Raw genomic sequence first — 57,671 nt, 5'->3', positions numbered from 1 at the left:
TCTATGTGTTAAACGGTAAAGGAAATGTTGTTGCTGTTGTGCCGGAACAGCGCTTAATATCAACCTACTTCGGAATATAGTGTATTTATGCAGAGAATGTGAAGGAATGAACGAACGAAACCAGAGGTGAAGCCATGAAACAGATGATCGTTCACTGCACGCAGCACATTACCCGAATGGCTCTTCTGGAAAACGGAAGGCTGGTGGAGTACGCGGCTGAACGCGATCAGCAGCAAGGGTTGGTCGGCAGTTATTACAAGGGCCGTGTGATTAACGTACTTCCAGGTATGCAGGCTGCTTTTGTTGATATCGGACAGAAGAAGAATGCTTTTTTATATGTTGATGATGTATTGCATCCTAATTTGGATAAACAGCCTGATGTGAAGCCCTCTATCGAGACGCTTTTGCAGCCGGGACAGGATATTGTTGTTCAAGTGCGGAAAGAGCCGAGCGGCGGAAAAGGCGCGCGTGTAACGACTCATTATACGTTGCCCGGGCGCTGGATGGTGTACATGCCCTTTGCAGAATACGTCGGTGTCTCCAAAAAAATAAGCCGGGATGCAGAGCGCAGTCGTCTCAAAGGAATCGGAGAACGTCTGCGAATGAAAGAAGAAGGGCTTATTATGCGGACGGTTTCTCAGGACGAGCCACATGAAGCTGTGGAGGGTGATCTTTCTTTTTTGCGTGCCCAATGGGAGAATATTACACGTAAGGCACAAACGGTAGAGGCTCCCGCTTTACTACATCGTGATCTTAGTATTGTCCAACGCTTTATAAGAGATGCCTTTAATCCGCAACGGGATCAGTTGATTATTGATTCATCTGCCGCAGCTAGAGAAGCAACAGCCTTTCTGGACGACATGGCTCCTGAAGGGTACAAGCCAGTCTGTCTTTATAATGGAGCGGAGTCTATTTTCGCTGCTTATGGTATTCAGGATCAATTACTCAAGAGCTTCAGCCGCAAAATCACGCTGGAGGGCGGAGCAACAATGATCTGGGATGAGACAGAGGCGTTAACCGTAATTGATGTCAACACCGCTCAATACATTGGCGGAGCATCGCTTGAAGAAACGGTTACTAATACGAATTTGCTCGCAGCTGAGGAGATCGGTCGTTTGATCCGGTTACGCGATACTGGTGGAATCATTATTGTCGATTTTATTGATATGGAACAAGAGCTTCACCGCAAGATGGTCACAGAGCGATTAGAGAAAGTGATCTGCAAGGATCGCACCAAAACACATATTTTGGGGTGGACAAGACTCGGGCTGCTCGAGATGACCAGAAAGAAGGCAAGGCATGATTCAGCCAGCTTTGCGCCTGTGATTTGCCAGTGCTGCGGGGGAACCGGAAAAGTTGGAGAATGGCTGGAATGAGTTGACGATAAGTCATAAGTATGATACTATCTTCAAGTATGTGTTTGATGCAGTTGATCCTGCACATGCTGTAACCGCTCCGATCGGGTACATAAGCGCAGTTCCTACGGGAATTCTGCCACCTAGACTAGGCGAGTCTGAGACATGAGGAGGTGCAAGTAAAATGTATGCAATTATCGAAACTGGTGGTAAACAATACAAAGTCCAAGAGGGCGACGTTTTGTTCATTGAAAAGTTGGAAGCTGAAGACGGCGCAAGTGTAACTTTTGACCGTGTATTGGCTGTTTCTAATGATGGTGGTCTGACTGCAGGAACTCCGCTAGTAAGCGGCGCGTCTGTAACAGCTAAAGTCGAGAAACATGGTAAAGGCGCTAAGGTTGTAGTTTACAAATACAAACCTAAGAAGAACTACCACAAGAAACAAGGTCATCGTCAACCGTACACGAAAGTAACTATCGAGAAGATTCAAGCGTAAGAAGGTGCGTTAATGATTAGCGTGCGGATTACACGATTATCGGATCTAGGAACTATCGTTGGCTTTGAGGTTAAGGGGCATGCGGGTTATGCGAAGCGTGGCGAAGATATCGTATGTGCCGGGGTATCCGCTGTAACAGTTGGAACCGTCAATTCGATTGAGACCTTGACCGGAATCTCCATGGATACATCCATGAAGAACGGATTCTTAAGTGGAACATTAAGTTCTGTTGAAGATTTCGATACTTCCGCGAAGGTACAATTACTGCTTGAATCCATGGTCGTAATGCTGAATGATATCGCAGAATCATACGGGAAGTATATTCAAATACAGCAAGTAAATATTTAAAGAAGGAGGTTGACAACATGTTGAAATTGAATCTTCAATTGTTCGCATCGAAAAAAGGTGTAGGTTCCACAAAAAACGGACGGGATTCCCATTCCAAACGTCTTGGCGTGAAACGTGCTGACGGTCAAGCAGTAACCGGCGGTAACATCTTGGTTCGTCAACGCGGAACAAAAATTCACCCAGGAACTAACGTAGGCATCGGTAAAGATGATACTTTGTTCGCAATGGTGGATGGCGTAGTGAAGTTCGAACGTTGGGGCCGCGATCGCAAAAAAGTGAGCGTGTACCCAGTTGATGTCGCTCCGGTAGCAGCGGCACTGGAAGCGTAAGCTTACGGACCATATGAGCAAGTAGAAGCCTCCGGCATGAGTGCCGGAGGCTTTTTTGTAGAATATTCATAATTATTTGTGTTGCAAAGTTGGAATGGTTAGATAGATGTGAAAATCTCGTTATTATCTCTGGTGAACTACAGTGAACGCGTGTGTTATACTAGGAAATGGTAAATGATACTAACAAAACAAATTATCTAAACGAAGTCATGAATTTTGCGAACTGAGGGACGGGGAGAAAGAATGAAATCCTGGAAAAGTGCAATCTGGGCAGTCATGTTATCCGTAATGCTTCCTTTAGGTCTTTTGTATTGGCATACTTCTCTTCTGACGTGTCTATTACTCGGAGTCTGGGTAGTGGCAATCGTTGCTTTCAGTTTTATCTGGAGCCAGCGTCATTATGAACGGGAGCTGCGTATACAAGAGAACACTCTGCAACAGGCGGCGATTCGGACACTGAATCATCATCGACATGATTGGATGAACGATTTGCAGATTCTATACGGATATATTCAGCTTGGAAAGCCTAATAAATCCGTGGAGTGTGTGGAAAGAATAAAGGAACGCATAGCACTTGATAGTCGTATCGCTAAGTTGGGCATTCCTTCATTGGTTTTCTATATCCAATCCTTCCGAACTAACAGGTCTAGTCTGGAATTGGAAGTTCAGGTGGAGGAAGGGTTGCAGCTAGAGGACAAGCTAAATCCAGAAGCAGGAGATGAGCTGACTTCAGTGATTATGCAGACCATACGGGCTTATCAGTACAACGGGCTGGCTCCTCAGGGGGAGACGCGCAAGCTGCGCCTTGGCTTTTTTCAGGATGGAGGAGACATTCTTATCTCCTTCGAAGGCGAGGGGGAGCATGGCAATCCCGAGCTGCTCAAAGGGCAAATTTATAATATAGTACAAGGGAAAATCATGAAAGCAGAGCAGTTTAAGCCTAGCAGGGCTTATGTAGAGCTGCGATTACCGCTTGAAATGTGAGGAAGGTGAACATTTATGTTCGTAGATAAAGCTAAGATTTATGTTAAAGGCGGTGACGGCGGGGATGGTCTCGTTGCGTTTCGCCGGGAGAAATATGTACCGGAGGGTGGTCCTGCCGGTGGTGACGGAGGCCGTGGAGGCGACGTTATTTTCCGTGTAGATGAGGGACTGCGCACGTTGATGGACTTCCGTTATCAGCGCCACTTCAAAGCTGACAAAGGGATTAAAGGACGGAACAAAAGCCAACATGGAGCGAATGCGGATCATATGATCGTTCGTATTCCGCCAGGAACCATTCTGATTGACGATGATACGCAAGAGATCATTGCCGATATGACGCGTCATGGACAACAGGTTGTAGTTGCACGTGGAGGCCGTGGAGGCCGGGGTAACACCCGTTTTGCCACAGCTAATAATACTGCACCAGAGCTTGCGGAGAACGGTGAAGAAGGCCAAGAGCGTTATGTTGTTATGGAACTTAAGGTAATGGCTGATGTAGGGCTTGTAGGCTTCCCGAGTGTGGGTAAATCTACGTTGCTGTCGGTTGTGTCCGCTGCTCAGCCCAAAATCGGAGCTTACCATTTCACAACAATTACACCGAATTTAGGGGTAGTGGATGTTGGGGATGGCCGAAGCTTTGTGATGGCGGATCTGCCTGGATTAATCGAGGGAGCTAGTGAAGGCATAGGTCTGGGTCACGAATTCCTGCGTCACGTTGAACGTACGCGTATCATCATTCATGTAGTTGATATGTCTGGCTCTGAGGGCCGTGATCCCTTCGAGGATTGGGTTCTAATTAATGATGAGCTGAAGCAGTACAATGCTAGTCTAATCGATCGTCCGCAGATTGTGGCGGCGAATAAGATGGATATGCCTGAATCAGAAGAGAATCTTATTTCTTTCCGCGAACGCGTAGCTGAGGTGCGGCCGGATTTAGAAATCATGCCAATTTCATCCCTTACCCGTCAGGGTGTTCAGGAGCTCCTATATCGTGCAACGGATATTCTCGACAGCATTCCGGTTGCGCCGGTGGTTGAGGAAGTTGCTGAAACTACTGAACGTAAGGTGTATAAGCTGGAAGCAGAAGAGGATAATTCGTTTACTATTACACGTGATAACGAGGCGTTTGTGGTCACAAGCCCACGTATCGAACGTATGCTGAAGCGCATGCAGCTTAGCACACATGATGCGATTCTCAAGCTGGCACGGACTTTGCGTCATATGGGTGTAGATGCCGAGCTTCGTAAACGTGGTGCTGTAGAAGGAACGATTGTCCGTATCGCTGATTTCGAATTCGAATTCGTTGAGAACAGCAGCTACTATTAATATTTAGCTGACTATGAAGCGCCAACTATGGTTTTCCTGTAAAGGGATAGCATAGTTGGCGCTTTTTTTGTGAGGAGATCAGTAATTTTTTTCAATAAAAGAACCCAAAACACGATATATATCGTATACAATAAATATCGAAATACACTAATTCCCATTTGGGAGCGTACACGTTATTTATATATAAGATAATGAAAGAAGGAATAGCAGATGGCAATTATAGAAGTGGTGAAGTATGACGGTCCTCCAGGTATATTTGCATGGAAATATCCTAACCAGGAGCTGGGGACATGGACACAACTAATCGTTAATGAATCCCAGGAAGCGATTCTATTCAAGGGCGGACAAGCGCTTGATTCTTTTACAGCTGGGCGGCACACGCTAAGCACCGCTAATATACCTATTTTATCCAATATCGTTAATCTTCCTTTTGGTGGAAAATCACCATTTACGGCTGAAGTATGGTATGTGAATAAGACGAATTCGATGAATGTCAAATGGGGAACAAGCTCACCTTTACAGCTTCAGGATCCCAAATACAAAATTATGATTTCTGTTCGTTCTTTTGGGCAGTTTGGTGTAAAAATCGATGATCCGCGAAAATTCTTGCTGAAGCTCGTAGGGACGCTCCCGCAGTTTGATCATGAAACGCTTATCAGTTATTTCCGCGGACTGCTGATGTCGAATATAAATGAACTTATTTCTTCTTACCTTGTGCACAAGCAAATCAGCATACTGGAGATTAATGCTTATGTTGCAGAGATCTCCAAACATATTCAGGGCCGACTAGCCTCGGCTTTCTTGGATAATGGCATTGAGCTGAATAATTTCTATATTGATTCGATCAATATTCCAGAGGATGATCCGGCAACGATTCGTTTGAAGGAAGCTTTGGCTAAAAAAGCGGAAATGGATATCATGGGCTTCACCTATCAGCAGGAGCGTGGTTTTGACACGATGGAAGAAGCGGCAGGTAATCCCGGCAATCTTGGAGTGGGCATGATGAACACCGGGATGGGGCTTGGACTTGGAATGGGATTTGCTGGACCCGCTATGGATATGGTGAACCGTATGACTAGAGGGATGAACTTGGATTCAGGGACTACAGTTATACGTCAAGAGCAGCGTTCCTGCTCTAAGTGTGGAGTTATGAATCCAGTAGAGGGACGGTTCTGCAGCGGTTGTGGGCAGGCGCTTGGAGGCAACCCGCAAGGTTCTCCCTCTGCGAACAAGATCAAATGTTTTGAATGCGGGCATGAACTAAATGCGGGAGCTAAGTTCTGTCCAGGTTGCGGGAATCCTTATCGTGCTTGCCCATCCTGTAAAGCAGATAATCCTGAGGGAGCGGCTTCTTGTGTCTCCTGTGGAAAAGAAATGCCTAAAGCTTGCGGTAAATGTGGGACTATGGTAGCGCCAGGGGTGAAATTCTGTCCTCATTGTGGAGACAGCATGGTGATTAAGTGCAGCGGCTGTGGACATGAGCTGAAAGCTGGACAAAAATTCTGTGCAGAGTGCGGAACAAAAGCAGGCTAAGGAGGACCTAATGAACAAAAGCAGGAGATATATATACATTATTACCATCATTTATGCGGTAGCTATAGTACTGACAGTGTTCTCGTTTATTGGATTAGGTTTCTCTGACTCACTGTTTCGGTTCATAATTTCTTTATCCGCGGTTCTGCTAGCAGAAAGTGTAATCTATGGCTATTGTATTTTTTGGCTCCGAACGGCAAGTAGCATTCAGCAGACTCCGCCTGTTCTTATCAGCGGCGCAATCATTACGGGAATCTATGCAACCATCGTATTTGTATCGGCCTTACTCTTCGATTGGCTGCTGGAGTTACCCGCCTTGTGGTACGCAGCCGAACAATTGCTGATTCTTGTGTTAGGAGCGATCACTTTGGCCGCGATAGGGCTTTACGGGTGGAATGCTGGGGCAGGGGAACAGCAAGCCAAAAGGTCTTTACAAAAGTTTCGGCGGTATCAGAACGAATTAACTGAAATGAGTGAGCTGGCTAGTAGCTGGAAGAATTCCGAATCCGAGCAGCTAGTGAACGTGTTAGATATGTTGGAGGAAAAATTTAAGTACAGTGATCCGATATCAGAACCGTCTTTATATGCTACAGAGGATATTCTGCAGCAGCAGATTTCTCTGTTACATGATCACGTGAAGCTACTGCTGGCGACCCAAGAGCCACATGAGGGCTGGCAGGTAGAAGTAAATGAGATGTCAGAGAGTATAAAGTCTACACTTCAGCGGCGTAACCGTGAATTAGCGGCACTTAAATAGGAGGAGTTTACTACATGAACAGTTTGAACCTACAAGAGCCGTCACCGCTCCCGGGAGGAAATGCAGCCGTTCCCCGGCTTAAATACGAACGTACCGGGTTTGATTATGTTATTCTCGCGGCTGCTTATCTGCTGATGCCAGTTGGACTTGTGCTTGCCTTGTTACGTTTGATGACAACGCATTACAAAAATTACCGCAGACCGACTAACCTCAATCTGCTGATGCATGTATTTATTGGTGGGTTTGTTGAACTTTCTATTGCCATGTTTTCTAGTGCGCTCAATGGGGAATTTGGAACTTCTGAATTAGTATCAACGCTTATTTTAATTGCAATCATGTTTTTGACTCCAGCTTTTATACTGGCCAGTGTGACAGCGAAAGCTAAATATACCCTTTCTAAGCTTAACACTTCTTATATAGAGCTGATTCAAAATAAGAATATCCGGCATATTGGCAGTATATCTGAACGAATAGGCCAAAGTGAAAGTGATGTACGGAGAGATGTCCAGTATCTGAAGGATAAAGGACTGCTTGATATTGATGTCGCATTATCCGAAGGGCGCCAGACGCCAGAACCATCAGCAGCTAATCAAGGTTACCCTGAAAGTACTTCGGGCTTTGGAGGAACGGGGAGAACCCAAGCATCGGGGCAGCAAATACCTGCGCAGCCTCAGTCTCCGCCGCAACTGCCTAAGTCTATCCGTTGTCCGGGGTGCGGAGCCCAGAATACTGTGCTCCCAAGCCAATCTAAAAGCTGTGATTACTGTGGAACGAAGATCCCGTACAATTAATGCCGTCAACCAACAGATTAGCTGCATCGCATATAGGATTACATAAATAAGGGGATTAAAGACAAAATGAGTGGATTGGATATACGCAGACAGCCGCCGACATCGGGAAAACCTGTGTACAAGCATGAATATGAGCGGACGGCGTTTGATTATACGACTATTGTGTTTGCGTATGTATTTGCTCCGGTTGGCTTTATACTGGCTGCCATTCGGTTATTATCTACACATTCCAAGAGACAGCGCAAAGCAAGCAATATTAACCTGTTTTATCATGCGTGTATGGGTGCCTTTGTAGAATTGGCGATCTATTTCATTATTAGCAAGCTACTCGGTCAAATTGATTATGTCGCACTCTTGATCAGGCTGTTGATTATCTACGCATTGTTTAGGATTCCCGCCATCAAATTATCCGTTAGGGCCGTAGGATGGAGAGAGGGATTCACCTATCTTTGCAATGACTATATCGCATTGGTTCTTGTGGACGGCATAAGGCATATCGGCAGCCTATCCGATATTCGTGGATTCAGTGAAGAGAATGTCCGCGAGGTTTTGGAATATTTAAAAGATCAGGGAGTACTTTCTCCAGATATTGTTTATTATGAAGGACGTGTAGACAATCCATTTGTGAAATTGCCGCCGAAGCTTATTTATTCCAAACGGGCACAAGCACTGGTGCGTGCGCCTGAGAATAACCTTCGCTACCGTAACAAGCGAGACCGGACAGTGTTTGATCGAATCATCATGGCGATTGCCTATTTGTTTGCTCCGCTTGGGTTTGTACTTGCGATGCTTCGTTTTGTAAGCACTCATTATAAGAATGAGCGGAAATCATTTAACTACAAATTGCTCTATCATGTATGTATGGGAGCTTTTATGGAACTTGCTGTCCTCTTCGCCGTGGGGACCTACAAAGGGGATTTTAAGTGGTACACTTTATTGATCATTCTGGTGGTCCTCTACGTGATCTTTATAATTCCGGCGGAAAGCTTTGCAGGGAGGGCTACCTTCGCAACAGAAAACTTTGATTTTCTGTGCAAGAAGTATCTCATGCTGATCGTAGTGGATGATGTTAGGCATATTGGTAATTTAGCTGATATCACGAAACAAAGTGAAGATGATGTACGTAGAGACCTACGGTATTTGGTGAGATGGGGGTTACTTGCTTCTGATCTTGTCTATTATGAAGGACGTGTTAAGCTCTTAGATAAACAACCGCCCAATCTTGTACATCCTGACCGGGCACAGCCCTCCGCGGCATCAGAGAACCAGCCATCATCTGGGCGGCAGTCATTGCCGGAGAATAGGCCTAAGCCACCTGTCCAACTGCCGAAATCCATCGTTTGTCCGAGTTGCGGTGCTAAGAGTAGAGTACTTCCAGGGCAGGATAAAATCTGTGACTATTGCGGGACGACGATTCCATACAGTTAGTGTACATACGATTGCCTTCTGCCCCCGGGAATCCGGGGGTTTTACTACACCTAACTACCCGGCCTTGGAGCATCCAGATAAAGTTATTGCATTTTACAAGCCTTTTCCGATATAATGTCCACTAAGAAAACACAAAAGTCTTTGAGGTGAGGACGTTCGTGAGAGAACGCTATTATTTGGTCCGGGAGGACATATTGCCTGATGCTGTACTTAAGACTATGCAGGTTAAACAATTGCTTGAGGCCGGGGATGCGAAGACCGTAAATGAAGGTGTAGAGCAGGTGGGATTAAGCCGAAGCGCTTTTTATAAATACAAGGATGGAATTCACTTGATCCATCAGCTCGAACGAGAGCGGATCGTTACGATTTCCATGGATTTGGAGCACGAATCTGGAATGCTTTCCAAGGTACTAGGCTCTGTAGCGGGACATGGGGCTAATGTGTTGACGATTCACCAGAGTATTCCGCTGCAAGGGCGGGCAAATGTGGTGATCTCCGTAGAAATTTCACACTTAAATGAGGAACTCGGAGAGATGCTGGATAGTCTGAAAGAGATTCCAGGAGTGAAGCGTGCTTTAATCGTTGGACAGGGATAGGAACTATATTCGTAAACTTTTAGGAGGAGACAGATGAAGCCGGTTAAAGTGGGGTTGCTGGGCCTGGGAACAGTAGGCACAGGTGTAGTTCGTATCGTGGAAGGGAATCAAGAGGATTTAAGCAGCCAGGTAGGCTCTTCAATTGTCATTGAACGTATAGCTGTGAATAATTCTAATAAACCACGCGAAATCGAGGTTGATCCTGCTAAAATAACGACAGATCCATGGGATGTGATTCGTGATCCTGAAATTGATGTCATCGTTGAAGTTATGGGGGGAATCGCGGGAACCAAAGAATATATTCTTGAAGCTTTGGAACGCGGTAAACATGTCGTAACTGCGAACAAGGATTTGATGGCGCTGCACGGCTCGGAGATTCTTGCTAAGGCGCAGGAGAAGCAATGTGATGTCTTTTATGAGGCTAGCGTAGCAGGAGGCATTCCGATTATCCGCACACTTATCGAGGGCTTTTCCTCAGATAAGATTATGAAGATTATAGGTATCGTGAATGGAACGACTAATTACATACTAACCAAAATGAGCCAAGAAGGCGCATCCTATAATGATGTGTTAAAAGAAGCGCAGGATCTGGGATACGCAGAGTCTGATCCAACCTCGGATGTGGAAGGCCTGGACGCGGCCCGCAAAATGGCGATTCTCGGAACCTTAGGTTTCCGTACTAACGTGGAGCTGCATGATGTAAGTGTGAGTGGGATTTCTCAGGTGAGTAAGGCGGATATCGCCTTTGCGAAACGTCTCGGATATGAAATTAAGCTATTAGGCATCGCTGAACGTCAGGATGAAGAATTCAGCATCAGTGTTCAGCCAACCTTGATTCGGGCTAGTCATCCCTTGGCTTCCGTCAATGGCGTGTTCAACGCAGTTTACGTATACGGGGAGGCAGTGGGAGAGACCATGTTCTACGGTGCGGGTGCGGGCGCAATGCCAACTGCAACCTCAGTGGTAGCTGATTTGGTAGCTGTCATTAAGAACCTTAAACTAGGTGTGAATGGATTGAAGCAAAAAGTACCTTACAAGCAGAAAAAGCTTAAGAGTGATGAAGCTATTTTTTATAAAAACTTTTTGCTTCTGCATGTTGATGATAAAGCAGGGGTATTGGCTAAGATTACTCAAGTGTTTGCCGAATATGATGTAAGTTTGGATTCAGTAGTTCAGCAAGCCAATCCCAATAATCCTGATGCGGAGATCATTATTGTCACTCATAACGCTAGTAAAGCAAGCATGAACAAAGTGCTGCGCCATTTCGAGGAGCTGAAAGTCATCCGCCGGATCAAGAGCCATTATCGTGTGGAAGGTTAACCAAGCCACTGAACTAATACTTTCATATTTCAAAACATAGTAAGGAGATTGTACCTGTTATGAGTATTTACGGAAGAGCTAGGGTTAAAGTGCCTGCTAGTACTGCCAATCTTGGTCCGGGCTTCGATACTCTGGGTATGGCTTTGCCGCTATATGCCTGGATTGAGATGGAGGAAGCAGAGGAGACTGTTTTTCATCTATATGGTGATGAGATGAATGGAGTGGCTCAGGATAAGAGCAATTTACTCTATAAGGTCGCTCAAATGGTATTTGCAGAGGCAGGCGTTACGGTGCCTGAATTATCGATATCCATGTACTCGGAAATTCCGCTTACGCGTGGACTCGGCAGCAGTGCCTCAGCTATTATTGGCGGAATGGCCGCAGCGAACACAATGATTGGCTCTCCGCTGGATAATGCTAAGCTGTTTGATATGGCTACCCAGCTTGAGAAACATCCCGATAATGTGGGTGCCTCCTTGTTTGGCGGCATTATTACTGCGGTGTGGGATGGTGAACATGCGGATTATGTTCGGCTAGAACCACCACAAAATCTTGAGGTGCTGGTGGTTATTCCTGAATTCGAACTGGAAACCACAAAAGCGCGGGGATTGCTTCCAACAGAAATCTCAGTTAGTGATGCTGTGTACAACATCAGCAGAACCTCTCTATTGACGGCTTCGCTGGCATCAGGCCGGCTTGACCTGCTTAGCAGAGCGATGCAGGATCGCCTGCATCAGCCGTATCGTGCACCGCTTATACCGGGCATGGAGAAGCTGCTCGCAGAAGCTCCTGAACACGGTGCTTTAGGGATCGCACTTAGCGGTGCTGGACCGACTCTGCTATGTTTAGTGGATCGCCAAGAGACCCGTAAGAGTGAGCTTGAGGCCTTCTTGAAGAATACGATGCAGGAACATGGCATTTCCGCTCGGACCTGCTGGTTAACACCTTGTGCTTCTGGAGTTACTACAGAGCTGCTTGAAATAAACGAGATGCAAAACGTATCATTTTTGGATATGATAAAAGGAGTACGGTCATGAAATCAATAGCGGTATTGCCGCAGGGCTCGGTATCCCACGAAGCGCTGCTGCATTTGTTTAACGGTGAACCTGTAAAGCTTGTGCATCACAAGTTAATTTCCGATGTATTTCTCTCTACGGCGAATGGTACCACCGATTACAGCGTGATTCCGATTGAAAATACCATTGAAGGCTCAGTTAGTCTTCACATCGATTGGCTCATCAATGAAGTGGATCTGCCAATGCAGACGGAATGGATTTTTCCATCGATACAGAATCTTATCGGTAACCCAAGGGAATTCACAGATACAGACGGCAACAAGGATTTCACCAAGATGGTAAAAATCCTTTCGCATCCCGTAGCAATGGCACAATGTATGCAATTTGTTCGTAAGCATGCCCCTTGGGCTGAACTGGAGTCGGTTGGAAGTACCTCTGAAGCTGTAGAAATCGTCAAAAACAATCCCGGCAAGGGCTGGGCTGCTATCGGTACCGCTCTTGGCGCCGCTACTCATGGGCTGGAGATTGTAGATCGGCAAATTACAGATCACAACAACAATTACACACGGTTTGTCCTGGTGGGTCCACAGAAGATAGATCTTCCGCGGAGCAGCACAGGAGTAAAGACGAGTGTTCTAGTAACGCTGCCAGAGGATTTTCCAGGTGCCTTGCATCAGGTGCTTGCTGCTTTTTCCTGGCGGAAACTGAATTTATCGCGTATTGAATCACGACCAACGAAGAAGAAGCTGGGTACTTATTATTTTTATATTGATGTGCTGGAACCGATAGAATCTGTTCTGCTGCCAGGGGCTATTGAAGAAATTAGTGCTTTAGGCTGTCAGGTAAGGATTCTGGGCTCGTATCCCACATACACCTATGAGGAAGAGAAAGCGGAGGTGCAGTAAATTCATGGCTGAGCAATGGATCTATTTGGATGGACAACACGTAACGAAGGAAAATGCAAAGGTATCCGTTTTTGATCACGGTTTTTTGTATGGAGACGGTATTTTTGAAGGTATCCGTATCTATAACGGCAATATTTTTAAATGTAAAGAGCATTTGGACAGACTGTATGATTCGGCAAAATCGATCATGCTGGACATTCCGCTAACGTATGATGAGATGCTGGAAGCTATGGCTGAAACGATACGTCTTAACGACATGCGTAACGGCTATATTCGACTGATCGTGTCCCGGGGACCAGGGAACTTAGGGCTTGATCCACGCCGTTGTCCAAAAGCTAGTGTAATTATTATCGTTGAGCAACTGGCTATTTACCCAGAACAAGCGTATTTGAACGGACTTCGTGCAGTTTCTGTGTCCCAACGCCGTAATATTCCGGATGCGCTCAATCCAAAGATCAAATCGCTTAATTACCTAAACAATATCCTAGTAAAAATCCAATCCAACTTGGCAGAAGCCGACGAAGCCATCATGATGAACGCTCAAGGTTATGTTACTGAGGGATCGGGCGATAACATTTTCATCATCAAAAATGGTGTAGTTTTCACTCCTCCATGTTACTTGGGAGCCCTTGAAGGAATTACCCGTCTGGCGATCATTGAGCTCTGTGAGAAATTAGGTATTAAACTGAAAGAAGAACCGTTCACAATGCATGATGTTTATATAGCGGACGAGGTGTTCTTCACTGGCACAGCTGCTGAGGTTATTGCAGCACGTGAAATTGACGGCCGGATCATTGGTGAAGGACAAGCGGGTCCAATCACTTTGAAGCTGCTCGAAGAGTTCCGTAATGTGGTTGATAAAGATGGCTATAAGGTTTGGGAATAAAGACTAATCATACAATGTAAATAGCATTGAATACGCATCAGAAGTCCTTTTATGCATACATGCAGAAGAAAACGGGAGTCTCCGGTTAATCTTTTCATGGATCATGAAAGGATTTTTTTTATTTCGGGGATGTCATTCGCCCATGGGCTGCATAAGATGTAGTAACGAAGGAGGCGGCTGTACCGCATATAACTTTGTAAGAGAGCAATGTTCCATGAAAAGGGTGTTTGCTTTCGAAGTCAGTTTTGCTGTGTAGCTGTAAAGAAAGCAATACTCCACAAAACTTTTAGGAGGTTAATGCTACGTGAAAATACACATTGTCAAACAAGGCGATAGTTTGTATGCATTATCGCAAAAGTACGGAGTGCCGTTACAAAAAATTATTGAAGCAAACCCGCAGATCAGTAATCCGAATGTGTTAGCGGTTGGAGACAAAGTAAAAATACCTACGGCCCCTGTATCCGTACCGGAGAACAGTGAAGTTTACTACAAGCACACCGTTAAACAAGGAGATACCTTGTGGAAATTATCTAAAGCCTGGGGAATTCCTTTGAAGGATATGGTTGAGGCCAATCCCCAACTAAAGAATCCAAATGTACTTATGTTAGGGGAAGTAGTTAATATTCCTAAAAAAGTATCCAATACCTCACCGACACAGCCTGGGTATACACCGTCTAACGCGTCAGAGAAAACGCAGGTGGGTGGCAAGGAATATACAGGTCCTAAAGAACAGCCTGCTGCTGAAGTAGTGCCTGCACCTAAATCAGAAACTAAACCAGAAGTAAAACCAGAGACCAAGCCAGAAGCTAAACCTGCACCTAAACCAGTGACAAATATCTCACCTGAATCCAATTCTGCACCACACCCATCGCTAAACATCGCCCCTATTAATACACAAAACATTGCACCCAATCCTGCGCCTAATATGCAAATGGAAGTTGCTCCTGTGCAAGAAATTGAAATGCAGAGTTTATTTGTTCAGATTACGGTTCCAAATCAAGAGCCGGTTGCTCAACAAGAAGCACCTAAAGCTGAGAAAAAAGCAGACAATGATTGCTCATGGGACAATTCCAACGGATACCCGGGACTGGGAGGAAATCCTTATCTCTATGATTCATATCAAAATAGCCCTAATATGAACATGAACTGGGCACCAAGTTATGTTCAGCCAATGGCTTATGCACCAGAATGTATTTCACCATGTTATTTTTCGGGCAATATGTATTCTAATATGAGTCCAGAACAATGGAATCCAAATGCCGCGCCAAACATAAGCCCAGAACAATGGAATCCAAATGCCGCGCCAAACATAAGCCCAGAACAATGGAATCCAAATGCCGCACCAAACATAAGCCCAGAGCAATGGAATCCCAATGCAGCGCCTAACGTGAGCCCAGAACAATGGAATCCCAATGCCGCGCTAAACATAAGCCCAGAGCAATGGAATCCCAATGCTGCCCCTAATATGAGTCCAGGACAGTGGAATCCGATGGAGGCTAATGTTGCTGGCATGAATGTTGGCGGGGATTTCTCCCCGTATGCTGTTCCTCAATATGGAGGACAGACGCCGAACCTTCCTTGGCCAACTTGTGGGTGCGGAGGCGTGCATATTCAACCAGTGCAAACTTATTCATATGACATGCCTGTATATAACACCTATCCTGAATATGGGAATCCAAACGCTTTTTCCGCATATGGAGCAGGAATGCCTAATCAGGGAATGGTACCTACTTCTACGCTTGGAGCATTTGGTGGACCGGATAACTCTAATATTCCATCCAATCCGCAGTATCCAGGGATAGGTAATTATTCGCAGCATAATCGGGTGCCGGAAATTCAAGAACCTGAAGCGTTCGTGCAGGAATCTCCCGAAACGGCTAGAACAGAGACTGATGCGTCAACTTCTAACGCTTCTCTCAAGAATAAGGGGAGTGTAGCAAAGGAAACAGCAACAGGCAAAAAAGCAAAGACTTCAGGTCAACCTAGCAGCAAGAAAAGCAAAGCTGCTACGAAATCTCAAGGTTCAGCAGCGAGTACTAAAAAACGTAGAAATCCTTGGATTTCAAACTAATAAATTTATATATTAAGCCGTTGTTTGACTTACGTGTAGATTCTGTATCCTAAGAATCTACACGTTTTTTTATAGGTAAATAGGGATAAAAGATGTTAAATAAAGTGGGGCAAAAGCACTTATTTATAAAATATAAATTTTTAAGTGTTGTTTTTATGTAGGGATATATGGTACATTATAAATCCAGTCGCAAAGAGGAACTATAAAGCTTTCGGTTGGTGAATGATAATCTGAATTAGATTGCAAAGAACTTTAAAAAAAAGAGTTGCAATAAATCAGAAAGCATGATATATTATAAGAGTTGCTGCTGAGACATTAAACGGCGCCAACGAGAACTTGATCTTTGAAAACTGAACAACGAGTGAGTAGGAAATCACGTAAGTGAAATCCAAAATTAGAGAATTAATTTTCTCGTCAGATGTTTCAAAATGAGCATATCGCTCTTTTCAATACTAATTGGAGAGTTTGATCCTGGCTCAGGACGAACGCTGGCGGCGTGCCTAATACATGCAAGTCGAGCGGAGTTGTTTTGAAAGCTTGCTTTCAAAGTGACTTAGCGGCGGACGGGTGAGTAACACGTAGGCAACCTGCCCTTCAGACTGGGATAACTACCGGAAACGGTAGCTAATACCGGATAATTTCTTTTTTCTCCTGAGAGAAGAATGAAAGACGGAGCAATCTGTCACTGAGGGATGGGCCTGCGGCGCATTAGCTAGTTGGTGGGGTAACGGCCCACCAAGGCGACGATGCGTAGCCGACCTGAGAGGGTGAACGGCCACACTGGGACTGAGACACGGCCCAGACTCCTACGGGAGGCAGCAGTAGGGAATCTTCCGCAATGGGCGAAAGCCTGACGGAGCAACGCCGCGTGAGTGATGAAGGTTTTCGGATCGTAAAGCTCTGTTGCCAGGGAAGAACGTCCGGTAGAGTAACTGCTACCGGAGTGACGGTACCTGAGAAGAAAGCCCCGGCTAACTACGTGCCAGCAGCCGCGGTAATACGTAGGGGGCAAGCGTTGTCCGGAATTATTGGGCGTAAAGCGCGCGCAGGCGGCTATTTAAGTCTGGTGTTTAAACCTTGGGCTCAACCTGAGGTCGCACTGGAAACTGGGTGGCTTGAGTACAGAAGAGGAAAGTGGAATTCCACGTGTAGCGGTGAAATGCGTAGATATGTGGAGGAACACCAGTGGCGAAGGCGACTTTCTGGGCTGTAACTGACGCTGAGGCGCGAAAGCGTGGGGAGCAAACAGGATTAGATACCCTGGTAGTCCACGCCGTAAACGATGAGTGCTAGGTGTTAGGGGTTTCGATACCCTTGGTGCCGAAGTTAACACAGTAAGCACTCCGCCTGGGGAGTACGGTCGCAAGACTGAAACTCAAAGGAATTGACGGGGACCCGCACAAGCAGTGGAGTATGTGGTTTAATTCGAAGCAACGCGAAGAACCTTACCAGGTCTTGACATCCCTCTGAATCTGCTAGAGATAGCAGCGGCCTTCGGGACAGAGGAGACAGGTGGTGCATGGTTGTCGTCAGCTCGTGTCGTGAGATGTTGGGTTAAGTCCCGCAACGAGCGCAACCCTTAACTTTAGTTGCCAGCAGGTAATGCTGGGCACTCTAGAGTGACTGCCGGTGACAAACCGGAGGAAGGTGGGGATGACGTCAAATCATCATGCCCCTTATGACCTGGGCTACACACGTACTACAATGGCCGGTACAACGGGAAGCGAAGCCGCGAGGTGGAGCCAATCCCATCAAAGCCGGTCTCAGTTCGGATTGCAGGCTGCAACTCGCCTGCATGAAGTCGGAATTGCTAGTAATCGCGGATCAGCATGCCGCGGTGAATACGTTCCCGGGTCTTGTACACACCGCCCGTCACACCACGAGAGTTTACAACACCCGAAGTCGGTGGGGTAACCCGCAAGGGAGCCAGCCGCCGAAGGTGGGGTAGATGATTGGGGTGAAGTCGTAACAAGGTAGCCGTATCGGAAGGTGCGGCTGGATCACCTCCTTTCTATGGAGAATCGTTCTCTGCAATGAGAACATTCAAATCGGAAGCTCAGCTTCCAAAACTCAGGTTTAGGCCTGTTACTCACTCGTTGCTCAGTTTTGAGAGTTTAAGCTCTCAAGTAAGACTTGATCCTTGAAAACTGGATACCGAAACGAATTTGCGTTTTAGAACATCTTTTAGCAACTTGTGTAAACAAGTAAATGTTATTAGTGAGATGATTCCAAAGAGAATGTCATCGTATGATATTTTCCTGCGGAAAAATCAAGGTTAAGCTAATAAGAGCACACGGAGGATGCCTAGGCGCCAGGAGCCGACGAAGGACGTGGCGAACAACGAAACTGCCTCGGGGAGCTGTAAGCAAGCTTTGATCCGGGGGTGTCCGAATGGGGAAACCCAGCTGTGGTAATTCGCAGTTACTCATTTCTGAATACATAGGAAATGTAGAGGCAGACCAGGGGAACTGAAACATCTAAGTACCCTGAGGAAGAGAAAACAATAGTGATTCCGTCAGTAGCGGCGAGCGAACGCGGAACAGCCTAAACCTAAGAGCTTGCTCTTAGGGGTTGTGGGACGTCTCACATGGAGTTACAAAGGAATATGGTAGGTGAAGAGGTCTGGAAAGGCCCGCGATAGAGGTAAAAGCCCTGTAACCTAAACTGTGTTCTCTCCGAGACGGATCCCGAGTAGTGCGGGGCACGTGAAACCCCGTATGAATCCAGCAGGACCATCTGCTAAGGCTAAATACTACCTGGCGACCGATAGTGAAACAGTACCGTGAGGGAAAGGTGAAAAGCACCCCGGAAGGGGAGTGAAATAGAACCTGAAACCGTGTGCTTACAAAAAGTCAGAGCCCTATTAATGGGTGATGGCGTGCCTTTTGTAGAATGAACCGGCGAGTTACGTTTAACATGCAAGGTTAAGCCGAGAAGGTGGAGCCGCAGCGAAAGCGAGTCTGAATAGGGCGACTTAGTATGTGGACGTAGACCCGAAACCGTGTGATCTACCCCTGTCCAGGGTGAAGGTGCGGTAACACGCACTGGAGGCCCGAACCCACGTACGTTGAAAAGTGCGGGGATGAGGTGGGGGTAGCGGAGAAATTCCAATCGAACTCGGAGATAGCTGGTTCTCCCCGAAATAGCTTTAGGGCTAGCCTCGGTATAAGAGTAGTGGAGGTAGAGCACTGATTGGGTGCGGGGTCCGCAAGGATTACCAAGCTCAGTCAAACTCCGAATGCCATATACTTATTGCCGGGAGTCAGACAGTGAGTGCTAAGATCCATTGTCAAAAGGGAAACAGCCCAGACCATCAGCTAAGGTCCCCAAGTGTGTGTTAAGTGGGAAAGGATGTGGAGTTGCACAGACAACCAGGATGTTGGCTTAGAAGCAGCCACCATTGAAAGAGTGCGTAATAGCTCACTGGTCGAGTGACTCTGCGCCGAAAATGTAACGGGGCTAAACACACCACCGAAGCTATGGCTAGATACTATGTATCTGGGGTAGGGGAGCGTTGTGTAGGGGTTGAAGGTGTACTGAAAAGAGCGCTGGACACTACACAAGTGAGAATGCCGGTATGAGTAACGAAAAGATCAGTGAGAATCTGATCCGCCGAAAGCCCAAGGTTTCCTGAGGAAGGCTCGTCCGCTCAGGGTAAGTCGGGACCTAAGGCGAGGCCGAAAGGCGTAGTCGAAGGACAACAGTTTGAAATTACTGTACCACCGTAATCCGCTATGAGCGATGGGGTGACGCAGGAGGGTAGTGACGCGGACTGATGGATGTCCGTCTAAGCAGTGAGGCTGATGTGTAGGCAAATCCGCACATCGATAAGGCTGGGCTGTGATGGGGAGCGAAAATTGTAGTAGCGAAGGTCATGATCTCACACTGCCAAGAAAAGCCTCTAGCCAGGAGAAGGTGCCCGTACCGCAAACCGACACAGGTAGGCGAGAAGAGAATTCTAAGGCGCGCGGAAGAACTCTCGTTAAGGAACTCGGCAAAATGACCCCGTAACTTCGGGAGAAGGGGTGCCCCGGTAGTGTGAATAGCACGAGGGGGCCGCAGTGAAAAGGCCCAAGCGACTGTTTAGCAAAAACACAGGTCTGTGCGAAGCCGCAAGGCGAAGTATACGGGCTGACGCCTGCCCGGTGCTGGAAGGTTAAGGGGAGTGGTTAGGGGTAACCCGAAGCTATGAACCGAAGCCCCAGTAAACGGCGGCCGTAACTATAACGGTCCTAAGGTAGCGAAATTCCTTGTCAGGTAAATTCTGACCCGCACGAATGGCGTAACGACTTGGGCGCTGTCTCAACGAGAGATCCGGTGAAATTTTAATACCTGTGAAGATGCAGGTTACCCGCGACAAGACGGAAAGACCCCATGGAGCTTTACTGCAGCTTGATATTGAATTTGGGTACGATCTGTACAGGATAGGTGGGAGCCGTAGAAATCGGAGCGCAAGCTTCGGTGGAGGCGCCGTTGGGATACCACCCTGATCGTATCTAGGTTCTAACCTAGTGCCCTAATCGGGTACGGGGACCGTGTCAGGCGGGCAGTTTGACTGGGGCGGTCGCCTCCTAAAGAGTAACGGAGGCGTTCCAAGGTTCCCTCAGAATGGTTGGAAATCATTCGCAGAGTGCAAAGGCATAAGGGAGCTTGACTGCGAGACCTACAAGTCGAGCAGGGACGAAAGTCGGACTTAGTGATCCGGTGGTACCGCATGGAAGGGCCATCGCTCAACGGATAAAAGCTACCCTGGGGATAACAGGCTTATCTCCCCCAAGAGTCCACATCGACGGGGAGGTTTGGCACCTCGATGTCGGCTCATCGCATCCTGGGGCTGAAGTAGGTCCCAAGGGTTGGGCTGTTCGCCCATTAAAGCGGTACGCGAGCTGGGTTCAGAACGTCGTGAGACAGTTCGGTCCCTATCTGTCGTGGGCGCAGGAAATTTGAGAGGAGCTGTCCTTAGTACGAGAGGACCGGGATGGACGTACCGCTGGTGCACCAGTTGTTCCGCCAGGAGCATGGCTGGGTAGCTACGTACGGACGGGATAAGCGCTGAAAGCATCTAAGCGTGAAGCCCCCCTCAAGATGAGATTTCCCAATTAGTAAGACCCCTTGAAGACGACGAGGTAGATAGGTTGGAGGTGGAAGTGCAGCAATGCATGGAGCTGACCAATACTAATCGGTCGAGGGCTTATCCTAAAAATACCCCAAAAAGTGAAGAAGAAGCTGCGAAGCTAATTCCGAATACTTTCCGGGGGCCCCGTAAGAAGGGCAAACGCAAATTCGTTTCGGATTCAGTTTTCAGGCATCAAGCTCAGATTTATATAGTCCAAGTGACTGTGTGATGATGAATTTGTTTTCAGCATTTGGCGATGCTGAGACCTGAATAATGCATTTGTACCGCAAATGCCCGTTTGGTGGCGATAGCGGAGGGGTTCCACGCGTACCCATCCCGAACACGACCGTTAAGCCCTCCAGCGCCGATGGTACTTGGACCGAAGGGTCCTGGGAGAGTAGGACGTTGCCAAGCACGCAAGACCACTGTTGAGTAATCGACAGTGGTCTTTTTGTTGTACGATGTTTAGCAGTTTATTATAAGGATAGGCAATCACTGTGAAGTGGTTTTTGAATGAAAATTAGTTCATGGAGGCAAATGATCATGATTATATGGATCAATGGTGCTTTTGGTCCAGGGAAGACAGAAACCGCAAATGAAATTTATCGAAGAAAAACATAGCTAGCGAATATGATGGAATAATTATCGTACCTATGACCCTAGTGAATCCGGATTATTGCAGGGAAATCATCAGCAAGTTAATTGATGGAGGTATAGAGCTTTATCATTTTAGTTTGTGTGCCTCCCGAGAGACCTTGCTTAAGAGATTAAGCGTTAGAGTGAAGGAAAAGACTCTTGGGCTGCTCAGCAGATCGACAGGTGCATCAGAGGGCTTGATCACGAGGTATTTAAGCAGCATTTAGACACGAATGATAGAACTATAGGTGAAATCGTTGAGATAATAGCTCAAAAGCTTCATATCAATCTATTACCTAGGGAAGAGTAAAAAGAAAAATAATTAGTTTAGGTATTGCTATACTTAATAATACATGATATAATCTTTTTTGTTGTCAAAACAATTTGTTTTTAAAACGGCCCGTTGGTCAAGGGGTTAAGACACCTCCCTTTCACGGAGGTAACATGGGTTCGAATCCCATACGGGTCACCATTTCTTCTTGAAACAGCATTAGACTTCTAGAAAAAATGGTTGCATTACAGATTTGATTGTGGTATGATAATTAAGTTGCTTCTTTACATGGAGGCTTAGCTCAGCTGGGAGAGCATCTGCCTTACAAGCAGAGGGTCGGGGGTTCGATCCCCTCAGCCTCCACCATAACACATCCCCAAAAGTGAAGTTAATGCTTCACTGAGGATTCCGGATACTTTCCGGGGGATCCAAGGGAATTAATACTTTTTTACTGACGCGGGGTGGAGCAGCCCGGTAGCTCGTCGGGCTCATAACCCGAAGGTCGCAGGTTCAAATCCTGCCCCCGCAACCAATTTTCATTAAGCAATTATTCTTCTGGAACCGTGGTGTAGTTGGCCTAACATGCCTGCCTGTCACGCAGGAGACCGCGGGTTCGAATCCCGTCGGTTCCGCCATTTTCTTGCTTTATGAGCCATTAGCTCAGTTGGTAGAGCACCTGACTTTTAATCAGGGTGTCGAAGGTTCGAGTCCTTCATGGCTCACTTCTTTAGTGAGTCGGACATCAATACATACCGTGTGCGGACGTGGCTCAGCGGTAGAGCATCGCCTTGCCAAGGCGAGGGTCGCGGGTTCGATTCCCGTCGTCCGCTCCATATAAATTTTGCGCCCTTAGCTCAGCTGGATAGAGCGTTTGACTACGAATCAAAAGGCCGGGAGTTCGAATCTCTCAGGGCGCGCCATATTTTAACTTAATACTTTGCCGGTGTGGCGGAATGGCAGACGCGCTCGACTCAAAATCGAGAGGGAAACCGTGGAGGTTCGAGTCCTCTCACCGGTATATCGAAAAAACTTGTAAGATTGCTTCCAGCAATTTTACAAGTTTTTTTATTTTCTGAGTATTGGTCATACCCCTGTCAAGTAGACAAATGAAAAAAGCTATGCTGCCAGCGCGCACCGATAGTTTTGCTTGAAAGCGGTGATATTTTTGCTCTTGAATTACACTGTTTGAGGTACAACTTCTCTGTTTTGAGATACGAAAAGAAGGATTCGAAACATGCATTATCTAGGGAGGTAGCTTTGCGAGAGTGCTGCCTTTAATGCCGAATACCTATTGTATGCCTGAGACGTGCATTGGAAGCCCTGAACCGAATGGAGCACGGCTTCCAATGTACGTCTCTTTTTCTTGTCCACTTCGTAACCGTATCCAACACGAGTTGAACATCGTTACGTTCTGACAATTGCAAAGTGACAATCTCGTTGTTGAATAGATCTTGTATGACGGATAAGTAATGAAAGTTAGTTCCGTCCGAAATATAGGTAATATCCGTTACCATTTTTTGCTGTGGTGCTGTGGTGCTGTGGCATGAAATTTACGTTTTAAGCGATTCGGGAAAACGATAGAAAGGGTATAACTAGACTGTCTTCGATTCTTTCGAATGATAGATTTGATCGATAGTTCTTTCATGATTCGCCATACTTTCTTGTGATTCACGTTGAAGCCTGCCTCCTACAAGGCAGTCGAAATGCGAGGATAGCCTAAATCTGGATGCGAAAAATGAATGGCCATCATGTGTTCCTTGATCTCTTGATTTTTGTCATTCCTGGCTCTGACGCTTAGGCTATGTAGCTAGCCATTTGTAGTAACTGGTCCGTGATATCCCTGCAATCGCTATGAGGTCTGTAATATGATGCGGGTAGCGTAGTTCTCTCGCTGCCTGGGAGCTTCTCCTTTATTAGATTTGGATACCGCTTTTTTAAATATCCACCTGCGCTTTCAGGTAGTCACTTTCTTCTTCGACACTACCAAAGGACGTGCGAGAGCGACCTTTCCTAGGATTCATCTCTTTTTCCTCATTTTTACGTTCATCGAAAGAATCTCCGTTTTTCCATTTTCTCACCCAAACCTTCAATTGCGTGCAACTACGGATACCTTGTTGTTCAGCTATGATCGTATAGCTAGATGATCCATCTAAGTAGGTTCTAACCGCCTTTAATTTAAATGCTTCTGTATACATCTGAAATGTTTGTCCTTTTTTCGCCATAAAAATATCCCCTCCAAGTGTTACTCGAATCTCCATGATAACATGTAGTTTTTTTCGAGTGTCTACTTGAAGGGGATAATACCACTGTTCAATAAAACGGAAGTTTTATTTGTTCTTGTTCTCTTTATCTTTTCAATTACCGATTTTTTCGGATGAAGCTGTTCAATTTTTTATAGTGATGCGAAATGGTCATACAAAAAATTCGGCTACAGACTGATCTCAAGATCTATCATTCAGGAGATTTTACTCATAATACCATTGACAACCATTTGTTAATAAAAATTTAAGATCTACACACCTAGATTTTTAAGGTGTTCAATCTATAATTTGTACCAAGAAGAATAGGTATAAAATGGAAGTTGAGAAAATTGGTGATAAATTAAAGTTATACGAAAGATTAAGTCAGTTGAAATAAACGATAAAATGTAGAATTACATATTAAAAATGGAGGTGTCTTAGTGAAAAAAATCTTAATGTTTGTATTAACTATAACCATTTTGATTGGAGGAAGCCTCTACTTCCAAAATCAAAGCAGCTACTCAGAATATGCAAGCATACAGGATGATAAAACCATCTCAGAGGATTTAATTACCTTAGATAATAATCCGAAGGATGTAAAGTCAGAGAATAAGAATCCGGGCAATGAGGAATCTCCAAAGGATGCAACGCTAGATGATAAAAGGACTTTTGAGGATATTGCTTTGGACAAACGTCTTGATGAAGGGAGGAAAAAAAATGAAAGAACTTATCGGGAGCAAGGAAGAAAAGAGTCTTCAATTAGGCCAACAATAGAAGTTCCATCTCTTTCTATCGAGGATATAACAGGCATCTACAAAACAGTTGATGCATACATGAGAGAAAATTCAGATCGGTTTCCCGAACCAGCGGACAATGGCACTAGGGGAAACACTGATGATCCGAGAATCCAAAATATTCTATACAAGGAAGAAAAAACAGGTATCATAGCAGGATTCGAAAATGAAAATCTGTTCGCATGGGAAGTGAAAAAGCTGGACGGAGAATATACCAACCTCCTGTTAGGTAGAAAGTCTACGGGAGAAGAATGGCAAGTTCTCTCGGAAGGAGACGTATATCAATTGAGAGAGGAAATTAGCGATGGAAATTAAAGCGGAGAATTTAACAAGAACATTTGGAATGAAACGGGCAATCAGTGAACTAAATTTTACATTGCCTGAAGGTGTGTATGGGCTTTTGGGAGATAATGGGGCAGGGAAAAGCACCTTGATGAGAATTCTTGTGGCAATTGACCATCAAACTAGTGGTAAGGTTACCTTTAACGGCAAGGATATCTTCCATATGAACGACGACTACCGGAATCTTGTGGGATATATTCCCCAGGACTTCGAGGTTTATTCCGCGTTTACAGCAACAGAATATCTGGAATATATGGGAGCACTGAAGGGGTTGTCAAAAAAAGAACTGAAGCACAAAGTTCCAGAGGTATTACAGTTTGTCAACCTGGAGAATGTTGCTAATAAAAAGGTCAAAACCTTTTCCGGAGGGATGAAAAGGCGGGTGGGCATTGCCCAAGCCATTATTAACGATCCGAAGATATTAATTTTTGACGAGCCCACCGCTGGGCTTGACCCCCATGAGCGAATCCGTTTTTCAAACATCATAAGCGAAATGGGACAGGACAAGATCATCTTGTTTTCTACCCACATTATTTCGGATATCGAAGCAATTACCACCAATGTGATCATCCTAAATCAGGGGAAAATTAAAGAGCAAGGTAATGTGCAAAAGATGTTATCCGGGATTAAAGGAAAAGTATTTACTGAGGAGATGGACAGAGAGCGACTGGCCTCCTTTAAAAAGGAGCACCTGATCGTACGGATCCGGCAGGAAGAAAACGTTGTTAATGTCCGTTACTTGGGAGAAAAGGAATCAGGCGCAATCGTATGCGAGCCCACGCTGGAAGATTACTACATCTACTTAGGGAGTGGGAGCCATGCGTAATTTCATTCCATTAGAACTGAAAAAAATATTAAATAAAAATACAGTAATTATCAGCCTACTCTTTCTCACTATTATTCTGATCCCCTGGATTCAAACCGCCAAGAGTATAGATGTCTTGGATGATGAGGGAACCATACATAGCGGTCTTGGAGGCTGGAAAATTTTAAGGGAGCGCACGGTTGAGGGCACGATGACGACGGATTATTTATTACAAATGAAACAAAACTACGAAAACAGCGTGGACAAACCTTATATTGAAGGCGAAGTAGATACAGATCGCAAGTTGGGAAAAAGATTAACTTTTCCTCACGATGCGCTGAACTGGGAACTGAACTTTCCATATATAAAGTACCGTGTTCTCGATAACAGCTTAAATTTAACGGATGAGCAACTCTCCAATTTTTATGTAGATTGGAAGGGCAGTTTTACCGAATATTTATCCACTGAACAAAATCTATTTCCTTATACAGAGAAACAAATCGAAATCATATCCCAGAAAATGCAAAAAGTACCCACCCCATTTTTATTCAAATACGATAGTGGCTGGGAGTACCTGAAAATAGGTTTATTAAATACGATCTACCTTTTCTTTATGTTCTTGGCCTTTATCCTATGCGAGGGATTCTCCAAAAACAGCAGCAAAGGAATTGACAAGGTGACCTTATCCACCAAGGAGAGCAGGAGGAGGCTGCTCAGCTACAAGCTTGGTGCCGCTTGTGTGTTTTCTACGATAGCCTATTTTGTGTATATTGCGATCATACTGCTGTTTATTACCGCAGTGTATACGCTGCACGGCTGGGACTCTTCGGTTCAAATCGGAACAGTTACATTTTATTCTATGAATCAGCTTCAAGAGGGGTTACTCTATATTTCCATGGGATACTTTTCCACACTTGTCGTGACGCATCTTATCCTGTTTTTGTCCGTGGTTTTTAAAAGAGGGAAACTGGTATTAGCACTTTCACTGATTTATTTTTATCTCGTAAATACTTATCAGATGGGGAGGGGGGCGCTGACTGAAAAAGTGATGGTCTTCATGCCTCAGAACTTTATCAATAATCTTATAGGCATAGAGAAATTATATTTTGTGGGTAATACTGTATTTCCTTATGTTTTTGTCGCCCTGTTTCTGGGTACTGTGTACATTCTCTTATCTCGAATCGGTATCTCTATATGGATGAGAAGATATTATTTACAGTAGAGGAAGGTAGGTGAAATCATGAGCTATTTATCAAAAGTAAACAGAAGTAAAATCCTAAACATAAACATATTCGGTTTTTTGTTGGCATTGTTTCTGATACTTACCTTTTACAACTTAGACACCATCAAAACAGGTTATTTAAATCAGGCAAGATATGAGGTAACAGATGGGACGGAATACCGGTATTTCTATCAACCGGAGGTATTGGATGAAGTTGAGATTAATAAAATTTTGGAAAAATACAGAGAACTTAGCCTACCAGAAGACAGGAATAAAGCGGATGTTGCAGATTTGCCAGCCTTGGATATGCTTATCCAAGTGTATGGCTGGAACTGGACTGGAATACGGGATGTCTCAGCAGAACAATTTTATCAGGACAGGGCAGACATCATCAAAAGTGCACAGAAGGAAGCGGGGAGTTCTAGGGAAGGAATCAGCAACGGGAATTTTGCAGCGGCTTCTCTCTCCGAACCTATCCGGATGGGTTATGCCGAGGGATGGAAGAACGTTAACTCAGGGATGAGCCAGTGTGTTTTTATTGTCCTGGTTCTCATTTCCATTCTACTGGTCCCAATTTTTAATGAAGACGAGACCTTGGGCGTGGACGGACTGGTCAAATCCACGAGGTTTGGAAAACGTAAGCTGAGTAGGATACGGATTATCAACGCCTTCCAGCTCTCTTTATTGCTTTATCTGACGGCGGTAGCGATTTACATTACGCCTATATTCTTTATGTACGGTTTACAAGGAGCGGATTTGCCTATACAAAGTAGTCCACAATTTTTTTTATCAATGGTTGCGGTGAATTATTTCGAGCAGTTTTTAATCAACCTGGTTATTGGATATGTGGCAATCTCACTGATGACAGGGATTACTTTATTGATCAGCGTATTAGTCACACAGATTTATACTGGCTACGCCCTGTTACTATTCACCATAGCCATATCTTACGCCATTCAGATGAGCGAGGTATTCTTTCTGAAACATTATGTGGGCAATTTTCTGCCCATGCAGATAGCCAAGTTCAATAGCTATTACACAAGTTTTGAACCCTATGGAGGTATTTCTAGAATTATTGCCGTTCCTTCCATTACTGTTGCAGTTTTATTTATACTCCTACTATTTTTGCCAAGATGGATTAATAAAATGAGGTTTACTTCTTAGATTGAGCATTACGCATAAAGTTAAAACACATCAAGGATAAAAAAATGAAGTGAAGTTCGGAAAGAAGGTAGATGATGTATTCATTTTTTATTTTATGCGAAGCTGGATCAGAAAAAGATGGTATTAGCAACAACGGTTTAGCTCACGTTCTAGAGCACTTTGTTATACTGGCGATGCTCAAAGATTTTTTCACAGAGAAAGAAAGTAATTTGAGAGGACAAACAAGTTACTGCTATTGCTTATATAGTTGGAGCAATGCGAAGTACCAAGTAGGTTTAAACCTTATCTTTGAATTTGAAAACTATGTGGGGAGGATATTAGATAATAAAAATGAATATTATGACTTAATGTTAATGGCCATTAGAGAGGTCGAGGAAGAAATACTATCGAAACACAATGAGGTGGCAAAGATCAATGTAATGATTCATTTTTTAAATAAAGATATTGTTTCTCGACCAATAGGCCTACTTGAGGACGTAAAAAGTTTGAACGTTGACCAATTATTTGAGACTTTAAGTAGTATTTATGTAGCAGGAAATTTAAGATATTTCATTTTTAATCATGAAAAAAATGAGTTTGTTATTTCTGACTTGCCTCAAAAAACAAAGCGAAGAGGTTGTGTGGAAAAGCAAGAATTCCATGACAAAGAACTGGAACGGATAGCATCTAATTTATATATAGATGTACAAATATTTAAATTATTTTGTAATAGTGATAAAAAAGTTGCACTTTCTAGTACTTATTTTTCTAAGATTTTTAACAAAGAACAAACGATTCTCAATGAATTGTACTTGATAAGTATTTGCAAATTATTAGATAAAGCTTATGGTGTCAAAAATAACTGTAAATTTGAAATTATATTTTTTAGTAATGAGGACTCTACTAGAATTTACTATATATTTGAATTAACGAGCAGCAATGATATTTACGAGACTCCAAATAAGATAACCATAGATGTGGAACAGATAATAAATTTCATGCTTGAAAGTGTAAATTTCCACGAGTTAAAAGAGGAGTTAAGGATAAATGTATACAGTAATAGATTTAGTCCAATAAGTCGAAGTGAATGCGAAGCAGAGATATTGAATAAAGTTTACTTTAATAATTTTCAAGTAATAAAAGATTATGAAGATTTTGCTGATATTTTACGGAATGTTACGATTGATAAATTCAAAGGATTCTTGTATTTTGCGTTAGGGGAGATAGATGACTTAATTATTTTTGAATAACGTAAAAGACAGGCCGACAGTTTTCCTCGCTTTGGAGTCTAGAGTCCATTTTCATTGATCAAAATAAACTTGCCGGACGACTGACTTCTATGATACACCACACTTTCACTAGACGAATGGTTTCATTATATAAATTGGTACGGGTGTCGCACCTGGTCATCAAGTCGCCCTCAATGCGAATATGTGGATTGATTCGCTTCTTTACCTTCACAATGATCTGAGCAGTTGAGTGCTACCAAAGCATTGATATTGAGTAAGCCAAGTGTTGCTAGGAATCAGGTCAATGTTACCTTGAGAATGAATGCACTCATCGGGCGATGGAAGCGGTTCGTCCGTCATCATCGCGTTCTTGATGTTGAACATAGAGTAAGGGAGTTTATCAGGTTGTTCGATACCAAAGTACATCGTTAGATTCCCTTGAGGATCAAAATCAATCAGTAATATCTTTTTTCCTTCATTATAAGCGGTGGTGGTTTTACCTGTACTGCCTTTTTGATTAGCGATAGTGTTTAATGTTGTTTTTCTCATATCAATTCCCCTCCCTGAAGCCAAAGCTTCGATATTATCTGTCAATGATAGGGAGCGGGCTGATCTGTTATAGTTCTCTCCGAGTTCTCTCATTTGTGCAAAAGCGACTACTATTTGAGAAGATTCTCGGAAGCCTTGCGGCGTTTAAATCTAACGAAAGAACCCGCAAAAAACTTGATCTTACAAGGATTTTCGCGGGCTTTAGATTCCTTTTCTTTGACTTAGTTTCTGCTATCTTCCCGATAGCATGAGCGACTCAAAATCGAGAGGGAAACCGTGGAGGTTCGAGTCCTCTCACCGGTACCAACTAAATCAACTCAAAGTTCATTAGATACTATATCTGATGAACTTTTTTGTTTGTTTTTTTACAATTCCGTTCATGCCTGTGCCGGAAAACTTTTGATACATCCTTCAAGTGTGAATAAGAAATTGTACTTAGTTGTACTGAGGAAGATTAATGTAAGCGGATATGTGAATGAGATAGAGGCATTCCTGAGGAAGCTCCATTTCGAAAGCTATAAGCAATCATGATACTAAACAGCGATTGACAAAATAGAGGAACTACCTAATACTAATTGATAATCATTATCATTTATTGTGAAATATAATTAATTCAAATAGATTGTGGAGCAGATCGGAGTGTATTGCAAAGATGAGGCTGGAAGATCATATTTTCGCATGGAATTATGCCGCTGTTAAAGTACTTGATATTCGACATGCTGTGATGGAGCCTGGGGACAAGCTGCAAGGCTATGTATTACCAGCATGCGGATTTATCTACTGTGTGCGGGGTACGGCCAGCTTGAATCTCAACGGCATAGATTACGACGCAGACCGTCACTTTATTGTGCATGGTGGCAAGGGCATGAGACTAAGTATAGAGACAGGGAAGTTGTTTGAATACTATTTATTATTCTATAGAGCCTCCTTGCCAGGAAGAAAGGATTTAGCAAGACTTTTGGAACGCAGCAATCCATTTCGGATGCAGTATAGCTTCGAGTCTTTGGAGCCATTACCACTGCACTATCAACTAATGGCAATGGAACAACTTTGGGCACAAGGAAGCCAATTGGAAAGAATTCAAGTTAAAGGCTTGTTCTATCAGTTTATACATGAATTATTAAAGCAGTTTACAAAGGATGGAATTAACCTCAGGCAACCGGATGTCATTGGGCAGGTTGTCCGTTATATTGAGGAGCATTATCGTCATAATTTATCACTAGAATCTATAGCGGAGCAATTTAATTATAGCCCTCGTCATTTATCAACCCGCTTTAAAGGGGAGACAGGGTTTAGCTTGATTGAATATTTGATACGATTCCGGCTTAAACATGCAGAAGAGCTATTACGATGTACCGATGCTCCACTTCGCGATATTGCAGAAGAAGTTGGATATAACGATGTATATTACTTCAGTCGCATGTTCAGTAAATACAATGGTCAATCTCCCATCCGGTTCCGCAAGGAAAGCAGGCAGGTGAGCTCATCGGACAATCGTCCATTTACCACCGCCAAATTCTCCATTGGCGAGCACATATCCTCCCGATATAATGTTATTGAGTATGATAATCATTATCATTACTATTACCATAATGAAATAACCGGAGGGTCTTCACCTATGAGATTAACAAAGACGTCAAGTTTTATTGTAGCGATGCTGCTTAGCTTTACCTTGCTATTAAGTGCATGTGGATCTGCAAGTGTTGGTTCTAATGTCACAAATTCTAATGGATCCAAAGCTTCTGAAGTTACATCATCACCAGCAAATAATTCAACTGCAGCTGACAATGCCAATAAGGAGACTCAGACAAGAACTATCTCTACAATAAAGGGAGATATTGTTGTTCCAGCTAATCCAAAGAGGGTTGTCGTGTTATACCTTCAAGGGGATCTTGTGGCCCTCGGCATTAAGCCAGTAGGGACTTCGAGTGTCTTTGAAGGAGCGGCCTTTGCAGAAGAGCTTGGGGGGATTGAAGATCTAGGTTCATGGTATGAGCCTAATCCAGAGGCTATTATGGCAGTAAAGCCGGACTTGATCATAGCTGCTTCTGAAGAAACTTACGAAATCCTTAAGGATATTGCACCGACCGTTCCAATTCCTTATGAAAAAATGGCGACGGATGAACGTGTAATGAAGATTGGCGAGGTATTTGGCAAGGAGCAGGAGGCACAAGCTCTATTAGATAATTTCCACGAGAAGTTGGAGAAGAGCAAGCAGCAGCTTGATGAACTTGGAATTTTGGATAAGACAGTAACCATTATCGAAGGCGGCAAAAAAGAGATGGCGGTGATCGATAGCAAGCTTTATGGAAGGGGCTCTCAGATCATTTATGAATATTTAGGGCTAAAAGCACCAGAGATTCTTCAGAAAAAGATTGATGGCAGAGAGAAGGCTACTGGAGGGTTTGTTTCCTTAGAGGTGTTACCTGAGTATATAGGAGACTTCGTGTTCCGCTCTGTATGGGATGGGGCTGATGATTTGTCAGACAATCCAATTTGGAACAGCATTCCAGCAATCAAAGAAGGTAGATTGATCGAAATCGGGTTTGATTTTTCATATTATTCCGATATCTACTCTCTTGATAAGCAGCTAGATTTTGTAGTTGAGAAGCTAGTGTCAGCGTATGAAAAAAAATAGAAAGCTAGATGATAGAACAACCGTTATCCCTGATTTAAGAGGGAAATCGTATTTCGGTCTGTTTCTACTCCTAGGGATACTGCTGCTGCTACTTTCAGTAGCAGCTTCTATCTCATTTGGCTCTGCTTCCATGAGCCTGAAAATGGCATGGACAGCGATTTTTAATTTTGATCCTGAACTGACCGAGCATCAGATTATTCATGCCCTTCGAATTCCGCGTACAGCAGCTGATATTATTGCAGGTATGTGTCTCGCGGTAGCAGGAGCGGTTATGCAGGGCTATACGCGAAATCCCTTAGCAGATTCCGGATTAATGGGAGTAAATGCAGGAGCAGCTCTTGCAATGGCCGTTACACTGGTTTTTCTTCCAGGGCAACTGCAGACAACAACCTTGCTGGTTAGCTTTATTGGCGCAGGACTTGGAGCAGGATTAACGTATCTTGCCGCTTCATTGAATCGTTCAGGAATGACACCTCAACGACTGGTGCTAGCTGGAATATCAATTACAATGCTATTTGGAGCTGTGGGGTCATTTATCTCATTAAACTATGGAATTGGTCGTGCCCTTGCTTATTGGACTTCGGGTAGTGTGGCTGGAGCAACATGGGTGGAAATTAGGCTAGTTATACCTTGGTTCTTAGGTGGACTGGCTTTGTCACTATTCATTGCACGCTCTATCACTGTTTTAAACTTGGGGGAAGAGATTGCGAAAGGCTTCGGGCAACGGATCGTTCTCGTTAAGATGATAGCTACGCTTGCGGTCCTTTTACTAGCGGGTGTAGCTGTTGCACTTGTAGGGCCAATCGGCTTTGTAGGGTTGATTATTCCGCATATTATGCGTTTTTTTGTAGGTGTAGATTATCGTTATATTATTCCGGCATCAGCCATTTACGGCGGCGCACTTATGGTTGTAGCGGATATCGCAGGAAGGCTGATTAATCGTCCGGCAGAGACAGCACTGGGCATTATTTTTGCAATGATTGGTGTTCCTTTCTTCTTGCTAATTGCGAGCAAAGAGAGGAGAGCCTTCAAATGAATGTTGTTAAATCGCATAAGGCTACAATATGGATTCTATCTCTTTTAATACTGCTTATTGCAGGAGCTATTCTTAGTCTTAATATGGGAAAGGTGTCCCTCAATCCACTTGAAGTATTTCAAGTATTGCTTGGACAAGGTCCAGAGGAGCATAATCTCGTTGTTTATAAGTTTCGTCTTCCTCGGATCGTATTAGCGATACTTGTTGGATTTGGGATGGCACTGGCAGGTGCAGTTATGCAGGCTTTGCTGCGCAATGATCTGGCTGATCCCGGCATGCTTGGTATTAGCTCAGGTTCAGGTCTTATGGTGTTGCTGATTATCTCAACGGTAAGCATTCAAGGCGCCGCTATAACATTATTACTGCCGTCTATGGCATTCTTAGGTGGTCTGCTGGCAGCAGCTCTGATCTATGTTCTAGCCTATAGAAAACGTCGTATGATTTCTTCTACACGACTTGTCTTGACTGGTGTTGCGATCAATATGGGGTTTAGTGCGCTGTCGCTATTCCTGACCTTAAAGCTTGATGACCAGAAGTATGAGTTTGCGCAGCGTTGGCAAGCAGGATATTTATGGGGGGACAAGTGGTCTTATATCAGCTTGTTGGCACCTTGGGTATTGCTGCTATTCGTATATATTCTTTTTAATTTCAGGACATTGAACGTCTTGGTGCTAGGCAACCAAATTTCGATAGGATTAGGAGTCGCTGTAAAGAAGAAATTTTTGCGCTTGGCGATTGCGGCTGTAGGCATAGCTTCTGGCTGTGTAGCGCTCGGGGGCTCGATCTTCTTTATTGGATTGATTAGTCCGCATGTGGCTCGCAAGCTGGTAGGTCACGACTACAAAGTGCTTCTACCTACTTCAGCGCTTATTGGTGCGCTATTGCTGCTTGTAGCGGATACGATTGCTCGAACGGTCAGCTTTAAGTCAGATATTCCCGCAGGAATTATTGTAACAATGCTGAGTGTGCCTTACTTCCTATATCTATTGATGCGTTCAAAATAAATATCGATAGGTTCGAGCCTCTCACCGTATACTAAAAAGGTCTATAAGATTGCTTAATAAGCGATTTTATAGACCTTTTTCATTTTCAGAGCTTATTGAATTTCTAATAGGAGCATTAGATTTTCCTCTACTACTACTTCTGAATTACCCTATTTCCAAAGTTCTAGTATATACCGTTAGCTTCGCATTCGATGATTTAGCATTGATACTATAAGGTGCAAACCTTTTCCTACTTTTCAACGTCTCTAATTTATAGAAACAAAAGAAAAGATCACTTGCATTTTATTTATACAGTTGTATAATAAAAGCAGTTATACAACTGTATAATATGGAGGTTGATTCATGATTAATGAAATTAAGAAGCTACCTGATGCAGAGTTAGAAATTATGCTTGTCATTTGGAAAACTGGGAATCCAGTGAGTTCTTCCTACATATCGGATCAATTACGTAATAAACGAAATTGGGCTTTGGCTACTTTAATGACGGTGCTTTCGCGACTCGTTGATAAGGGATTTCTGTATTGTGAAAAGGAGGGACGGAGCAATAGTTATCGTGCAGCCATCTCAGAAACGGATTATAAGGAATGTGAAGGAAAATCTACTCTTGAAAAACTATTCGGTAATTCTATTCAAGATATGGTGATGTCGCTGTACAATGGCAAGGCTATCGATAGAAATGATCTTGCAGAACTGCGTGAAATGCTTGACCGGGTAGAAAGAGAGGAATCCTGATAATGACCAGCCTTTTTTCGGATTTTTTAATAATTTCAGTAACGACAAGTCTAATGATTTTCGTTTTAATGTTCTTGTCTCCATGGTTAAGCAAAAACTATTCGGCAAAATGGAAATATTGGATATGGATGATTTTGACTATACGCTTGCTACTTCCGTTTAACATTTCGTTTGCCAATAATGTCGTACGGATTCCGCTTCCTGATAGCTCAAAGATAAGTACAGTGTTTCAAGACATTCCTTCCAACAGCATACAAATTGATATGTCAGGGATTTCTCATCCTGTTCAGCAGGCCGCATCGTTAAATCATATACCATCTCTTATGGACATCTTAACTTGGCTCTGGTTTTCCGGGTTCGTACTTTTTTTGCTTTATCATTTTACCAGTTACTACTTTTTCAGAAAACAGTCTCTTCGTTGGAGTAATTCTCTTTTAAGTGACCAGATGGTATTGAAAATAAACCAAGTTTATAAAGAAATGAAAATGAAATTATCCATCACCGTTTTAATTAGTGAAAAGGTTCCAAATCCAATGTTAGTTGGTTTTTACAAGCCGATTCTCTTCTTGCCGCATGATCAATATAACGATGAAGAGCTTGAATTTATCTTCAAGCATGAGTTAGTTCATTATAAGAGACATGACATTATATACAAGATACTCCTCTTAATTGTACATGCAATTCATTGGTTTAATCCTTTCGTGTGGTTCATGGTACGCCAAGCAGGACGTGAAATTGAAATTTACTGTGATGAGACGGTAGTGGGTACACGAAGCTTATCTTACCGTAAAAAATATTGTGAGGCTATCTTATCTGTCATGCAGAATTCGGATCCCCGCTTTTTGGCTTTATCAACTAACTTTTCAGGAGGGGGAATTTCTATGAAAGAGCGATTTATATCTATTCTTAATACGAAGAAAAAACGAAACGGCATCACTCTATTTTATACCGTCCTGCTTTTGATCGGGGTAATCAGCGTGTTGGCGGCATGCACTAATATAAAAGGCAGCGAATTCATCAAACCCGGCACGATCTATTCCATTGGCTTTGATGGGGAGCAAGTTGTTGTTAATGATGCTGGCAATTCGTACTCCATAGATGCAGAGGGGAACGTTTCTGTTTCATATCGGAATGGAGATGTTAAAGCAAATGTGCCATTAAAATTGGATACGACCGGAGGGGTTCTGGGAATGGGGCAAGAGAACACCGGTTATTTTATATCCGAGGATAAAACAGCTATTGTTTATGGTTTTGCAGATGGAAAATCATTGCCGCTGCATGTTTTAATCAGTAATGATAAGGGACAGACATGGAATGACTATCCTATTCCTGGAGCAATGGGATATGAAACAAAATTTATCGGTTTCACGAATAAAAATGATGGTTGGCTGGTCAGTGGTGCTTCACAAGGAGTTGGGAGTGCGCTGAATTACGTATATCAAACCTCTGACGGAGGTAAGACGTGGAAAGAGATAGGCAATCCAAATGATATTTATTCGGAACATTTGACCGGCGTGGGGTTTTCTAGTTCGGATATCGGGTTTTTAGGGTACAGATATTATATGGATGAGGGTCCTGTAATTTATTGGACCAAAGATCAGGGGCAAACTTGGGAAAGGCTTGCTGTATCGCTTCCAGAAAAGTTTGATAAATATAAAAAAAATCCCCTTTCTCCTATCTTTAATAGAAAGGAAGGACTGTTCCCTATCTCGTTAATTGATCAAGATACCGGTGTGGCAGGAACTATATATCTTACCAGTAAAGATGAAGGAATCACTTGGGTTTATGATGAAGCTTATGATAAGCTTCTAAATCCTTAAAAAAAGCGGCCATTGGAATGGCCGCTTTTTGATTGTCCAATGGGATCTCAGATAATGGAAAAATAGATACGATGAATACTAATTCCCGAACTAAAGTCAAAAAGGCTTCTATCCTAAAGTATGCCTAAGGATAGAAGCCTATGAGAGAAATATTCGAAAAGAGTATTAGCGAATTGTAAGGGATCCAATTTTGCAACGTTCATTGATTAAAAAATAACATGAATCCAATGAATTAATATGTTGTGTTACAGATGCAACTTCTTATAGGATATTATAAGGTATCTAGCGGTACATGCAGCAGTGAGAAAATTCGGAGGCTAAAGGATCCCTTCTATTTGTTTCTCAATTTGAATAAAATAGGTTACTATTTCCAACCCCCTCCTCCATGAGAAGATGACTCTACGTAATCAATCTTAATCTGACCGTTGCCTGAGCCAAGCGTGGTGTTAAAATTATATTGACGTAAGTTCCAATCATTGAAAGTCCCTGCCCAGCTATTATCGACGATAAAAGTATAACGTGTCGTAGCTGAGAAGGAGCCGCGGATGTAGGCACAAACAGCTCTTGAACCGTAGATTCCCACTTTATAACCGTTAGGATTTTGAGTGCTGCTGTTTAGAACTGACATTATCCCTTGGAAATAAGGCACAACATTTCCAGTAATTTGAGTAGTGGTCATATCGCGATCCACGGCGAAATAAATCGGAGTGGCATTCGTTTGTCCGAAGTCATTTGCCAATTCTACAGCATCTTTCGCATCACTAACACCCTGTGCATTCGTAAAGTAACTGACAGTTGTTCCACCTTTGTTTTCATAAAGGGATACTATGAACAGCCCAGCATTAGAAATTCGTGTAATCTCAGCATCTGTAAGCCCGTCATGAGAACCTTCTACACGGTTCAGGTATCGTCCAACAAATGTAAAGTTATTATTTTGAAGTGTCATCAATCTTGCTGAAGTAACGTTTGTTGCAGTATCACAACCCAGTGCCAATGTGGTTTCCTTCTTTCAAATTATTAGATAGATTTCTTTAAACTGCATTCATAAGACCTCTATGAGAAAGATTGGCGCCAACCTAAAATAGTATATGAGAAATAGTTCACAAGTTCTTGGGGGAATAATTTAGTAGATATAAAAGAGGCAATTGACTTTAGTTGGATATGAGGTTCAACCGTGCTAGATTCATTGTTTGAGGAGTAACTAGCATATTTATAAATCTAATCTAGAAAAAGAAGAACAGATCTGCATTTTTATTGAGATTTTTATTAAATTTCGCTTAAGTTTGTTAGGGGAGAGTTGGTTTTCTCGTAGTGCATTTCGTTCTCTTTCTAATGTCCAACTGTGGGAGTTTTGTATCCTTATGACTTTTTGTGAATGCGGAAAAAGCCGCGAAAAAGCTTCATTGTACAAGAATTTTTTTTGGCTTTTTAGATTTCTATTCTTAGACTTATATTTCGGTATCCTCACAATAATATGTTTACTCAAAATCGAGAGGAAAACTGTGGAGGTTCGATTTATCTTACTGTTAACTAAAAAAGAACACCCTATTGTACTTACGATAGGCTGTTCCTTTTTTTACAGGGGACCATAAAAAGAACAATTTCGACTTGAAATAGATTATTGTTATATGAAATATCTACTAAGCCATTACTATCCTCTACGACCTTCTGGATACTTTTTAAGCCTATACCATGACCGGATTTATTAGTTTTTGTGGAGCAGATGTCGCCAAAACGATTCGTATGAATTTCATTCACATAAGGATTCTGAATCCGGATGAACAAGCTTTCATTAAGATAATGCATATGTATGGTTATATAGCACTCTTCATTTCTTTTATCGCAACAAGCTTCAATGGCATTGTCCAGTGCATTTCCTAAAATCACACTGATAACTGTGGTGTCGAGCGTCAGTTGTGCAGGGATGTTCAAGTCTAACTTGAAGGGGATCTGATGCTTTTCAGCGACCTGCTGCTTGTAGTTGATAATGGAATCAATAATCGTATTCCCGCTATTGCTAACGCCTATTGGGTTGTCTATTTGCCCCAGTAAGTTGTCCAACTCATTTAGATTGGCAGCTTCACCGGATTGTACCTTTGCGCGTAAACCTATGAGAATATTTTTAATATCATGCTGGAACTTAAAAGATTCTTCCTGTATTTCTTTTGTCAAAAGATATTGATTTACATAGTAAGCATTTTGTTGCTCAAGTAAATAACTTTGGTTCTGTACAGATTGGATAACTAACATACGGTCGCATAAGATAAATATCAATAAATTTATAATGAGTAGTCCTGTGGACAGGATTGGAACAAGGGTAGGGAAGGACTGCATATAAAGGCTGGATGCGAAGCTGTAGATCCCTAGTGTGCTTATAGAAGGGCAAATAAATAATAGAACCCAATACCATTTAGATAACCCGCCATTTCCAAAGGCTTTAGCTACGCGCACGGATACAAAAGCTAATATAAACATCAGCAGCTTGGAAAGAAACTGGTTCAGAATATATCCCTTTGTCGAGTAAAATAGGGGCAGTGATAACTCACTAAGCGTAATAAGCGCAACCAGAAAAAGAGCGGCAACGATCCGCCATTTGATATTTCCATTGTAAAAAAAAGATAAGAGAGCAATCAGGCCAATATTGAGAGTGAGTAGGATTGAGCCTGGCAGTGAGCTATAGTGCAGAAAGACAATACAGAGGAAATATAGGGAGTACACGATAACAAGATTGGCTTTGGTGGTAAGTCGGCTAACGAAACAATGGCTGTAGAAGTAATGAATGATGATAGGTAAAAGTGGAAGCGTTACTAGATAAAATAACTCCTCCAGAAAGATATTATCCAACAAGACTCCCCCTGAATTTCAGATATTTTTTCTTAAAATCGGCACTGTATTTTGCACTAATGGGTAAGGCTTCACCATTTAGGAGAATTACTCCTTGGTTACTGATTTCTTTAATAAAGTAAAAGTTAACGATGTAGGATTGATGGATTCGGACAAAATCGCTCACAGGAAGCTTCTGCTCTTCCTCGTTTAGTGTACTGTAGTAGTCGAGTTGATCCTTGCAGGAATAAAGAATAATTCTCCGCCGGTTGCTTTCCAGATAGATGATATTTCGATAGGGGATTAGAATTTCTTTTCCTTTTTGCTGTAGTGATAAGAAGTTTTTTTTGCCTTGCTGGAGCTTGCGAATTACTTTTTCAATCGTAGAAATCAGTTTTTGCTTAAATATCTCTGAATCGATAGGTTTCTTGATAAATCCCGAGGGCTGAACATCGAAGAGTTGCAGATGATATTCATCATGACTAGAGACATAGATAAGCTGCACTAGATCATTTTCATCATTTCCCCGCAGTACATACCCAGCTTTTATTCCATCCATATCCGCCATTTCAATGTCCATAAAAATAATATCAAACGCGCAGGCCTCTTGAATGGCCTTAGTGAAGCTTTCTCCGGAATAAAAGATCGACACCTCTATTTTACTTGTGAAATTCCTTTGAGTCTCCAGAATAAGTCTCTCTATTAATTCAGTAGTGGGAAAGTCATCATCACAGACAGCAATACGTATCACTTTATCATTCCTTTCGCCAAGAATTGTCCAAAATATCCGGGAATTTGTCGACCATATAAGTCACATTATACAAATCCTTCTTAATAATTACATTAACTAACTTGATTGTTACAGTTTGAATGTAGAGTTCATGGCAACATGTTAGGATGTGGAAAAGTGAAAAGAGGAGTGTTTGATTTGACTCAAACGATCTTTGAGGCCAAAGGTTTAAGCAAACAATACGGAGAGTCTTTTGCGCTTCAGGATGTCTATATGACGATTGGGGTAGGAGATATTTATGGGTTTGTTGGCGAAAATGGGGCAGGTAAAACTACATTAATGAAAATAATAGGCGGATTGGTACATCCGACACATGGCGAAATCTCTCTTTTTGAAAAAAAGGACACAAAAGCTGTTCACGAGGCGAGGCGAAAGGTTGGATTTCTAATTGAAAGGCCAGCGCTTTATCCTAATCTAAATGCGAAGCAAAATCTTACGTTTTATTGCCGTGCGTTTGGGATTAAGGATAAGAGCAGAATTGCGGAAGTATTGCAGGCAGTTTCTCTGGCAGATGCCGGTTCTAAGCTAACCTCAGAATACTCCCTTGGGATGAAACAACGTTTAGGTCTGGCTATTGCTCTACTTAACGATCCCAAATTTCTGGTATTGGACGAGCCTATTAATGGTCTTGATCCGTCAGGCATTGTTGAAGTGCGAAAGATCCTGGAGAAGCTATCCAAAGAACAAGGAGTGACTATATTAATCTCCAGTCATATTTTAAGTGAGTTGCAGCTACTTGCGACCCAATACGGTTTTATTCATAAAGGAAGGTTAATCAAAGAAGCTTCTGCGGAGGAACTCTTACATACGGCGGAAACAAAAATCTGTATTCGAACGGCTGATCCCGCAGCGACACTTCAGATTTTAAAAAGTGAACTCCAACTAGAAACCATTACGATCAGCGAAGCTGGAGAAATTCAAATTCCTAAAGAGAGTACAAATCTAGAAGAGCTGATGTCTTTTTTTCTAAAGCGGGGCATCCATATTGAAGGGATTAACCTGTCGGCTCCAAATCTTGAGAACTATTATATGGATCTAATTGCTGGAGGTAACGAATGAGGAATTTTCTTAAGGCTGAAGCTTATTATGTAACCAAGGATCCCATGTTCAAGGGGATAAGTCTTCTTTTGCTGTTTGGAAGTGCCTTATTACTGGTTTGGATGGGGGTACAAGTAGGATTTGATATAGACAGTCCTTTAGAGCCTTTAATCACTAGCATTCAGTTATCTTTTTTTCTGTATTTTATCATCCCGATTTACGTTTGTTTTTTTGCTACCGAGGGATTTGAGTATGGGTCGGTTCAAACCATTATCGCTTCGGGTCAGAGCAGGTCATTATATTTACTGGGAAAATATCTGACCGAATTAAAAGTGGTATTATGGTGGGTAATTCAATTTTTTGGTCTTTTTTATGTATTGTATATGCTGGCAGCGCTTGTTACGGGTTCCCATATCGGAAATGAAAGCTTAGAGGGGAAGTTTATCGTTGCTATGGGGGCTATTGGATTCAATATTTTGTATCTCGCAGCTTATTCCGCTGTCGTGCTGTTGTTAGGAGTATTGATGAAAAAATCGGCTACCGCTGTTATTGCCACGTTTGTTTTTGTATTTGGCGATTTTCTGCTCAGTGGTTATCTGAAAGACTCTTCGTATGTATATCTGAGAGTGATTTCTGAAAATACGCTAACGACGCAAATTTTTAAATTCTCTGCTGTAAATTCACATGAAATATATACCCTAAACGAGGGTGTTCGTATGATCCTAATCCCTGTTGTAATCATAGGAGTTTGCTTGAGCGTTGCTTTAATTTCTTTTGAAAAGAGAGATGTGCATCTATAGAAAGGAAGGATGGATTATGAAAAAGGATAACAAAAGAACCACTATGATCTTAAGTATTTCGGTAGTAGTTATTATTTTTTGTGTTCTTTTTGTGAGTATACGAATATCTTGACGCTGTCTATCTAGTTTTACTAGAACGTGAGGATTGAATCGCTTCGTCATATCCTATGAATAGTGATTTGTGATAAATAATAGAGCATAGTTATTAAGGAGGGATTGATACGAAGCTTCATCTAGAAGGAAAAACAACATTAGTTACCGGATCCACCTCCGGCATCGGAAAAGCGATCGCAAAATCTCTGGTAAGGGAAGGTGCCGCTGTACTTGTAAATGGTCGTCATGCGGATAAAGTAAAACAAACTATAGAAGAAATACGCGCAGAGCATCCGGAAGCAGCGCTATATCCGGCTGTGGCCGATCTGGGAACCGAGGAAGGATGTAGCAATCTTATTGAGGAATACCCAATGGTCGATATTCTTATTAATAACCTAGGGGTTTTTGAACCCGCTGAATATTTTGATATTCCGGATGCGGAATGGTTTGAATTTTTCGAGGTTAATGTGATGAGTGGGGTCAGACTTAGCCGCCAATATCTGCAGCGCATGCTTGAAAAATGAGGGTAGAGTGATTTTCATAGCCAGTGAAGCAGCAATTATGCCTTCTCAGGAAATGGCACACTATAGTGCGACTAAGACAATGCAGCTGTCACTCTCCCGCAGTCTGGCTGAATTGACCAAAAGTACCAAGGTTACTGTGAATACCGTCATGCCGGGCTCTACACTAACTGAAGGTGTAGAAACTATTTTGAATACCTTGTATCCAGGGGGAAATCTGACGATTGAGGAAGCGGAGATCCGATTTATGAAGAAGAATCGTCCGACCTCCATTATTCTACGTTTGATCCGGCCAGAAGAAATCGCCGATTTAGTCGTCTTTTTAAGCAGTCCTTTATCATCGGCTATCAATGGTTCAGCCTTTCGGATTGACGGAGGATTAGTGCGAAGTGTATTCTAACTTTTAAATTAGGGAGTTATGAAACTGCTCTTGCTATAGTGCCAATGCATAAGGATCGCATAAAAAAAGCCACGACGTACGTTAATAACGTACGCCGTGGCTTTAGGTGTTGTGCGCCCGGTATGGGCGATAACTTGGCGGTGAGAGTCCGTTACAGGCTTGGTAGTAGGAATTGTTAGACAAAGGCAAGGGTGTCCGCCGCTAGGCGGAATCTGAAGGAAGCCGAAGGCAACCCTCGGTCTTACGAACAGAAATCACATAAAAGGCATCATGGGACGGACGAGCTTGCAACCCAAAGCAAAGTCCAATACTGCCAGAATCTCAGGATGTAAATGTGGCAGATAGATAAGGGAAAGGTTATCGCTCATACCCGGGGAGGGCCGAACAATCGTAAGTCTCGAGTACACACAGGAAGGAGAGTCGGCGCAATGAAAGCAGAATACCGAAAGGGTTGCCTGCAAAGGGATAGCGTGGAACGCGAAGAGTATGTGGGAGCGTGGAGTGTCGGTATTCGGGAACGTAGAGAAAGAGTCGGTGCAACGGACCTGCTCGAACAGATTCTGAACAGAAACAATCTGAACAAAGCCTACAAGCAGGTCAAAAGCAATCATGGAGCGCCTAGAATCGACGGAATGACCGTAGAAGAGGCACTGCCCTGGCTGAAGGAACATAAAGTACGAACTTCTGCAAAGTATCCGAGAAGGCCGGTACAAGCCTAGCCCGGTACGGCACAAACAAATTCCCAAGCCCGATGGAAACGGAGTCCGGAAGCCCGGTGCTGTCTCGTTCCATAAACGAAAAGCTCGCACAGGCCGAGTATTATGACTTCCCTGCACAGTACGAGCATTTACGTAAATTGCACTTATGCAGTTGAAAAGCCATATACTGAACAGTACGTACGGTAGTGTGAGAGGGCGGCTACCCTATTTATGGGTGGCCTCCTACTCGATCAAGCATGTGTCTATACTGATAGCTGAAAAAGTTTATATCATTTACATAGATTTTATAAGGGAGAATAATGAGCTGAAAAAAGGGGGCCGCCCTGATGTTTTGTCTGTATGCAATCCCATGATTAATTTTATTGATTGTGATATTATAGCAATTAGTGGGAAAAAGTAGGAATATATTATTTTGGATAGAAATGATAAAAAATATGGCTTTGCTGTTGTAATCATAATGCTGAGGAAACGGAGGAGGGGAGTTTATTAAACAAATTATTAAAGACGTAGAGATTTATGCTGTTAAATTACCTGTAAAAATGAACGATCAAATGGTTCTAAAACTTATCTCCACTCTCCCTGCTGAAAAACAAAAACGTATCAACCGTTTTGTGAGGAAAGAGGATGGAATACGGACGTTGGCGGCCGAGATCCTTTCTAGACTTTTAATCTGTCGCAGGCTGAGTATTAAGAACAGTGCAATTGAGCTGGAATATAATCATTACGGAAAGCCACTAATAAAAGGTAATATGAATCTGTATTTTAATAACTCCCATTCTGGTGAGTGGGTGGTCTCCGCAATTTCCGATACACCAGTGGGGACAGACGTGGAAAGGATAAGCGAAATAAATATTGGAATTGCTGAACGCTTTTTTTCACCGTGTGAATTTAACGATCTTATGCAAAAAGAAGGAGAAGATAGACTAAAATATTTTTTTGATTTATGGACCCTCAAAGAGAGTTATATCAAAGCTATAGGCATAGGGTTATCCCTACCTCTCTCATCCTTTACTATTAGTCTAAAAGGTGACAAGGTTTTAATTAATACACAAAATGAGTTGAATTGTTTCTTTTTTAGGCAGTACATCATAGATTCGGGTTATCGGCTGGCATTGTGTTCGGCGTATGATAGATTTCCAAATCAAGTTGAAATTGTAAACTTTAATGAAATAGCAGAAGTATTCTTGAATTATTACAATTAAAATAATTTATTAGAGCCGGAGAAGTTAAACCTGCTTCCATGGATTATTATCCCTCAAAGTTTTCTTCCGGCTCAATGGTCTTGTAAACATGTGTTGAGTTCTTTTCCTCTCATTATATTAATATACATTTAAATCTCATTAATCAAGTTTTTTCTCTTTTGTGAGTATACGAATATCTTGACGCTGTCTATCTAGTTTTACTAGAACGTGAGGATTGAATCGCTCTCTTGTAAAAAAGCCACGGCGTACGTTAATAACGTACCTCGTGGCTTTAGGTGTTTATGGAAGGACATTGCCGGCAGCACGGTAGATTTCATACCATTCTTGCCGAGTGAGAGTAATATCGGAAGCTTTGGCAATATCACGCAAGCGCTGCGTATTAGTTGTGCCAACGACAGGCTGCATATTTGCCGGATGTCTGAGAATCCATGCGATGGCAATCGCTGTATTGGTTACGTCTTTTTCAGCTGCTAAGCGGTTAATGACCTCGTTCAATTCAGGGAACTTATCGTTATCTAAGAATACGCCTTCAAAGAAGCCATATTGGAAAGGCGACCAAGGCTGAATGGTCATGTCATGCAGGCGACTGTACTCCAAAATCCCGCCATCATGAACAACTGAACCGGAGTTAGTCATATTCACATTGAAACCTGTATCAATCATGCCAGTGACCATAATGCTCAATTGCAGCTGGTTGAACAGCAGCGGTTGCTTTACATTTTTCTTAAGCAGCTCGATTTGCAACGGGTTCTGATTGCTGACACCAAAGTGTTTGACCATACCTTTGCTTTCCAGAATATCAAAAGCCTCAGCGACTTCTTCTGGCTCGAATAGCGTATCAGGACGGTGAAGCAGTAGGACGTCGATATAGTCTGTTTTCAAGCGCTTAAGGCTGCCTTCCACGGATTGCAGGATATGTTCCTTGGAGAAATCAAAAAAACCGTTGCGGATTCCGCATTTGGTTTGGATCATCATTTTATCACGCATACCCGGATTGTTCTCCAGTACACCTGCGAATACTTCCTCGGCTTTGCCAGCTGCGTAGATGTCGGCGTGGTCAAAAAAGTCTATTCCGAGCTCGAGGGCACTATGTACATGTGTATCTGCTTCTTTTGCAGATAAATCAGCAATCCGCATACAGCCAAGCGAAATTTGTGACACCTCAAGTGCGCCGTTTGCTACACTAATTTTTTTAACCAAAAGTGACTCACTCCTTCGAATGTTAGTAGAACATGCAGTATTCAATCAAACCATATCATAAAGAGGGGAGGTAAGCCAATGTCTATCTAAAAGAGAAAGAGGTTATCTCATCAGTAGAATTCACTACTTCAGAGATAACCTCATTTGTCTATAAATCAGTTATTAATACATATTTGGAATGTCGACATTAGGATCAATGTCAGCTTCGTAGTCTACACCCTCTGTTCTAAAACCAAACAGGTTAAAGAAATCTTGGCGGTAGCCTTCAAGATCAGCAAGCTCACCTGCATTGTTGGTTGTCAGCTCGTCCCAACGTTTCATAACCTCAGTCTGAACATCCTCACGCATTTCCCAATCATCAATTCGGATCAAGCAGCCTCCGTCAGCAGTAGCTTCGCCCCCACTGTAAAGATGCTCAGAGAATAAACGGTACATTTGTTCAATACAGTTCTCGTGCAGCCCTTTTTCCTTCATTACTTCATACAATGCAGAGATATAAAGAGGGACTACAGGAATCGCGGAGCTGGATTGGGTTACCAGAGCTTTGTTCACGGAAACAAAAGCACGTCCACCTTGAGTGGACAGGCGATCATTCAGTTGGATCGCTGTTTGTTCCAGATCATGTTTGGCTTGACCAATCGTTCCGTCGCGATAGATAGGGTGAGTGATTTCAGGCCCGATATAGGAGTAAGCAACGGTTGTAGCTCCATCGGCAAGCACGCCAGCTGCTTGAAGCTGATCGATCCACATTCTCCAGTCTTCGCCGCCCATAACTGCGATGGTCTGACGTACTTCCTCTTCTGAAGCAGGCTCAATAGTGGTCATGGAAACTTCACCTGTGTGGAAGTTCAAGGTTTTGTTCGAATAAGCGGTTCCCACCGGTTTAATGACGGAGGAGAAGGTTTCTCCTGTTACCGGATGAGTGCGGCGTGGTGAAGCGACACTATAGACAACTAAATCAACTGTGCCATATTCAGCTTTAATCAATTCAATGGTCTTCTCTTTGATAGCATCGGAGAAGGCATCGCCAACTATGCTGTGAGATTTAAGTCCAAGCTGCGCTGCTTGTTGTTCAAAAGCTGCGGAGTTGTACCAGCCAGCAGAAGCTGTACGTTGACCTTCAGCAGCTTTATCAAAGAAAACACCAATAGTGTTGGCGCCAGCACCGAAAGCGGCTGAAATTCTGGAAGCTAGTCCGTATCCGGTAGAAGCGCCAATGACTAGTACATTAGCAGGTCCCTCAATATTCTTTTGTGCTTTTACATATTCAATTTGTTGTTGTATTTGTTTGGCGCATCCCTCTGGATGGGCTGTTGTACATATAAATCCGCGAGTTTTAGGTTGAATAATCATCAAGGAATTCCCCTTTTTATAAAAATTAAAGTCCAATGTTACTTCAGAGAAAGTATAGCAAACAATATTTACTAATACAAAGAATTTAGGATATTGGAGAAGAATGATTGCTCTCCACTACGATCGACTGCCATCCGCTGCCGCTTACGGACCCAGATGACGTTATATGCAAATTTATCGCCTTTTCAGCAGGGTTTCGGACCCCAGAGACGTTATTGCTTAGAAAAAGGTTCATATTAGGTGTATTTTGTGCCAATAGAGGCTATGAGGTCCGTTGGAATTCCAAATGTGCAATAATGCTGCGTTACGGGTCAACTGTGTCCGATAGGGCATTGTGCGGGGAGCTGTGATAGGTCGATCGAACGAACGTACGAAGGAAATAAAACGAACGAATGACGAATCTTACGAATCATGGCAATCGAACTATCTAACCCGAATCATCCGATGAACCCAAGCAGAAAAGGGGCTGCCCCAGCAGCCATTTCGTGGCCATGGGACAACCCCTTAATCTAATGAGGCTAGATTACGCCTTAAATATGGAATCTATAGTTTTGATCTCTTCTGGTGTCAGCTGCACCTTCAGCGTCTCTAAGTTGGAAACGATCTGCTCAGGACGTTTGGCGCCCGGAATAAGCGCATCGATGGAAGGTACGGTCAAATACCAGGCAAGTACGACATGTGCGACTTCGACACCTTTAGCATTGGCAATCTGACGAACCTTGTCCACCTTCTCCAGATTCTTGGCAAAGGTCTCCCCTTGAAATAGCGGGTCATTTTTTCTAATGTCGCTGAATGTATCGCCTTGCTTATATTTGCCGCCCAGCAGGCCCGACGCAAGTGGGAAATAGGGCACGAAAGAAATGCCATGCTCCTGCGTATAAGGCAGCAAATCTTGTTCCGCATCACGATGCAGCAGATTGTAGTGGGATTGAAGAACATCCACATGACCATCTTTGTTGGCTTCTTTCAGCTGATCAATGGAGAAGTTAGACACCCCGATGGCTCTAATCTTCCCTTCATCTTTCAGCTTCTTAAGTTCACCTACAGCTTCGTCCTTAGGTGTGCTTTCATCAGGGAAATGAATATAGTAAAGATCAATATAATCGGTCTGGAGGCGTTTCAAGCTGTCTTCTACTGACTGTCTTAGAAAAGCTGGAGAGTTGTCGAGTGTAATCTTGTCACCGGTAATCACGTGAGCGCCTTTAGTAGCAATGACCACATTGTCGCGGCCGCCTCTTTCCTTCAGCACTTCGCCAATCAGTTCCTCGGATCTTCCTGGTCCATAAATAAAGGCGGAATCAATAAAATTAATCCCATGATCCAGAGCGCTGCGCACAATATTTCTGCCGGTTTCATCATTTAAACCCGGAAATAAATTATGCCCGCCAACAGCATTGGCACCCAGACCCAGCGGGAGAACCTGCAGATTGGTTTTTCCTAAAGTTATTTTATTAGCCATAATCAATAGTCAGCTCCTTAAAATATAATACGTACTATATTAAGTATAGAGAATAACTCGGGTCAGGACAAATTTTGCCTTCCAGCTTTATACATGAATATTTAAACCGGATAAGTTATGATAGTAAGAAAATTTTATATTCGCGTTCGTGCAATCATGATGAGGAGAAGGAGGTCCGTCTTATGCTAGTCATTAATCAAAATGAAGTGGCCGAACTGTTAGCTATGGAATCTTGCATCTCCGTTATGGAATCTGTTTTGAAGGCTCTGTCCGCTGGACAAGCCGTACAAAGCTTAAGACAAGTGCTTCCTTTACAAAAGAGCAATCTGCTCGGTTTAATGCCGGGTTATTTGCAGCATGAAGAGGTAGCTGGTGCCAAAATCATCAGTGTATTTCCCAGCAATCATGGTTCAGGCCTGCCTTCTCATCAAGGTCTTGTTACCCTATTCGATTCATCTACGGGTGTTCTGAAAGCTATAGTGGATGGACAAAAGATTACAGCCATTCGTACGGCGGCAGTCAGTGCAGCAGCAACCCGATATCTGGCCAGAGAGGATGCCGAAATCCTTGCTCTTCTTGGAACTGGGGAACAAGCAAAAAGTCATCTGGAAGCGATGTTGCGGGTTCGACCCATCCGTGAGGTAAAAGTATGGAGCAGGACACTCGCAAAGGCACAGGATTTTCAAATGGAGATGAGCCAAAAATATGATGTGCAGATCATTGTTGCCGAGACAGTTCAAGCGGCAGTCAGCGCAGCGGATATCATTTGTACCGTGACAGCATCCACCGAACCTGTGCTCAAGGGAGAATGGCTGAAACCGGGTGTACATATCAATGCTGTCGGCGCATGCAGACCAAATGACCGTGAGCTGGATTCGGAGACCGTCCAATTAGCTAAGTTATATGTAGATCGGCTGGAATCCGCTCAGAATGAATCTGGTGATTATTTAATCCCGCTGAACGAAGGCAAAATTACAGCAGATCATATTGTCGGGGAGATTGGTGAGCTGATCAGTGGCACTATCGAGGGCAGAAGGTCCGCAGCTGACATTACTCTTTTTAAAGGATTAGGGCTGGCCATTGAGGATTTAGCAGCAGCTAATTTTATATATAATGAAGCTGTTAGATTACATAAAGGCACTGAAATTGCATTCTAAGGAGCGACTACACGATGAGCACTTATGAAGGTCTGTATGATTTCAAGTTGACGGAGCAAGAGGAGGAGCGGGCTAAACGCTTGCATGAACAGAACATTATTATCGATCTGCTGTTTCAAGGCCCCTTATCTCCAAGCGCGATTCCAGACTCTATCTCTGACAGAATCAAAGAATTATGTGAGCCTTATAAAGATGAGCCAATGGTATACAGCAGTATGCCTGCAAAAATCATCACAAAGCTATCTGCGAGCGGAGAGATCCCTGAGTATAAGGAAGAGTGGTACAAGTCCGGAATTACAGCAGGGAACCGCGAACTTCATTTGGAATCCTTAGACAGCATCATTACAAGCATGGCAGAGGTGCAACTGCAATTCGATTCTGCAGATTGGTTAATCAAAGCCTTAACTGCCGAAGACATACGTGCTGCCAAGCGTAATGGTTATAAAGCGGGCATTATCACAGCACAAGAAACGGATGGTCTGGGCACGAATCTCGATCAATTAGATGTACTTTATAACTTCGGATTAAGAATTATACAATTGACCTACAACAATCAGAACCAGATTGGGGCGGGCTGCGCAGAACAATCGAACGCCGGGGTCACTAATTTTGGGAAAAGATTCATTGCACGCTTGAACAAGCTGGGGATCATTGTAGATACGGGGCATTGCGGGAAACAGACTACGTTAGATGCCTGCGCTTATTCCACAACTCCGGTGATTGCTTCACATACGGGTGTAGAGGCGATCTATCCGCATATGCGCTGTAAAAGTGATGAGGAGATTATCGCGATAGCCAAGACGGGTGGAGTTATTGGTATTTTTGCTATGCCTTGGTTTGTTCATGAAGATCCTAAACATACAACTATTGACCATGTGCTGGATCATATCGAATATGTAATCCGGCTTGTAGGCGTGGATCATGTCGGAATTGGAACGGATTGGCCGATGAGCGATGTGCTCTGGTCATTGGTTTATTTTAAAGAACATATCGCACCCAAGCTTGGATTCGCCAAAGGAGACGGACCTTCTACAGAAACCGTTGCTGGACTTGAGAAATATAGTTATTTTATTAACTTTACTAGAGGTTTGGTTGCCCGCGGTTATGCGGATGCAGATATTGCTAAGATCATGGGCGGCAACTGGCTGCGCGTATTTGAAGAAATTTGCGGATAGGGGATAAACAGATGACAACCTACTTACACACATCTACATTTAACGTCTACTTTTCTGGTGTTTATACAGGCAAAATTCATTTTACAGAGCAACAGATCATGCTAGCTAAGGTCGATCCGCGCAGAAGAACGCAAATGCAGGACAATGTGCTGGATGGACAGTTCAAGACCGTACTCCCGCTTCAAAAAATCCATAAACATTTGGATGCTTATGCTAATGCAGAATGGGCAGAAGACGAGGTAGTGCTGAGTAATGGCGATATCTATCAAAAGCATATCCAGTATCAGGCGCAGATTGAAGGCCGCGAACTGACCTCACAAGTATGGGCGCTGCGCAAAGAGACGGCTCTGGACATTGTGACTTTGGACGGGGAAATTATCGCTTTTTTAACGCCGAATCGGTATGGTATTGAGCTTATGGTTAAAGCAGGTTATGAGAAGCTGACTCCGTTAGTGGTCTACGACGATCCTCTTCTATCTAAGGCAGAATATGGTGTGAACGATTTGGGTACTGATCTGATTCCGATGCGCGATGGGGTGAAGTTGGCGACAGATGTTTTTTTACCAGAGGGCATTAAGCCGGGAACTAAGCTGCCGACAATTCTCGTAAGAACATGTTATGACCGCAACGGAAAAAAAGAGATTTTTATGAGATGGGCCAATAAAGGTTATGCAGTAGTATCGCAGGATGTTAGAGGTCGGGCGGATTCGGAAGGCGAACTGATTCCTTTTTATAATGAACGGGATGACGGTTATGATACGATTGACTGGATTATTGCTCAGGACTGGTCGGATGGCAACGTCGGCATGTGGGGCGCATCCTATCTAGGTTTTGTTGTTGTGGCGGCGGCCACCAGTGGGCACCCGAATCTGAAGGCGGTTGTGGATGAAGTGAACGTGGGCTCTCCATTTGTTGATACCGTTCGCAAAGGGGGAACCCTTTGTTCTTGGCCATTGCTCTCTTGGACTCTTGCTCAATCTGTGGGTACTCGGACGGATTTTGATATCTTTGGAGGCATTACGGTGAATCCGGAAGCAGCCGTTGATGCAAGACCGATTAAAGAGATCCCTCAGCAAATGATTGGTAAAACATCAGGTCCATGGGATCTGTGGAGCCAGCATCCGGAGTATGATGATTTCTGGAAAAACTGTACTTTTACCGAGCGCGGTGATCAGGTGCAGGTGCCTATGTATGTTATCTCAGGTTGGTATGACGGCGACAGCGCCGGCGTATCGGAAACATGGAGAATGTTGACAGAACATGATGTGCCAAATCGAAAAATCCGTCTGGGCGCTTGGGAGCACGGGCCGAACAGAGCTAGAGACTACGAAGGCGTGAGCTTCGGCAATGATGCCGTAGTCTATGATTACGATGTTTCTGTGCTGCGCTGGTTCGACCGCTTCCTCAAAGGCATTCCAAATGGAATAGATCAGGAGCCTAGAGCCTCTTATTATGTTGTTGGTGAAAATCAGTGGAGAACGTCCGCAGATTGGACACCTGCTGAAGCCACAACTTCTTCCTTCTACCTTTCCAGCGGCGGGCGGGCGAATTCAGGACATGGGGATGGGCAACTGCTTGCAGCGCCTGAGGAACATTCTCCTGAAGATACTTATATCTATAATCCTCATGATCCTATGAATGATAGCGGTGAACGAGAGCCTGAGAATTTGCGAAAATACGAGCTGCGCAATGATATCCTTGTCTACACTAGTGATATTCTGACGGATGAGCTGACTGTGGCCGGAGAATTGTCTGCGGTTATCTATGCTGCCAGCACTGGCAAAGATACGGATTGGGTTGTTACGCTTAGTGACGTGAATGAACAAGGGGACTCTATCCGGTTATCCAATTATATTGTCAGAGCTAAATACCGTCATGGATTGGAAGCGCCTGAGCTGCTGATTCCTGGGCAGGTGGAGAAATATGATATTTTCATGCCGAATATTGCCCATAGATTTGCTGTGGGACACCGAATTCGGTTCTCGATTACTTCGTCCAGTAAATTCGTTGCTTTCCCTAATACAAATACAGGCAGTAATCCGTATGAAGATTCAGAAGCGATTACTGTGCTGCAGACTGTTTACCATAATCGTGAGTATCCGAGCCATGTGAAGCTGCCGGTGGTTCCTAACGCTTAAATGTGACTTTAATACGAAGAAGGGGCTGAACAAAGGTAAAGGGAATTAACACTTGAAGCTGAAGCTGCATTTGATGACAAATGATGCTTCAAGTGACGTACCGAGAGAGTACTGAGTGAACACCGAGTGAACACCGAGTGAGGCCTAGGTGAAACAAAAAGTGAAGAATGAGCTTATGCTTCAATTGAAGCGAAAAGTAAAACTCTTATAGAGCGATTAGGGAATTTCTCCCTGAAATTCTTAGGATTCTGGTCGTCAGGCATATAATTGAGGAAAAACTCCCTAATTTTATATCTGATTCCCCGGAAATAAGGAAAACAGCCTATTTATTAGGGAGGAATTCCCTGGTTTCGTTCATTTAGAGCAAATTTCTCCTACTTTCAGGGAGTTTTTCCCTAATTAGTTTTAGATCCACTCCGCACAACGCGCAAACGCAGAACACATACTCCCAGCACCAGAACGCATTCCCCAGCACGCAAACGCAGAACGCCTACATCGCCACCATCCCAAACGCCCAATCCAATGGCATAGCACACTAAGAACTAATAGTCTATTGGTTATACCATAAATCTTGAACTATACTGCAAGGTCAACCTTGTATTTTTGGAGAAATGTCGATTATTCACAGAAAAGCGCATAAATGCTCCCTTCTTAGGTCACAATAGGGAAAAACCAGAATGAAGGGATTAAAGTGAACGCGTTTCGCTTAAAAAAACAACTTTGGCGGCGATGGAGACGTTGGAAAAAGGCGCTTTGGGTAGGAGCTGCTTGTATAGCTTTTGCTGTACTGGCTTGGCGCAGTATGCAGGTACCTGAGGAAATCAGTGGTCTGCTGACGAATTCTAGCTGGGCGGATAGTGCCGATAGTGAGCTGGCCGCAGCTGTCTTTAAAGTAGGCGAGGACAGTGATGAGGCAAAAGAGAAGGGCACTTTAAATAATGAACAACTGCTGCAAACCATCACCCAAAGTGGGCTCAGCAGAACCGTTCATTTAAAAACAACCTATGTGTCCGGAGAAGAGATTCAGACGTTGCCGGGCGTAAAGAACCCGCTTCAGCTGAAGACTATAATCAATGAACACCCTGAATGGAGCGGTTGGATTAGTTCAGAAGGGGATTTGTGGCTGGAACAAAAAGTGAATGATTTATCGACAATGATAAAAAATGAAGCTTACATTGGTGTAGATGCGTTTGGGAATTTGACCTTGTTTAAAGGTCCGCCAGTTCAGGAGAAGGTACTGAAGACTTTTTTTCAAATGGATATGGGTTCCCTGAAATCCTCATTGCCGGAAAATATTTGGAAAGAGCTTCATGAGGGGATTCGTGTTCAGGATATTGAAGAGTACAACAGTGTGCTGTCTACCTTCAGTGATTATGCCCGCGAAGCTGCTGAGCATGTCATGCAGAACAAGCAATAGCTTTGATAAAGCTGTCCTAAAGTCATTATTAATGGCTGAGGGCAGCTTTTTTGTGTGAAATGAAACGGGGAAGAGTCTTAGCTGTAGGCCTAAAGTTGCCATTTCGCTGCAAACAGTAAACTTTTTTTCTCCCGCAAGGGCGATTTTTGCTATAATGGTTAGAAGGAATACATATGTTCGCTTCATGGCGGAGGAATGGATGAAAACGGTGGAATAATCTGCCTGTTATAGAGGAGAGATCGTGTTTGCGTATTTTGGGAATTGATCCGGGGCTGGCGATCGTCGGCTTTGGCTTTGTGGATAAGGAAGGACATAAACTGACCCCCGTCCAATATGGTTGTATTCAGACTGAGGCTCATACGCCTGAAGAAGAACGACTGCTGCATGTCTATGAAGGCATGGGTCAGCTCATTGATAAATATAAACCCGATGCTGTGGCGATAGAAAAGCTGTTTTTCGCTCGCAACGTTACTACAGCATTGCCAGTGGCGCAGGCCCGCGGTGTGACTATATTAGCTGCAGTACAGCGGGGTCTCCCCGTCTCGGAATATACACCTATGATGGTAAAGCAGGCTGTTGTGGGTTATGGTAAGGCTGAGAAACGGCAGGTCCAGGAAATGGTGAAGCTGCTGCTGAAGCTATCGGCGATTCCGAAACCCGATGATGTGGCGGATGCGCTGGCGGTAGCGGTATGCCATGCCCATTCGAGCAGTCTTAATTCTAAATTAAATGAGGTATTGCGAAAATGATAGATTTCTTAAGAGGACCCGTTGTTCATTTGGAGTCGGAATATGTGGTGCTGGATGTGCAGGGAGTAGGATACCGGGTATTCTGCCCGAATCCTTATGCTTTTGCTAAAGTAGAAGGACCTGTAACGATCTATATTCATTACCAAACACGTGAGGACGCTACGCTATTATTTGGGTTCCCGACTCGTGAGGAACAAAAATTGTTCCGCAAGCTGATAGAGGTATCTGGCATCGGTCCTAGGGTTGCGCTTGGAATCCTGACAGGTGGAACACCGGATCAGTTGATTTCAGCGATTTATCAAGAGAATATAACGTTCTTAACGAAATTACCGGGCATTGGCAAAAAGACGGCACAGCGTATGATCCTTGATTTGAAGGACAAGCTGGACGGACTCAGTATGGCTTCAATGCAAACGGGATTGTTTGCAGTGCCAACGGAAGAAGCAACGGATGGATTGGCCTGGCAAGAGGCGCGGGATGCGCTTAAGGGGCTGGGTTATACCGAAAGCGAATTGGACCGCGTGTGGCTCGCGTTGAAGAAAGAGGGAGCAGAGACAGGCACTGTAGATGTGCTGATGAAGAAAGCACTAGGGCTGCTATATATAGCTAAGTAAAGCCGTACACATCCTAAAGAAAGGGAGCGATAGGAAATGGATGACCGGATTATATCCGCGAATTTGATGATGGATGAGCAGGCGGTAGAACTAAGCTTGCGTCCTCGTTATCTGGGAGAATATATCGGCCAGACTCAGGTGAAAGAAAACCTGAAGGTATATATAGAAGCGGCCAAAATGAGAAGCGAAGCGCTGGATCATGTACTGCTGTACGGACCTCCGGGTCTGGGCAAAACAACGCTCGCTAATATTATCGCCAATGAGCTGGGTGTGAACCTGCGAACAACTTCCGGCCCTGCGATAGA

General features: G+C 43.6%; 48 protein-coding genes, 8 tRNA genes, 3 rRNA genes, 1 pseudogene and 1 other annotated feature (2 of these 61 only partly in view). Of the genes and pseudogenes, 51 read left to right on the top strand and 9 right to left on the bottom strand.

Annotation, left to right across the window (positions count from 1 at the left end; genetic code table 11):
• The 29 genes from NST25_RS24645 to NST25_RS24505 all read left to right on the top strand — a co-directional run.
• Positions 1 to 80: the 3' portion of a M50 family metallopeptidase gene (locus NST25_RS24645; protein ID WP_076129389.1), read on the top strand. Its footprint begins 763 nt before the window's first position; 80 of the gene's 843 nt are visible here — the last part of the coding sequence; its start codon lies off the left edge, out of view; the stop codon is at positions 78 to 80.
• Between the two features lie 54 nt (positions 81 to 134).
• Positions 135 to 1,376, top strand: a complete 1,242-nt coding sequence (locus NST25_RS24640; RefSeq protein WP_076129388.1) for an Rne/Rng family ribonuclease — start codon at positions 135 to 137, stop codon at positions 1,374 to 1,376.
• Positions 1,357 to 1,524 (top strand): hypothetical protein, encoded by a 168-nt coding sequence (locus NST25_RS24635; RefSeq protein WP_155288184.1) that lies wholly within the window; start codon positions 1,357 to 1,359, stop codon positions 1,522 to 1,524. Before NST25_RS24640 ends, NST25_RS24635 begins: the two co-directional genes overlap by 20 nt.
• Positions 1,439 to 1,525, top strand: a sequence feature (ribosomal protein L21 leader region). Its footprint overlaps the gene before it by 86 nt.
• Before the next feature lie 14 nt (positions 1,526 to 1,539).
• The gene (gene rplU, locus NST25_RS24630) at positions 1,540 to 1,851 is read left to right on the top strand and encodes a 50S ribosomal protein L21 (protein WP_036685166.1); all 312 of its coding nucleotides are present in this window, start codon (positions 1,540 to 1,542) and stop codon (positions 1,849 to 1,851) included.
• Positions 1,852 to 1,863: 12 nt separating this feature from the next.
• Positions 1,864 to 2,199, top strand: a complete 336-nt coding sequence (locus tag NST25_RS24625; RefSeq protein ID WP_036685168.1) for a ribosomal-processing cysteine protease Prp — start codon at positions 1,864 to 1,866, stop codon at positions 2,197 to 2,199.
• A 17-nt stretch (positions 2,200 to 2,216) separates the two neighbouring features.
• Complete coding sequence (gene rpmA, locus NST25_RS24620; RefSeq protein WP_036685171.1) at positions 2,217 to 2,528, top strand: 50S ribosomal protein L27; 312 nt, start codon at positions 2,217 to 2,219, stop codon at positions 2,526 to 2,528.
• A gap of 243 nt (positions 2,529 to 2,771) precedes the next feature.
• Entirely contained in the window at positions 2,772 to 3,512 is a 741-nt protein-coding gene (locus NST25_RS24615; protein WP_076105522.1) for a Spo0B domain-containing protein, read from the top strand.
• 15 nt (positions 3,513 to 3,527) lie between these two features.
• Positions 3,528 to 4,838 carry a GTPase ObgE gene (gene obgE, locus NST25_RS24610; RefSeq protein WP_036685174.1) on the top strand — a complete coding sequence of 437 codons (1,311 nt, stop codon included), beginning with the start codon at positions 3,528 to 3,530 and terminating at the stop codon, positions 4,836 to 4,838.
• 210 nt (positions 4,839 to 5,048) lie between these two features.
• The gene (locus NST25_RS24605; RefSeq protein WP_076186073.1) at positions 5,049 to 6,371 is read left to right on the top strand and encodes an SPFH domain-containing protein; all 1,323 of its coding nucleotides are present in this window, start codon (positions 5,049 to 5,051) and stop codon (positions 6,369 to 6,371) included.
• Between the two features lie 10 nt (positions 6,372 to 6,381).
• A complete protein-coding gene (locus tag NST25_RS24600; protein ID WP_076186071.1) occupies positions 6,382 to 7,128 on the top strand; it encodes a hypothetical protein in 747 nt (248 codons plus the stop codon).
• Positions 7,129 to 7,142: 14 nt separating this feature from the next.
• A complete protein-coding gene (locus tag NST25_RS24595; protein WP_038573031.1) occupies positions 7,143 to 7,919 on the top strand; it encodes a hypothetical protein in 777 nt (258 codons plus the stop codon).
• A 66-nt stretch (positions 7,920 to 7,985) separates the two neighbouring features.
• Positions 7,986 to 9,347 (top strand): hypothetical protein, encoded by a 1,362-nt coding sequence (locus NST25_RS24590; RefSeq protein ID WP_340392675.1) that lies wholly within the window; start codon positions 7,986 to 7,988, stop codon positions 9,345 to 9,347.
• 158 nt (positions 9,348 to 9,505) lie between these two features.
• Complete coding sequence (locus NST25_RS24585) at positions 9,506 to 9,943, top strand: ACT domain-containing protein (protein ID WP_038573029.1); 438 nt, start codon at positions 9,506 to 9,508, stop codon at positions 9,941 to 9,943.
• A gap of 33 nt (positions 9,944 to 9,976) precedes the next feature.
• Positions 9,977 to 11,263, top strand: a complete 1,287-nt coding sequence (locus tag NST25_RS24580; RefSeq protein WP_036685184.1) for a homoserine dehydrogenase — start codon at positions 9,977 to 9,979, stop codon at positions 11,261 to 11,263.
• A 59-nt stretch (positions 11,264 to 11,322) separates the two neighbouring features.
• Entirely contained in the window at positions 11,323 to 12,300 is a 978-nt protein-coding gene (thrB, locus tag NST25_RS24575) for a homoserine kinase (RefSeq protein WP_038573028.1), read from the top strand.
• Positions 12,297 to 13,184, top strand: coding sequence for a prephenate dehydratase (gene pheA, locus NST25_RS24570; RefSeq protein WP_036685188.1), 888 nt, complete (start codon positions 12,297 to 12,299; stop codon positions 13,182 to 13,184). The genes thrB and pheA overlap by 4 nt, the downstream gene beginning before the upstream one ends.
• A 4-nt stretch (positions 13,185 to 13,188) precedes the next feature.
• Positions 13,189 to 14,070 (top strand): branched-chain-amino-acid transaminase, encoded by an 882-nt coding sequence (ilvE, locus tag NST25_RS24565; protein ID WP_036685189.1) that lies wholly within the window; start codon positions 13,189 to 13,191, stop codon positions 14,068 to 14,070.
• A gap of 304 nt (positions 14,071 to 14,374) precedes the next feature.
• Positions 14,375 to 16,141: a LysM peptidoglycan-binding domain-containing protein gene (locus NST25_RS24560; RefSeq protein WP_340392673.1), complete on the top strand. Its 1,767-nt coding sequence runs from the start codon at positions 14,375 to 14,377 to the stop codon at positions 16,139 to 16,141.
• 453 nt (positions 16,142 to 16,594) lie between these two features.
• Positions 16,595 to 18,152 (top strand): 16S ribosomal RNA (locus tag NST25_RS24555).
• A 262-nt stretch (positions 18,153 to 18,414) separates the two neighbouring features.
• Positions 18,415 to 21,340: ribosomal RNA gene (locus NST25_RS24550) — 23S ribosomal RNA — on the top strand.
• Positions 21,341 to 21,554: 214 nt separating this feature from the next.
• Positions 21,555 to 21,671 (top strand): 5S ribosomal RNA (rrf, locus tag NST25_RS24545).
• The 16S, 23S and 5S rRNA genes sit together here, the layout of an rRNA operon.
• Positions 21,672 to 22,290: 619 nt before the next feature.
• Positions 22,291 to 22,365, top strand: a tRNA-Glu gene (locus NST25_RS24540).
• 89 nt (positions 22,366 to 22,454) lie between these two features.
• Positions 22,455 to 22,530, top strand: a tRNA-Val gene (locus tag NST25_RS24535).
• An 89-nt stretch (positions 22,531 to 22,619) separates the two neighbouring features.
• A tRNA-Met gene (locus NST25_RS24530) sits at positions 22,620 to 22,696 on the top strand.
• Positions 22,697 to 22,721: 25 nt separating this feature from the next.
• Positions 22,722 to 22,799, top strand: a tRNA-Asp gene (locus tag NST25_RS24525).
• Between the two features lie 14 nt (positions 22,800 to 22,813).
• Positions 22,814 to 22,886 (top strand) — tRNA-Lys (locus NST25_RS24520).
• Between the two features lie 36 nt (positions 22,887 to 22,922).
• Positions 22,923 to 22,997: transfer RNA gene (locus NST25_RS24515), tRNA-Gly, on the top strand.
• 10 nt (positions 22,998 to 23,007) lie between these two features.
• A tRNA-Arg gene (locus NST25_RS24510) sits at positions 23,008 to 23,084 on the top strand.
• A gap of 19 nt (positions 23,085 to 23,103) precedes the next feature.
• Positions 23,104 to 23,182 (top strand) — tRNA-Leu (locus NST25_RS24505).
• A gap of 489 nt (positions 23,183 to 23,671) precedes the next feature.
• Here NST25_RS24505 and NST25_RS24500 read toward each other — a convergent pair.
• Positions 23,672 to 23,836, bottom strand: coding sequence for a hypothetical protein (locus NST25_RS24500; protein WP_139331146.1), 165 nt, complete (start codon positions 23,834 to 23,836; stop codon positions 23,672 to 23,674).
• 262 nt (positions 23,837 to 24,098) lie between these two features.
• On the bottom strand, positions 24,099 to 24,386 hold the full coding sequence (locus NST25_RS24495; protein WP_076185546.1) for a transposase: 288 nt from the start codon (positions 24,384 to 24,386) through the stop codon (positions 24,099 to 24,101).
• 458 nt (positions 24,387 to 24,844) lie between these two features.
• On the opposite strand from NST25_RS24495, the gene NST25_RS24490 reads away from it, so the two are divergent.
• From NST25_RS24490 to NST25_RS24470, 5 genes are all read left to right on the top strand, one after another.
• A complete protein-coding gene (locus NST25_RS24490) occupies positions 24,845 to 25,513 on the top strand; it encodes a hypothetical protein (protein ID WP_036687472.1) in 669 nt (222 codons plus the stop codon).
• Positions 25,503 to 26,366: an ABC transporter ATP-binding protein gene (locus NST25_RS24485; RefSeq protein WP_036687473.1), complete on the top strand. Its 864-nt coding sequence runs from the start codon at positions 25,503 to 25,505 to the stop codon at positions 26,364 to 26,366. Before NST25_RS24490 ends, NST25_RS24485 begins: the two co-directional genes overlap by 11 nt.
• Entirely contained in the window at positions 26,359 to 27,567 is a 1,209-nt protein-coding gene (locus tag NST25_RS24480) for an ABC transporter permease (RefSeq protein WP_036687475.1), read from the top strand. The genes NST25_RS24485 and NST25_RS24480 overlap by 8 nt, the downstream gene beginning before the upstream one ends.
• Positions 27,568 to 27,585: 18 nt before the next feature.
• Positions 27,586 to 28,731 (top strand): hypothetical protein, encoded by a 1,146-nt coding sequence (locus NST25_RS24475; RefSeq protein WP_036687476.1) that lies wholly within the window; start codon positions 27,586 to 27,588, stop codon positions 28,729 to 28,731.
• 71 nt (positions 28,732 to 28,802) lie between these two features.
• The gene (locus tag NST25_RS24470) at positions 28,803 to 29,960 is read left to right on the top strand and encodes a hypothetical protein (protein ID WP_143762761.1); all 1,158 of its coding nucleotides are present in this window, start codon (positions 28,803 to 28,805) and stop codon (positions 29,958 to 29,960) included.
• Between the two features lie 207 nt (positions 29,961 to 30,167).
• On the opposite strand, the gene NST25_RS24465 is transcribed toward NST25_RS24470, so the two are convergent.
• Positions 30,168 to 30,488, bottom strand: a complete 321-nt coding sequence (locus NST25_RS24465) for a ParA family protein (RefSeq protein WP_076308779.1) — start codon at positions 30,486 to 30,488, stop codon at positions 30,168 to 30,170.
• A 652-nt stretch (positions 30,489 to 31,140) separates the two neighbouring features.
• Here NST25_RS24465 and NST25_RS24460 point away from each other — a divergent pair.
• From NST25_RS24460 to NST25_RS24440, 5 genes are all read left to right on the top strand, one after another.
• Positions 31,141 to 33,126: an AraC family transcriptional regulator gene (locus NST25_RS24460; RefSeq protein ID WP_076308780.1), complete on the top strand. Its 1,986-nt coding sequence runs from the start codon at positions 31,141 to 31,143 to the stop codon at positions 33,124 to 33,126.
• Positions 33,113 to 34,162, top strand: a complete 1,050-nt coding sequence (locus tag NST25_RS24455; protein ID WP_080742574.1) for an iron ABC transporter permease — start codon at positions 33,113 to 33,115, stop codon at positions 34,160 to 34,162. The genes NST25_RS24460 and NST25_RS24455 overlap by 14 nt, the downstream gene beginning before the upstream one ends.
• Positions 34,159 to 35,166: an iron ABC transporter permease gene (locus NST25_RS24450; protein WP_076130413.1), complete on the top strand. Its 1,008-nt coding sequence runs from the start codon at positions 34,159 to 34,161 to the stop codon at positions 35,164 to 35,166. Before NST25_RS24455 ends, NST25_RS24450 begins: the two co-directional genes overlap by 4 nt.
• A 342-nt stretch (positions 35,167 to 35,508) precedes the next feature.
• Positions 35,509 to 35,898: a BlaI/MecI/CopY family transcriptional regulator gene (locus NST25_RS24445; protein ID WP_076308781.1), complete on the top strand. Its 390-nt coding sequence runs from the start codon at positions 35,509 to 35,511 to the stop codon at positions 35,896 to 35,898.
• Between the two features lie 2 nt (positions 35,899 to 35,900).
• Entirely contained in the window at positions 35,901 to 37,718 is a 1,818-nt protein-coding gene (locus NST25_RS24440; RefSeq protein WP_076308782.1) for a M56 family metallopeptidase, read from the top strand.
• 364 nt (positions 37,719 to 38,082) lie between these two features.
• Here the strand turns inward: NST25_RS24440 and NST25_RS24435 are convergent, their stop codons facing one another.
• The 3 genes from NST25_RS24435 to NST25_RS24425 form a co-directional block, all read right to left on the bottom strand.
• Positions 38,083 to 38,712: a glycoside hydrolase domain-containing protein gene (locus NST25_RS24435; RefSeq protein ID WP_076308783.1), complete on the bottom strand. Its 630-nt coding sequence runs from the start codon at positions 38,710 to 38,712 to the stop codon at positions 38,083 to 38,085.
• A gap of 560 nt (positions 38,713 to 39,272) precedes the next feature.
• Entirely contained in the window at positions 39,273 to 40,562 is a 1,290-nt protein-coding gene (locus NST25_RS24430) for a sensor histidine kinase (RefSeq protein WP_076308784.1), read from the bottom strand.
• Positions 40,555 to 41,292: a LytTR family DNA-binding domain-containing protein gene (locus NST25_RS24425; protein WP_076130411.1), complete on the bottom strand. Its 738-nt coding sequence runs from the start codon at positions 41,290 to 41,292 to the stop codon at positions 40,555 to 40,557. The genes NST25_RS24430 and NST25_RS24425 overlap by 8 nt, the downstream gene beginning before the upstream one ends.
• Before the next feature lie 156 nt (positions 41,293 to 41,448).
• Here NST25_RS24425 and NST25_RS24420 point away from each other — a divergent pair, with 156 nt between their 5' ends.
• From NST25_RS24420 to NST25_RS24400, 5 genes and pseudogenes are all read left to right on the top strand, one after another.
• Complete coding sequence (locus NST25_RS24420) at positions 41,449 to 42,390, top strand: ABC transporter ATP-binding protein (RefSeq protein WP_339169432.1); 942 nt, start codon at positions 41,449 to 41,451, stop codon at positions 42,388 to 42,390.
• Positions 42,387 to 43,169 (top strand): hypothetical protein, encoded by a 783-nt coding sequence (locus NST25_RS24415; RefSeq protein ID WP_076281186.1) that lies wholly within the window; start codon positions 42,387 to 42,389, stop codon positions 43,167 to 43,169. Before NST25_RS24420 ends, NST25_RS24415 begins: the two co-directional genes overlap by 4 nt.
• A gap of 215 nt (positions 43,170 to 43,384) precedes the next feature.
• Positions 43,385 to 44,183 (top strand): annotated as a pseudogene (locus NST25_RS24410) (SDR family oxidoreductase).
• A gap of 428 nt (positions 44,184 to 44,611) precedes the next feature.
• Complete coding sequence (locus tag NST25_RS24405; RefSeq protein ID WP_340392668.1) at positions 44,612 to 44,902, top strand: hypothetical protein; 291 nt, start codon at positions 44,612 to 44,614, stop codon at positions 44,900 to 44,902.
• 539 nt (positions 44,903 to 45,441) lie between these two features.
• On the top strand, positions 45,442 to 46,104 hold the full coding sequence (locus NST25_RS24400; protein WP_340392666.1) for a 4'-phosphopantetheinyl transferase superfamily protein: 663 nt from the start codon (positions 45,442 to 45,444) through the stop codon (positions 46,102 to 46,104).
• A 279-nt stretch (positions 46,105 to 46,383) separates the two neighbouring features.
• Here NST25_RS24400 and NST25_RS24395 read toward each other — a convergent pair whose 3' ends face one another.
• From NST25_RS24395 to NST25_RS24385, 3 genes are all read right to left on the bottom strand, one after another.
• Complete coding sequence (locus NST25_RS24395) at positions 46,384 to 47,304, bottom strand: aldo/keto reductase (RefSeq protein ID WP_038573011.1); 921 nt, start codon at positions 47,302 to 47,304, stop codon at positions 46,384 to 46,386.
• A 162-nt stretch (positions 47,305 to 47,466) separates the two neighbouring features.
• Positions 47,467 to 48,657, bottom strand: a complete 1,191-nt coding sequence (gene fabV / locus NST25_RS24390) for an enoyl-ACP reductase FabV (protein ID WP_340392664.1) — start codon at positions 48,655 to 48,657, stop codon at positions 47,467 to 47,469.
• Positions 48,658 to 49,180: 523 nt separating this feature from the next.
• Positions 49,181 to 50,116 (bottom strand): aldo/keto reductase, encoded by a 936-nt coding sequence (locus tag NST25_RS24385; RefSeq protein ID WP_076185518.1) that lies wholly within the window; start codon positions 50,114 to 50,116, stop codon positions 49,181 to 49,183.
• Positions 50,117 to 50,298: 182 nt separating this feature from the next.
• On the opposite strand from NST25_RS24385, the gene NST25_RS24380 reads away from it, so the two are divergent.
• From NST25_RS24380 to ruvB, 7 genes are all read left to right on the top strand, one after another.
• Positions 50,299 to 51,273, top strand: a complete 975-nt coding sequence (locus NST25_RS24380; protein ID WP_076185517.1) for an ornithine cyclodeaminase family protein — start codon at positions 50,299 to 50,301, stop codon at positions 51,271 to 51,273.
• Positions 51,274 to 51,287: 14 nt separating this feature from the next.
• Positions 51,288 to 52,448 (top strand): membrane dipeptidase, encoded by a 1,161-nt coding sequence (locus NST25_RS24375; RefSeq protein WP_076278864.1) that lies wholly within the window; start codon positions 51,288 to 51,290, stop codon positions 52,446 to 52,448.
• Positions 52,449 to 52,459: 11 nt separating this feature from the next.
• A complete protein-coding gene (locus NST25_RS24370) occupies positions 52,460 to 54,586 on the top strand; it encodes a CocE/NonD family hydrolase (RefSeq protein ID WP_340392663.1) in 2,127 nt (708 codons plus the stop codon).
• A 691-nt stretch (positions 54,587 to 55,277) separates the two neighbouring features.
• Positions 55,278 to 56,003, top strand: a complete 726-nt coding sequence (locus NST25_RS24365; protein WP_076281190.1) for a BofC C-terminal domain-containing protein — start codon at positions 55,278 to 55,280, stop codon at positions 56,001 to 56,003.
• A gap of 245 nt (positions 56,004 to 56,248) precedes the next feature.
• Positions 56,249 to 56,752: a crossover junction endodeoxyribonuclease RuvC gene (gene ruvC, locus NST25_RS24360; protein ID WP_036677679.1), complete on the top strand. Its 504-nt coding sequence runs from the start codon at positions 56,249 to 56,251 to the stop codon at positions 56,750 to 56,752.
• Positions 56,749 to 57,366 carry a Holliday junction branch migration protein RuvA gene (gene ruvA, locus NST25_RS24355; protein WP_036677675.1) on the top strand — a complete coding sequence of 206 codons (618 nt, stop codon included), beginning with the start codon at positions 56,749 to 56,751 and terminating at the stop codon, positions 57,364 to 57,366. Before ruvC ends, ruvA begins: the two co-directional genes overlap by 4 nt.
• Positions 57,367 to 57,402: 36 nt before the next feature.
• A protein-coding gene (ruvB, locus tag NST25_RS24350; RefSeq protein ID WP_036677672.1) for a Holliday junction branch migration DNA helicase RuvB crosses the window boundary here: on the top strand, positions 57,403 to 57,671 show its 5' end (the start). 739 nt of this gene lie beyond the right edge of the window; 269 of the gene's 1,008 nt are visible here — the first part of the coding sequence; the start codon lies at positions 57,403 to 57,405; its stop codon lies off the right edge, out of view.

The sequence above is a fragment of the Paenibacillus sp. FSL E2-0190 genome (assembly GCF_037992965.1).
Lineage (GTDB): Bacteria > Bacillota > Bacilli > Paenibacillales > Paenibacillaceae > Paenibacillus_AQ > Paenibacillus_AQ odorifer.
The sequence above is the reverse complement of the archived record's forward strand: the minus strand, read 5'-3'. Positions and strand labels throughout refer to the sequence as shown.

Coding starts and splice junctions, on each gene's coding strand:
- NST25_RS24480 (WP_036687475.1), top strand. CDS start 26,359: ATGCGTAATTTCATTCCATTAGAACTGAAAAAAATATTAAATAAAAAT.
- ilvE (WP_036685189.1), top strand. CDS start 13,189: ATGGCTGAGCAATGGATCTATTTGGATGGACAACACGTAACGAAGGAA.
- NST25_RS24485 (WP_036687473.1), top strand. CDS start 25,503: ATGGAAATTAAAGCGGAGAATTTAACAAGAACATTTGGAATGAAACGG.
- NST25_RS24475 (WP_036687476.1), top strand. CDS start 27,586: ATGAGCTATTTATCAAAAGTAAACAGAAGTAAAATCCTAAACATAAAC.
- NST25_RS24580 (WP_036685184.1), top strand. CDS start 9,977: ATGAAGCCGGTTAAAGTGGGGTTGCTGGGCCTGGGAACAGTAGGCACA.
- NST25_RS24605 (WP_076186073.1), top strand. CDS start 5,049: ATGGCAATTATAGAAGTGGTGAAGTATGACGGTCCTCCAGGTATATTT.
- rpmA (WP_036685171.1), top strand. CDS start 2,217: ATGTTGAAATTGAATCTTCAATTGTTCGCATCGAAAAAAGGTGTAGGT.
- NST25_RS24400 (WP_340392666.1), top strand. CDS start 45,442: ATGAACGATCAAATGGTTCTAAAACTTATCTCCACTCTCCCTGCTGAA.
- fabV (WP_340392664.1), bottom strand. CDS start 48,657: ATGATTATTCAACCTAAAACTCGCGGATTTATATGTACAACAGCCCAT.
- NST25_RS24440 (WP_076308782.1), top strand. CDS start 35,901: ATGACCAGCCTTTTTTCGGATTTTTTAATAATTTCAGTAACGACAAGT.
- NST25_RS24460 (WP_076308780.1), top strand. CDS start 31,141: ATGAGGCTGGAAGATCATATTTTCGCATGGAATTATGCCGCTGTTAAA.
- NST25_RS24385 (WP_076185518.1), bottom strand. CDS start 50,116: ATGGCTAATAAAATAACTTTAGGAAAAACCAATCTGCAGGTTCTCCCG.
- pheA (WP_036685188.1), top strand. CDS start 12,297: ATGAAATCAATAGCGGTATTGCCGCAGGGCTCGGTATCCCACGAAGCG.
- NST25_RS24495 (WP_076185546.1), bottom strand. CDS start 24,386: ATGGCGAAAAAAGGACAAACATTTCAGATGTATACAGAAGCATTTAAA.
- obgE (WP_036685174.1), top strand. CDS start 3,528: ATGTTCGTAGATAAAGCTAAGATTTATGTTAAAGGCGGTGACGGCGGG.
- thrB (WP_038573028.1), top strand. CDS start 11,323: ATGAGTATTTACGGAAGAGCTAGGGTTAAAGTGCCTGCTAGTACTGCC.
- NST25_RS24640 (WP_076129388.1), top strand. CDS start 135: ATGAAACAGATGATCGTTCACTGCACGCAGCACATTACCCGAATGGCT.
- NST25_RS24600 (WP_076186071.1), top strand. CDS start 6,382: ATGAACAAAAGCAGGAGATATATATACATTATTACCATCATTTATGCG.
- rplU (WP_036685166.1), top strand. CDS start 1,540: ATGTATGCAATTATCGAAACTGGTGGTAAACAATACAAAGTCCAAGAG.
- NST25_RS24370 (WP_340392663.1), top strand. CDS start 52,460: ATGACAACCTACTTACACACATCTACATTTAACGTCTACTTTTCTGGT.
- NST25_RS24455 (WP_080742574.1), top strand. CDS start 33,113: ATGAAAAAAAATAGAAAGCTAGATGATAGAACAACCGTTATCCCTGAT.
- NST25_RS24595 (WP_038573031.1), top strand. CDS start 7,143: ATGAACAGTTTGAACCTACAAGAGCCGTCACCGCTCCCGGGAGGAAAT.
- NST25_RS24445 (WP_076308781.1), top strand. CDS start 35,509: ATGATTAATGAAATTAAGAAGCTACCTGATGCAGAGTTAGAAATTATG.
- NST25_RS24470 (WP_143762761.1), top strand. CDS start 28,803: ATGATGTATTCATTTTTTATTTTATGCGAAGCTGGATCAGAAAAAGAT.
- NST25_RS24465 (WP_076308779.1), bottom strand. CDS start 30,488: ATGAGAAAAACAACATTAAACACTATCGCTAATCAAAAAGGCAGTACA.
- NST25_RS24405 (WP_340392668.1), top strand. CDS start 44,612: ATGAAAGCAGAATACCGAAAGGGTTGCCTGCAAAGGGATAGCGTGGAA.
- NST25_RS24380 (WP_076185517.1), top strand. CDS start 50,299: ATGCTAGTCATTAATCAAAATGAAGTGGCCGAACTGTTAGCTATGGAA.
- ruvA (WP_036677675.1), top strand. CDS start 56,749: ATGATAGATTTCTTAAGAGGACCCGTTGTTCATTTGGAGTCGGAATAT.
- NST25_RS24590 (WP_340392675.1), top strand. CDS start 7,986: ATGAGTGGATTGGATATACGCAGACAGCCGCCGACATCGGGAAAACCT.
- NST25_RS24375 (WP_076278864.1), top strand. CDS start 51,288: ATGAGCACTTATGAAGGTCTGTATGATTTCAAGTTGACGGAGCAAGAG.
- NST25_RS24415 (WP_076281186.1), top strand. CDS start 42,387: ATGAGGAATTTTCTTAAGGCTGAAGCTTATTATGTAACCAAGGATCCC.
- NST25_RS24450 (WP_076130413.1), top strand. CDS start 34,159: ATGAATGTTGTTAAATCGCATAAGGCTACAATATGGATTCTATCTCTT.
- NST25_RS24615 (WP_076105522.1), top strand. CDS start 2,772: ATGAAATCCTGGAAAAGTGCAATCTGGGCAGTCATGTTATCCGTAATG.
- NST25_RS24625 (WP_036685168.1), top strand. CDS start 1,864: ATGATTAGCGTGCGGATTACACGATTATCGGATCTAGGAACTATCGTT.